Source organism: Alcanivorax sp. 1008 (genome assembly GCF_020667895.1).
In the GTDB taxonomy this organism is placed as follows: Bacteria; Pseudomonadota; Gammaproteobacteria; order Pseudomonadales; family Alcanivoracaceae; genus PGZG01.
Genome location: NZ_JAFMPS010000008.1, coordinates 56,338 through 113,735, shown reverse-complemented (window position 1 = coordinate 113,735; position 57,398 = coordinate 56,338). Strand labels below are relative to the sequence as shown.

The window sequence follows — 57,398 nt, the reverse complement described above, 5'->3', positions numbered from 1 at the left end:
TCTTTTTACTGCCCGTTTTGTTGGCGAAACTAATTTATTTCCTGCCACAGTGAAAGCCATTGATGGGGATCGCATTGCTCTGGATGTTCGGGGTTTGTCGCGCGATTTGCGAAAGCCGGCTTTCCAGGTGAGTGTGGGCGAGCAGGTTAATGTGTTGTTACGGCCGGAAGATATTCGGGTGCTGGCGGCGGATGCGGACTATGGTTTTCCCGGCACGGTAATCGAGCGTAACTATAAGGGCAGCACGCTGGACTCTCTTATCCGTCTTGAGGATGGCAATGAAGTGTTAGCCAGTGAGTTCTTCGATGAGGATGATCCTGCCTTCGATTACAACCTGGGAGAGCAGGTCAGAGTCAGCTGGGTGGACGGCTGGGAGTGGATGCTGCCGACAGCTAATGGAGATGCTGCTGGACCGCACAATGCATGAGCGCCAGCCGTTTCGCAGCGCAGTGTTGTTGCTGGTTTGGAGCTGGCTGCTCCTGCTGGTGCTATTGCCGAACCTGCTGGTTATCGCGGCCAGTTTCGCCACTAGAGATCCTCAGGACTTTCTGTCGCTGCCGCTGACTCTGGAAAGTTACCAGCGCCTGATTAATCCGCTCTATCTGAGCGTTTTTACCCACTCCCTTTATATGGCAGCGATGACCACGCTGTTATGTCTGTTAATTGGCTACCCGTTCGCCTGGGCGCTGTCGAGAGTCGACAAGCGCTGGCAGACATTGTTGATGATTCTGTTGATCGTACCTTTCTGGACCAACTCACTGGTGCGCACATATGCAATCAAGCTGCTGCTGGCCAGTAATGGTCTGATCAACAACTTATTGCAGTCCCTTGGCGTGATCGATGCTCCAATCACCATGTTGTATACGGAAGGTGCGGTGATCGCTGGCCTGGTATACCTGTTGTTGCCGTTTATGATCCTGCCGCTTTACACCGTATTTGAGGATTTGCGCGACGACCTGCTGCAGGCATCCCATGACCTTGGCGCTGGTCGAATGGCAACCTTTGTGCGAGTGGTCATCCCTTTGACCCTGCCCGGTGTTATCGCCGGAGTGCTATTGGTGCTGTTGCCGGCCATGGGAATGTTCTATGTGGCAGATGTGCTCGGCGGTGCAAAGAATCTCCTGGTTGGCAACGTTATCAAGAATCAGTTTCTCGATGCCCGTGACTGGCCATTTGGTGCGGCCGCCAGCGTGCTGCTGACGCTGGCCATGGCGCTACTGATTCTGGCCCATGGGCTTAGTCGGCGGCGTATTGGTCAGGAGGCAGTGGAATGAATCGCTGGCTGCCACGAATCTATCTGATGCTGGTTTATGCCCTGCTTTATGTGCCGATTCTGGTGCTTGTCATTTATTCCTTTAACGACTCACGCACCGGTTACCGTTGGGGCGGTCTGAGCTTGCGTTGGTACCAGGCACTATTTGATAACCATGCCATGGTTCAGGCGATGTGGAACTCGTTGTGGCTGGCACTGGCCGCGGCCACCGTTTCCACAGTGATAGGAGGGCTGACCGCACTGGCGCTGCATCGCTACCAGTTTCGTGGTAAGCAGGCGCTGCGCGGTATGCTGTTTGTGGTAATGATGTCACCGGAGATCGTTCTGGCGATTTCTCTGCTGGCCCTGTTTCTGGTGGTTGGCGTGCAGCTGGGTTTTGTCTCCTTGCTGCTGGCCCATGTGACTTTTTGTCTGCCTTTTGTGGTGATTACGGTGATGGCCAGGCTAAGTGGTCTGGATGAGCGCCTGATGGAGGCAGCAAGGGATCTGGGAGCGGGTGAGTTTACTACGGTGCGGACTATTCTGGTGCCGGTGATGATGCCGGCCCTGCTGGCCGGTTGGCTACTGGGTTTCACCCTGTCTCTGGATGACGTGGTGGTGAGTACCTTTGTAAGCGGTCCCAGCTATGAGATATTGCCCCTGAGGATCTATTCCATGGTGCGTGTCGGTCTGAAGCCGGAAGTTAATGCGTTAGGTACCTTATTGCTGGTATTTTCTCTGGTCATGCTGGTGTTGTCGCAATTTATTCTGATGAGGAACAAACAATGAAGAAGGTCGCATTGGCTGCCATGCTGGCAGTCGCAATGTCGGGTTGTAGCAAGCAGGAAGAGCAGGTGCTGAACCTGTACAACTGGTCCGAGTACATGCCGCAGGAAGTACTTGAGCAATTCACGGAAGAAACCGGCATTAAGGTGATCTACACCACCTATGACAGCAATGAGGCCATGTATGCGCGATTGAAGCTGCTCGATGAAAGCAGCCAGTATGATCTGGCCGTGCCGTCTACCTATTATGTCAACAAGATGCGCAATGAAGGCTTGCTGGCTCCGATCGATTACAGCCAGCTGGCTGGTTTCGATAACATTGATCCCACTCTGGTGAATCTGGAGATTGACCCGGGTAATCAGTACAGCGTGCCCTATTTGTGGGGAACCACCGGTCTGGCGGTTAATGCCGCTGTGATTGATCCTGCACAGGTGACTAGCTGGGCGGATCTATGGAACGAGGAATATCAGGGCCGCATCATGATGATGAACGATGTGCGCGAGGTGTTTCACGTTGGCCTGCGTGTACTGGGCTACTCTGCCAACACCACCAACCCGGAAGAAATCGAAGCAGCCTACAACAAGCTGGCGGAGTTGATGCCTGGAGTGCGTACTTTTAACTCTGACGCCCCGCGCATGCCCTATCTGGAGGGTGAAACCGATATTGGCATGATCTGGAATGGCGAGGCGGTGATGGCACTGGAGGATATGGACTCGCTGACCTATATCTACCCCAAGGAAGGTGCTGTTGTTTGGCTTGATAGCTTTGTGATTCCCAAGAACGCCAAGAACATTGAGGCAGCGCACAAATTTATCGACTTTATGTTGCGCCCGCGGGTAGCGGCCATGATCAGTACTGAGATTGGTTATGCCACGCCAAACCTGCCCGCTCGGGAACTGCTGGACCCGGAGGTAGCATCTGATCGTACGGTGTATCCGACCGCAGAAGACATGATCAACGCCGAGGTGCAGGAAGACGTGGGTGAGGCACTGCTGGTTTATGAGAAGTTCTGGGAAATGCTTAAGGCAGGAAGCTGAAGTTTGATAAGTAAAAGGGGCCCTCAGGGGCCCTTTTCTTTTTCTTCTTTTTCGCCATTCCTCGCGGCTTAGTGGTCTTCGGACTCAAGGATAAGTTGAACCTCATCCTCATCCAGTACCTGAGCTTCATAAACCAGTCCTTGAGCTTCGATGACATCGACGAAGCCGCGCAGATGACTTTTCGACCCATCAAGCAGATTGGAGTAGGCCAGAATCATTGCCCGCTCATCAGTTGCATCAATGGCTGCAACGATATCTTCCATATCGACTTCTTCGATCAGGGCTCCCACATAGAGGCCATCAACAAGGGAAATGCTGCCTTGCTCAACCAGTGTGTGGTAGAGCTCCTGCAACTCCGGGTTGGTAAATACCCCGATTTCGTTGCTGATAACAGGGTCTTCTATGTCGTACTTCTCCAGCAGGTAATTAATGGTGCTTGTGTGTGACTCTTCTGATACCGCGATATTTGCAAAAACGCTGGTCTGCTGACCCCAGTACTGATCCATTATCAGATATACATCCCGAGCAAGCTTTTCCTCCTCGCGCATAAATTGCAGGTTGGCAATCTCGGCCTGCGTCAACCCGCTGCTGCTGGATTTCTTCTGACCAGCAGGAGCAGCCATGGCAGCGGTGGCCAGAATCAGGGCGCTAGCCAGTGCGGCACTCGTGAGTATTTTTTTCATAGTGACCTCGCTTCACGGTGGGCAGGAATAACCTGCTGTCAAAAATTTAGTGAGCGGATAAAAGCTATAGTTCAATGATCACTGTGGTTATTGCCGTTTATTGATGGCCAAAATGACAAAGATCAATCCACGTCGGCCATTTGCGACTGATTCGCAATGCAAACATGCTGTCTACGGAGGGCTCAGGGGTTTCGGGTCACGGTTTCTTGACGCCCGCAGGACCAGACTGAAAGGTCTGATAATGCCTGTGAGCAGCCCCATGACCGCTTTGCGCAAGCCCCCATCAGGCCTGACAACCACCCTGCTGGTGGGGCTTGCTTTGTTTCTGGCGGCGGAACTGTCCCGGCTTTTGTCCGTTGATGTATCCGAGATGTCTGCCATCTGGCCACCTCTGGGGATTGCCATTGGCGCGGTGCTGGTGCTGGGCTTCAGAGCGGTGCTGCTTTACGCCGTGGTGCTGGCAGTATGGCTTGTCTGGCGTGGACACGACTCTCAGGTGGTTGTTCTTATTCTGCTCGAGCAGAGCCTCCAGTCCGCACTGGCAGGAGCGCTGCTGCGCAGCAGATTATCTAACCGCCCATTGCTTAGCTCCCTGCCTGATACGCTGCGATTCTATTTCTGGGGCGCCTTACTTGCCTTGCTGCCTACCTCACTTATGACTACGGCGGCGCTCTATCAGCAAGGCATGTTTGCTGACTTCCGCCTGATCGATGTGTGGCTGGTTTACTGGCTGTCGGAAGCTCTCGGAGTGATGCTGTTTGCGCCACTTGCTGAGCAGGCTATTCGATCCCTTGTTGGTGGCTTCCGCCTGTCTTTGCCGAAATTGCGCACGGTTATTTTCTTTGTCCTGCTGGGGCTGTTGATTGTGCTGAGCGCGCAGGCATTGCTGTATGGTCAGCCCGATTATGGCAAGGCTCTGACCTATCTGTATTTCCCCATGTTGGCCTGGGCAGCGATGAGCGGTCAGCGCTGGCTTGCGCTGGTGGCAGTGCCGCTGGTTGCTTCCATTGTGTTGGGCTATGTGGTGATCAGCATTCGCATGCTAGGCCTGCCCGCCGGCTTTCTGCTGGTCGAGGCGGTGCTGGTGATCTTTATGATGACGTTGATGTCGCAGCTGGTGCAGTCGGTGAGTCAGGACCGTGCCGCGTTGTCGCGTAGCTTTCGCGAGCAGGCACGACGGGACTTGCGCACAGGGCTGCTCAATGATCGTGGTCTGCTGGAACGGGTTCGTATTGGCCGCAAGAAATTTTCCGGGCACCGGCAGTTTCTTGTAGTGCTGGAGATTGGCAACTTTGCCGAGGCTCAGGACTTGCTGGATCTGGACTTCGTACGGGCTCTTGAGCGGTATGTGGGCGCCAAGGTGACTGAGCTGATGGGTCCGGTTGCGGTGGCTCGGCTCAGCGCCGGGGTGTTCGGGATTTTTTGGCACGGCCCGGACGATAGTCAGGGTGAGGCCCGGTTGGATGAGGTGTGGCAGTCCCTTCAGGGTTTTGCCTTCAGCCGTGATGGGTCTGTTTATGTGTTGAGTGTGTCCATTGGCGTTATTGAGCTGTCCCCGGGCGATGCCCTGGAGTCAGCCCTGTCTGCTGCCGGTCAGGCGGCCCGCCACGCGGCACAGCTGACTGACCGGCCATTTTTTCGCTGTCGCATGAACGACGATATGGTAGTGGGCCGACAGCAAAAGCTGGCCATGCTTGAGGAGGTAAAGGGCGCCCTCAGTGAAAATCGCTTTCTGCTTTACGGGCAAGAAATTCGCTCGGTGCAGTCGGTCCCGGAAAAGCCGTATTTCGAAATCTTGCTACGCATGCTGGACCGTGATAACAAACTCGTCTCACCGGCGGTTTTTCTTCCGGTGGCACAGGATTACGGGTTGATGGGACAACTGGATCGCTGGGTCGTGGAAAGGGCATTTGCCTGGTTGCACCAGCGACCCGATGAGGCGGGGAAGCTGGGAAAGGTGGCAATCAACCTATCAGGTGATGTGCTGGCAGATCCGGACTTTCCGACGTGGGTAATATCGCTCATGGACCGCTATCCCCTGCCAGCGGGGTTGGTCGGCTTCGAGGTGACAGAGAGCCAGCAGATCACTGATTGGCCCGCTGCGTGTGAGTTGCTGGGTCGCTTGCGCGATTTGGGGTTTGCTATTTCTCTGGATGATTTCGGTACCGGGCTAGCGACCTTTGACTACCTGACCAGCTTTCCCTTTGACGTCTTGAAAATTGACGGACGATTTATCCGTAACATTGAACATGATTCAGTTGATCAGGCAATTGTCTCATCGATTACTCAGGTAGCCCGGACCATGGGACTGAAAACAGTGGCGGAATATGTCGAGCACCCAGGCATCGCCAGCGCAGTGACTGCGCTGGGTGTGGACTACCTGCAGGGCTATGGCGTGGGCAAACCGCTGTCGCTTGAAGAGATTGGCAGGCACCTGCTCGAGGCATCGCCTGCCGTAACCAACACAGAGTAGTGCTCAGTTCTGGTTGATCACTGTAAGTGGTGTCCAGATGCCATTCTCGACTCGTGATATGTGAATGCCACTGGCAGCTTCGTGATTGTCGGCGGACATCTTCACGTGTACTCCGGTGACCGGCTCGACAAAATCCATGGTTTCCATGGCTGCCACCAAGCCGTCAACACTCAGGTCCCTTCCTGCCGCCTGCAGGGCCCGTACAAATATATCGGCACCGACGTGACCCAGCACGGCGCCGCTGCTTGGAAACTCACCGGCCGCTTGCTGGTAGCTGTCAATCCATGCTGCGGTTTCCGGGGTGTCCTGACGGGTATGGATATCCTGCCAAGCCGAAACGCCGTACAGGCCTTCGGTGGCATTGCCAGGCGCAGCGGCGACAGCGGAGTGGAATCCGGCCTGGGAAACCATGAACTTGACGTCGGTCCAGCCCATGTCACGGGCCGCCGCGGTAACCGAGATGATCGGCCGAACCGCCAGCGCCACGGCCACCAGTTGGCATTCTGCAGCACGCAGGCGAGATAGCGCGCCGCTGAAGTCACCTTCATCCGGACGATGCGAGGTGGTTTCCTTGAGCGTCAGCTTGTCGCTGTTGGCCGCAGCGTCGATCACAGCCTGATTCACCTCCTGACCAAAGTCAGAAGGGATGTACATGATGCACAGGTTCTCGATGTCATATTGCTCGGCCATCCAGTTGATGCCTGCCAGAACGCTATCGTAATAGCTCGGCCCGAACACAAAGCGACGGGAAAAGTCGCCTTCGGTTTGCATCTGCGCGGACAGGGCCAGCGGCATAATGCTGGGCACATCGTTGCGATCCATGACCGGAAACGCCGCCAGATTCTGGGGCGTGCCCAGACTCATTACCATGGCAAAGATATTATCGCGGCTGACCAGCTTGTTAGTGGCCTGAGCGGCACGAGGCACCTGATAGGCATGGTCTTCGACGATATAGCGAATGGTGCGACCGTGGACGCCGCCATTGCGGTTGACCTCGTCGAAATACAGGTTGGCGGCCCGTACCGCCGGAGTGGAGAACGCGGCAAACACCCCGGACAGATCATGGATGCCACCGATAACCACTTCCGTGTCGGTAATGCCGCGGGTTTCCGGTTGCTCGGAGCAACCGACGGTCAGTGCTGCCAGCGCAGCCAGCCAGATCTTTTTCACCGTTCTCTCCTTGTTCAGTACATGGAATCAATCAGCGCCTTGTGCTTTTTCTCGACAAATGAACGCTTCAGTTTCATGGTGGCGGTCAGCTCGTCGTCTTCGGCGGTCAGTAGCACATCAATCAGGCGGAAGTACTTGATCTGCTCCACCTGGGCAAAGGATTTGTTAACCTCTTCAACAATGCCGCCAATCATTTCCAGTACCTCGGCGGCGCGGCACAGCGAAGCAAAGTCAGAGAAGTGCACCTGATTATCCTGAGCAAACTTTTCCACGTTTTCCTGATCAATCATGATCAGGCAGGTCAGGTATTTGCGTTGGTCGCCGATTACCACGGCGTCGGAAATAAACGGCGAGAACTTGAGTTTGCTCTCGATCTCGGCCGGGGTAATGTTCTTGCCGCCGGCGGTGATGATGATGTCCTTGATGCGCCCGGTAATGGTCAGCATACCGTTTTCCAGCTTGCCCATGTCGCCGGTATGCAGCCAGCCGTCGCGAATATCCTCGGCGGTTTTCTCCGGCTTCTTCCAGTAGCCGGCAAAGACGTGGCCGCCGCGCACCAGAATTTCCCCCTGCTCAGAGATACGTACTTCGGTGCCCGGCAACACATGCCCCACCGTGCCGATGGACTGCCGGTCGGCGGTGTTGACCGAAATGACTCCGGTGCTTTCTGTCATGCCATAGCCTTCATAAAGCGGTACGCCGATGGCATGGAACCAGCTAATCAGATCCGGGGAAATTGGCGCGGCGCCGGTGGTGGCCCGACGAATCCGACCCATACCAATCATGTTGCGCAGGTTGCGCAGCACCAGCAGGTCCCATAGCCGATAGCGCAGCCGTTGCGCCAGCGTGGCAGCGGCGGCATCGTGAAAGGATCGTCCTGAAGCTATCGCCTGATCGAACGCCCAGCGGCCGAATGCGGTGGCATCGGTGCGCATATTCATAATGCTGCTGTAGATCTTTTCCCACAGTCGCGGCACGGCAGTGAAGGTATGTGGTGACACTTCGCGCAAGTTGTCGAACACCGTTTCCGGGCTTTCGGCAAAATTCACCGTGCAGCCCTTGTAGGTGGGCATTTCCACTGACACCAACCGTTCGAGAATATGGCAAAGCGGCAGGAAACAGAGCTGTTCGTCACTATCCAGAGCCTCCAGCATGGTTTCGCCGGCTTTCAGCTGGAACAGAATATTGCGATGGCTGATCATGGCGCCCTTCGGTGCGCCGGTGGTGCCGGAGGTGTAGATCAGCATGCGGATTTCGTCAGGCCGGCTTTCTGCAACGCTCGCGGCGAAGCGTTGCTCCGCATCCTCCATGGATTCGCCCAGAGTGATCAGTTCATCAAGGAACATCACCATCGGGTCGCTGAAATTACGCAGCCCCTTGCGATCATAGACAATGACTTTTTTCAGGGTTGGAACCTGATCCCTTACGGTCAGATATTTATCAAGCTGTTCGTCATTCTCGACAAACAGGAATGCCGAGCCGCTGTCGTTGATCAGATAGGCAAGCTGCTCGGCGCTGTCGGTGGTATAGATGCCATTGCTGATGCCACCGGCACCGACAATGCCCATGTCGCAATACAGCCATTCCTTGTTGTCTTCGCTCAGGATCGATACCGGTTGGCCCCGTTGCAAGCCCAACTGCATCAAGGCAACGCCGATGGCGCGGGCGCTGTGGTAATAATCCAGCCAGCTGAAACGCTGCCAGATACCCAGATCCTTTTCGCGGTGAGCGATCTGGTCGCCGCGCTCCAGACACTTCTTGCGCCAGAGCTTGACGACGGTATCGCAGTCTTCAATGTGAATTGCGGTTTCGTTCATCATCAGCGCCAGGTCTTCTTGCGTTTCCAGCGTTTGTCGGCCCGCGCATCGCTATCCTGATCAGCCGACTGGCCAAGATAGAACTCGCGGATGTCATCGGAGTTGAGCAGTTTTTCTGCCGAGCCGGCCATCACAATGCGGCCGGTTTCCAGTACATAGCCATAGTCGGCGGTCTGCAGGGCAACATGGGCGTTCTGTTCCACCAGCAGGATGGTGACACCCTGTTCCTGATTCAGGCGGCGAACGATGGCAAAGATTTCCTGTACCAGCAGCGGTGACAGTCCCAGCGAAGGCTCGTCGAGCAGCATCAGCGAAGGGCGTGACATCAGACCACGGCCAATGGCCAGCATTTGCTGCTGGCCGCCGGACAGGGTGCCGGCATTTTGCTGACGGCGTTCGCGCAGGATCGGGAAATAGTCATACACCATGTCGATATCGCGGCTTATTTCCGTCCGGTCACGGCGGGTGTAGGCACCCATCATCAGGTTCTCGGCGACGCTCAGAAACGGAAATACCTCGCGGCCTTCGGGGACATGGGCAATGCCGCGCTTGACCAGAACATCCGGCTCCAGACCATCAATGCGCTGGCCGCGGAACTGGATATTGCCCTTGTGCGGCGCCAGCGCCCCGGACACCGTTTTCATCAGGGTGGTCTTGCCGGCGCCGTTGGCACCGAGAATGGTGACGATGCTGCCTTCCGGCACTTCGATGGAGACACCGCGCAGGGCCATTACCGGGCCATAAAAGGTTTCCAGATTGCGCACATCCAGTAGCGCACTGATGGCTCTTACCGTCATGACGCCGCCTCCGTGCCCAGATACGCTTCGATCACTTTCGCATGCGCCTGTACTTCGGCTGCTGTGCCCAGTGCCAGTGGTTTGCCTTCCGCCACCGCCAGCACCCGGTCGGAGACCCGCGACACCAGACTCATGTCGTGTTCCACCATCAGTACACTCAGGCCCAGATCCTTCTGCATGTCCTCGATCCACCAGGCCATGTTCTGGGTTTCTTCCACGCTCAGGCCAGAGGCTGGTTCATCCAGCAGAATCAGGCGCGGCTGTGAGGCCAGCGCCCGGGCAATTTCCACCACCTTGCGCACGCCATAGGGCAGGCCGGCAATCAGCTTGTCGCGATAGGCGGCCAGTTCAAGAAAGTCGATCACTTCCTCGACGATACGACGATGCTCGCGCTCGCTGCGACGTACTTTCGGCAGGAACAGCAGATCCTCCCACCAGTGCGTGCCACGCCGCGAGTGCCGGCCGATCAGCAGGTTCTGCAGCACAGTGGAGTGATCAAACAGCTCGATATTCTGGAAGGTGCGGGCGATGCCGAGCCTGGCCACATCGTGGGCCGGTCGATGGGTAATGTCCTGACCATCGAAAATAATCTGACCGCTGCTGGCTTCATAAAGCCGGCTGATCAGATTGAAGATGGTCGACTTGCCGGCGCCATTGGGGCCAACAATGGTAAACACCTCGCCCGGCTCGACACTGAAACTGACACCGTCGACGGCTTTGACACCACCGAAGGCAATCGACAGATTCTCGACCTGCAACAGGCTCATCGCATGCGCTCCGTTTTCAGGTAGGTACGCGAGCGGCGGAACATGCCCTTGCGATACAGCGGGAACAGTTCGAGCCAGGTACGTACCTTTATCCAGATGCCGTAAATGCCTCGGGGTTCGTAGATCACCATTAGCAGAATGATCAGGGCAAACACGGCGGTATCCATGCCCGGATAGGAGGCCATACTGATACCGAAACTGTTGTTCAGCAGGTCACGGGTGATGGCAATTAATTGCGGCAGCATGACCACAACGATGGCGCCAAAGAAAGCGCCGTGTATTGAACCGAGCCCACCAATCACTACCTGCAGTAACAGCGTGATCGAGATCAGCACAAGAAAGCTTTCATAGTTCACTGCCTGAACCAGATGCGCATACATGGCGCCGGCCAGGCCGGTAATGGCACAGGAAAGACTAAACGCAAGGGTTTTGGCGCGCGCCACGTTGACGCCCAGTGCACGAGCGGATACTTCGCTGTCGCGCACGGCAAGAAACGAGCGGCCGGTGGGCGAGCGCAACAGGTTGAGGTAAGCCAGCGTCACCAATACCAGCAGCGCCAGACACAGGTAATAGAACATGGCCGGGTCGCCGTAGCGGTCTGCCTGCACGCCAAACAGTTCGATGGTCGGAGCAAACAGGCCGGATACACCGCCGGTAATCGGCGCCGCCATGATCGCCACATCCTCAATGATGATGCTGAGCGCCAGCGTGGCAATGGCCAGGTAAATGCCGCTCATACGCAGGATTGGCCGGGCAATAATGGCGCCGATAACGCCCGATACCAGCGCGCTGGCAATCAGTGCCGGAAAAAAATTCCAGCCCCGCAGCATTAGCGCCAGATTGGTAAAGGCGCCAATGGCCATAAATGCCGCATGACCGAGACTGACCTGACCGGTGTGGCCGGTAATCAGCATCAGGCCGAGTCCGGCCAGCGCCCAAATCAGTACCGAGGTCAGTTCGCCGAGGTAGTAGCTGCCCAGCAACCAGGGCGCAACAACCGCCGCCGCCAGCAGCAGACCGAACTGGAGCAGATGCCAGCGATCCTCGAACAGGTTGATATCGTCGTCGTAACTGCTTTTGAACCGGACTCGCATCAGTTACACCTTCTTCTGACTGATCTGGGCAAACAGGCCGCCGGGGCGCAGGATCAGCACCAGCAGCATCAGTACGTATGGGGCGATCTGGCTGGAACCGGCGGGCAGGTAACGAGCCGCAAATGGCTCGACAATGCCCACCAGCAGTCCGCCGGCGAGGGCGCCGGGCAATGAGCCAAGGCCACCAATAACCGCAGCGGCAAAGGCCTTGATGCCGAACAGCAGCCCTACCGATGGCTCCACCGCGCCCTTGGCGGCAAACAGCACCCCGGCGATAGCTGCAACCACGCCGGACAGGGCCCAGACAATCGAGTTGACCCGCTTCACCGGAATGCCCATGTAGTAGGCGGCCATCTGATTCTGGCTGCTGGCCTGCATGGCGACACCAAGGCGTGTGTGAGCAAAAAAGAAATACAGGGTAGTGGTTAGTGCCACTGTGGCGAGGATGATGACGGCATCGACCACCGGCACGATCAGGCTGCCAAGCTCCAGAGTTCTACCAGCGAATGGGGTTTGCAGTGACACCGGATCGTGTCCCCAGATGGCACCAGCGGCAAAGCGGATCAGGAAGCCGAGGGCGATGGTAAGAATCACCATGGCGAACTGCGGTTGACCGAAGATGCCGCGTAGCACAAAACGATCAAGCAGGTAGCCGAATATCCCCATAACGAGCGCGGATAGTGTCAGGCCAATCAGGAAGGGCAAATCCGCATTGCCGGTATTGATGAAAGCAATGCCGAGAAAAGCACCCAGCATGAGCATGTCGCCCTGGGCGAAATTGACCGCTTCGGAGGCCTTGTAAATGAGCACAAAACCCAGCGCCAGCAGGCCATAGATACAACCGTTGGCAATCCCGCTGACCAGCAGCTGAAGGATATCCATTAATCCCTTCTCCCGAGGGCTACATCGAACCTCTTGAAGAGTAGCGGATGAGATGCGCAGGAGCTAGTGCGTAAAGTTTGACGAATTGTTTATGGGTGAATAATGGGTGAATTCTGCTGCAGAAAATCAGACGAGACGTTGCGCTTCGTCCCGAACCCGAGCCACCATTGCTTGAACACCGTTGCCTCGCGTTGGGCTCAGATGCTTGAGCAGGTCAAGCTTGCTGAAATAGGCTTCCATATCGTAGTCGAGGATTTCCTGGGGGGATTTCCGGTTCAGTGCGGCCAGTACAATGGCAGCCAGGCCGCGAACGATCAGAGCATCACTGTCTACGGCTAGATAAATCCTGTTTTCTGCTTGATCAAACTGCTGTGTAAGCCATACCTGACTCTGACATCCACGAACGAAACGCTCTTCAGTTTTCAACTCATCTGGCAGTGCCGGAAGTGACTTGCCCAGATCAATGATATAACGGTAGCGCTCCTCCCAGTCATCCAGAAAGCCAATGCTGTCGAGTACTTCCTCGGCAGTAATCGAAGTGCCAAAGGGAGATTCGCTGTAAAAAGATTCCATTAGAACAATCCGAGTTCGAGTTGTGCTTCTTCGGTCATCATATCCCGGCTCCATGGCGGCTCAAAAACCAGCTCAACCTCGACCTTGTCCACATTGGGAATCAGGCCAAGTCGATACTCAACATCGCTGATTAGCACCGGGCCCATGCCACAGGTAGGGGCGGTCAGAGTCATGCGTACTTGCACCACATTCTGATTGTCGCGGCGTATCACGTCGCAGCCATACACCAGGCCCAGATCCACAATATTGACGGGTATTTCCGGATCAAAGATGGTGCGCATGACCTTGTCGATATCGTCGCGGCGCACACTGCCGTCAGCTTCAGGCGGATCGAAGTTGAGCTCCAGCGGCTGCATGCCAATGGCATCGCCGTCGGTGCCATCGATGCGGGCCATGTTGCCGTTTACCGTCACCGTCCAGGTTCCGCCGAGGGCCTGCTTGATATTAACGAAGGTATTTTTCTTTATGGTGATGGGGGCGCCGGCGGGCACCAGCCGGGCTGACACATCACGAAAAGTCACAACAGTCCGTTGCTCGCTCATGCGTTAACCGTGAAACTCTCGCCACAGCCACATTCGCCGGTGGCGTTCGGGTTGCGAAATTTGAAGAAGCTGTTGACGCCCTCGGTGACGTAGTCGATTTCCGTGCCGTTGACGATGCTGACGCTGCCGTTGTCGATAAACAGGGTGACGTCATCGGCAATAGCAATGGATTTATCCTGCGGATTATTGTCGCGGACATAGTCGAGCACATACATATAGCCGGAGCAGCCAGAGGGCTTTACTGCCAGCCGCAGGCCACGCGCGCTCTCGCGACGGATTTCCTTGCGGGCCTGCTGTTCAGCGGTCGGCGTCATGCGGACGCTGACGCCGCCGGGCACGTAGGTCTGTACGCTCATGATGGACGCCTCCTAGAGAAAACTCTTTACCTTTTCCAGCGCATTGAACAGGCGCTCGATATCGGTGCTGTCATTATAGATTGAGAATGATGCGCGCACCGTGCCCGGAATGCCAAGGCAGTCCATCAACGGCATGGTGCAGTGATGACCGGTGCGTACGGCGACGCCCTGCTGGTCGAGCAGCTGGCCCACATCATGGGGGTGTGCACCATCAAGCAGGAACGATAAGACGGCCACTTTTCCGGGGGCGGTTCCTATCAGGCGCATACCTTCGAACGCTTCGGCGCGGGCAGTGGCGTCGTGCAGCAGCTCCGCTTCATGGGCGGCCAGTGCGCTACGATCCTGTCCTCGCAGCCAATCGATGGCCGCGCCCAGGCCGATAGCTCCGGCTATGTTCGGGGTGCCGGCTTCGAACTTGTATGGCAAGCGGTTCCAGGTGCTGCGCTCAAAGCTGACGGTTTCAATCATCTCCCCGCCGCCTAACCACGGTGGCATGGCTTCAAGCAGCTCCTTGCGGCCATATAGCACACCGATGCCTGTGGGGCCGAATAGCTTGTGGCCAGAGAATGCGTAGAAATCACAATCCAAAGCGCGCACATCGATGTTGAAGTGTGACACGGCCTGAGCACCATCCAGCAAGGTGGCCGCACCGACCGCTTTTGCGTCACGAATCATATCGGCTACCGGATTCACCGTGCCAAGAGCATTGGAAACGTGCGTCACGGCGACAATGCGGGTGCGCTCGTTAAGCAGTGCCCGGTATGCGGCAAGATCCAGACTGCCATCTGGCTGCATCGGGATGACTTTCAAGGTAGCGCCGCTTCGTTCGCAAGCCATCTGCCAGGGAACGATATTGGAGTGATGCTCCAGTGTGGAAATGATCACTTCATCGCCGGCCTTCAGGCTGGCGCCGTGGCAGCTGGCCACCAAATTAATGCTTTCCGTGGTACCGCGAGTCCAGATGATTTCCTCGCGACTGGCGTTAACAAAGTCGGCCACGCTCTGGCGAGCATTCTCGAACCGGGTAGTGGCTTCATCGCTCAGGTAGTGGGCGCCACGATGGACATTGCTGTTGCACTCGCGGTAGTAGGCATCCACAGCATGCATTACCGCTTCCGGCTTCTGCGTGGTTGCGCCGTTATCAAGATATGCCAGTGCCTTGCCCCGCACTGTCTGCGACAGGATCGGAAACTGAGCACGCAGGGCGGCAATATCAAAGCTCATTAAAGCGCCTCACCGAGCCATTGGGTGGCCCATTCGCGCACCGCCTCGTCCTGCATGGCGTGCAGGGTTTCATTGACAAAGCCAGTGCCGAGCATGCGCTTGGCGCTGGCTGCATCAATGCCACGGGAGCGCAGATAGAACAATTGTCCCGCATCCATCTGGCCGATGGTGGTGCCATGGGCACACTTCACATCGTCGTTATAGATTTCCAATTCCGGTTTGCTGTCGATCTCTGCTTCGTTAGACAGCAGCATATTGTTATTCGACAAGCCTGCATCACTACCCTTGGCATACTGGTGAATATGAATGCGTCCGTTAAATACGGCGCGGCCATTTTCTCCCGCTATGCCCTTGTAAACCTGATCGGAATGGCAGTGCGGGGCGACGTGTTCGACGTTGATATGGTTGTCGATATGGCTTTTGTCGCGGGCAATAAATACTCCACGCATGGCTAGATCGGCGCCACTCTCCAGCATCCGTACATGAACGTCGTTGCGGCGCAATACATTGCCGCGCATCAGCTGGCTGGAGTCCACCCGACTGTCCCGTTGCTGGTCAATTTGCAGGTTGCCGATATGCAGACTATCAGCGCTTTCACTTTGCAGACGGTAGTGGGTAAGGCGGCTATTGGCCCCCGCCTGAATGTGAGTCAGAGCATTGGTCAGAATCGGACCGCTGCCGATGTAGTGCTCAATAACGGTTAGCTCACTGCCTTCGGCCAGTTCAATCTGTAGCCGGTTGGTAGCGTGACATGGCGTCTGTGCCTGATTGAAAAATACCAGATGAACGATGCCGGCTACCTTGACGTTAGGCTCGGTTTTAAGGAGCAGACCGTGGCTGAGGCTTGCCGTATTAAGCCACCCAAAAAAGGTATCAGGTGATGCATCATTGATGCTGTCTGCTGACAGGGGAGTAATGGATAGTCCGTTGGGTGCCGGTAATTGTCCAGTCAATACGCCATTGCCGACCACAATCAAGCAGTCGCCAAGTGAAGGAATAGAGGATGCAATGTCTGCATCTGCACTCAGGGCGGGAGCGACACGCTCAAGCTGCCCTGCGGTCAGGGCGTTCAGCCCGGTGTACTTCCATGCCTCCTGTTTTTTCTCCGGGAAAGGCAGGAGTCTGAGCTTGTCCAGCGCTTCGCCACGGTGCGCTGCCAGTCCGTCCTGGTGCTGCGCATTGCTGGCTAGCGTTACAGAGTTCTGTTTTAGCTGTTCGGCCGGAGTCATGCGGATTCTTCCTCTCCGGTCAGCCAGCCGTAACCTTTCTGTTCCAGTTCCAGAGCCAGTTCCTTGCCCCCGGATTTAATGATGCGTCCGTCCGCCAGAACATGGACGAAGTCCGGAACGATATAATCAAGCAGGCGCTGGTAGTGGGTGACCAGAACGATGGAGCGTTCCGGGCTACGCAATGCATTTACCCCTTTGGCGACCACTTGCAGTGCGTCAATATCCAGACCGGAGTCGGTTTCATCCAGCAGCGCCAGCTTCGGCTCCAGCAGCATCATCTGCATAATTTCGTTGCGCTTTTTTTCGCCGCCGGAGAAGCCTTCGTTAACCCCGCGCTTGAGGAACTGCTGATCCAGATTAACGTGTTGGCATGCTTCGCGGGCACGACGCAGCAAGGTAACCGCATCCAGTGGTTCCTTGCCCTGCGCGGCGCGCACAGCCTCCAGTGAGGCTTTAAGAAATTCCATATTTGACACCCCGGGGATTTCCACCGGGTATTGAAACGCCAGAAAAATACCGGCCCGGGCGCGCTCCTCGGTTTCCATGTCGGCGAGGGGCTGGCCTTCGAACAGCACTTCGCCGCTGGTGATCTCATAGCCATCACGGCCGGCCAGCACATTAGACAGGGTGCTTTTGCCGGAGCCGTTTGGCCCCATGATGGCGTGTACTTCGCCCGGCTTAACCGTCAGCGTAAGGCCTTTGAGGATTTCCTTGCCTTCGACGGCAGCGTGCAGATCGCGAACTTCGAGCATGTGCGTGTCCTGAATACGTAATAAATCAATCAGTGTTGCGGAGTTAACCGACCGAGCCTTCGAGGCTGACCTCGAGAAGTTTGCCGGCTTCCACGGCAAACTCCATCGGCAGCTCCCGGAACACTTCCTTGCAAAAACCATTAACAATCATGGATACCGCTTTTTCGGTATCGATACCGCGTTGTCGGCACAGGAACAGCTGGTCGTCGCTGACCTTGGAGGTAGTGGCTTCGTGTTCCAGCGTTGCCGACGGGTTGCGGCTTTCAATATAGGGGAAGGTGTGGGCGCCGCACTGGTCACCGATCAACAGTGAGTCGCACTGGGTGAAGTTACGAGCACCTTCCGCCCGTGGACTGATTCGCACCAGACCGCGATAGGTATTTTCACTGCGGCCGGCGGAAATGCCTTTGGAAATGATGGTGCTTTTGGTGTTCTTGCCCATATGGATCATTTTGGTGCCGGTGTCGGCCTGCTGGCGGCCGCGGGTCAGGGCCACTGAGTAAAACTCGCCTACGGAGTTATCACCACGCAGAACCACACTCGGGTATTTCCAGGTAATGGCCGAACCGGTCTCTACCTGAGTCCAGGAAATATGGGCGTTTTCGTGGGCCACACCACGCTTGGTAACGAAGTTATAAATGCCGCCGCGGCCCTCTTCATCGCCCGGATACCAGTTCTGGACGGTTGAGTACTTGATCTTCGCATCCTTGCGAGCCACCAGCTCGACGACCGCTGCGTGCAGCTGATTTTCATCGCGCATGGGGGCGGTGCAGCCTTCCAGGTAGCTGACCTGACTGCCTTCATCAGCAACGATCAGAGTGCGCTCGAACTGGCCTGTCTTGGCTTCATTAATGCGGAAATAGGTGGACAGCTCCATTGGGCATTTCACCCCCTTGGGGATGTAAACAAAGGAGCCGTCAGAGAACACTGCAGAGTTCAGTGCGGCGTAGAAGTTGTCGCCCTGGGGGACCACCGAGCCCAGGTATTCCTTGATTAGCTCCGGGTACTCATGCACGGCTTCGGAGATAGAGCAAAAAATTACGCCGGCTTCTTTGAGTTTGCCACGGAAAGTAGTGCCAATGGATACCGAGTCAAATACTGCATCCACGGCGACCCCGGCCAGAGCGGCCTGTTCATGCAGGGGGATGCCAAGCTTTTCGTAGGTGCGCAGCAGCTCCGGGTCGACTTCATCAAGGCTCTGCGGGCGATCCGCCATGCTCTTGGGGGCTGAGAAATAGGACACTTCATTGAAGTCGATCGGCGGGTGGTGGATATGGGCCCACTCCGGTGGCGTCATCTTCAACCACTTTTGGTACGCATCCAGGCGCCACTGAAGCAGCCATTCCGGCTCGCCCTTGCGTGATGAGATATGGCGGATCACGCTCTCATCCAGCCCCGGGGGCAGGGTTTCCGACTCTACGGAGGTGGTAAAGCCGGCGGCATATTCACGGCGTACCAGTTTGTCGATTTCGGCTTCTGTGCTCATCTTGGATCTCCCCGCCCGTGCGGCTGTTCGCACCGGTGCTGCGGAATTGTCTCAATACTTGACTAAAACAGTCAACTATTGATCTGTTGAACTCGGCCTGCTGCTAGTGGCCTCCAGCGGCTATCTCCGGTGATAGTAGGTAAGTGAACGCTCACAAAATACCGCTGTCACAGCCGCTGCAGTGGTATAAAAAGAGGCACTGCATGCGTATAATGCCGCCCTCCCGTGCATGGCGCCGGTGAAGGAGCCGCCACGGGGCGCAACTTTATCCCAAACTCGAGTCGAAAGAGAGGATCAGATGGCTGTAGAACGTACCCTGTCCATTATCAAGCCCGATGCTGTGGCAAAAAATGTCATCGGCGAGATTGTTGGCCGTTTCGAAAAGGCTGACCTTCGGGTTGTGGCCATGAAGATGGTCCACCTGTCTGAAGACAAGGCTGGCGGTTTCTACGCTGAGCACAAGGAGCGTCCGTTCTTTAAGGATCTGGTGTCCTTTATGACCTCTGGCCCGGTTGTAGTGCAGGTGCTGGAAGGCGAAGGCGCAGTGGCCAAGAACCGTGACCTGATGGGTGCTACCAACCCGAAGGACGCGGCTGCCGGTACCATCCGTGCAGACTTCGCCAGCACCATTGATGAAAACGCGGTACACGGTTCCGACTCGACTGCTTCAGCCGAGCGTGAAATCGCTTACTTCTTTACCGCTGATGAGCTCTGCGCCCGCACCCGCTAAGCGCAGGCTCCCGGAGCTGTTATGACTGACAAGATCAATCTGCTAGGCCTGTCCTGCATCGAGATGGAAGAGTTTTTTCTTTCCCTGGGAGAGAAGAAATACCGTGCCCATCAGATGCTCAAGTGGATGCACATCCATCAGGCGGACAGTTTTGAGCAGATGACCGATGTCGGTAAGAAGCTTCGTGAAAAGCTCTCGGAAATTGCCGAGATCCGTGCCCCGGAAATCCTCCATGAGGGGGTTTCCCGGGACGGCACCCGTAAATGGGTGTTCAAAGTCGATGGCGGTGGTGCCATCGAAACCGTATTTATTCCGGATGGCCGCCGCGGCACTTTATGTGTGTCTTCGCAGGTGGGTTGTTCGGTGGATTGCAGTTTCTGCTCCACGGGCAAGCAGGGCTTCCAGAGAGACCTGACCAGCGCCGAGATTATCGGCCAGGTGTGGCTGGCAAGCCGTTCCTTTGGTCCGCGCAAGAATCTTGGCGAACATCCGATTACCAATGTTGTCATGATGGGTATGGGCGAGCCCCTGCTTAACTTCGACAATGTGGTGCGATCCATGCGGGTGATGAAAGACGACCTGGCTTATGGCATCTCGAAAAAGCGTATTACGCTGTCCACCTCAGGCGTGGTGCCGATGATTGATCGGCTGTCTGATGAGCTTGATGTGTCTTTGGCCATTTCCCTGCATGCACCTAATGATGAGTTGCGTGACAAGCTGGTGCCCCTGAATCGCAAGTATCCTTTGGCGGAGCTGCTGGCAGCCTGTCGTCGTTACAGTGACAAGCGCCCGGATAAGCGCAAGAGCATTACCATGGAATATGTGATGCTAAAAGGCGTAAACGACCAGCCTGAGCATGCACGCCAGTTGGTCAAGCTGCTTGGTAATCTGCCGGTAAAGCTGAACCTGATCCCGTTTAATCCATTTCCCCATGCAGGCTATGAGCGCTCTACCAGGAGCGATATTCTCGCTTTTCACAAGTTTCTCAATGACCGCGGTGTGCTGACTACTGTGCGCACCACTCGGGGTGACGATATTGACGCGGCTTGTGGCCAGTTGGTTGGTGATGTGATGGACCGTACCCGGCGCAGTGAGCGCTGGCAAAAAGAAGTGTTTCTGCGCGCCGGCGATTCTGCCGACGGTGCTGTGGCATCTTGAGGAACACTATGAAAGTTATATATCAGGCTACTACTCGATTGATTACCGCTATGCTGGTGATGCTACTGGCTAGCTGCATGGTGCTTGAGAAACAGGCGCCCCCGAATGCGGACATGGCAGTATCGAGACGTATTTCCGCAGGGTTTGAATATCTGCAGATGGGCCAGCCGTCGGAAGCTCGTCGACATATCTCCAAAGCCCTTGAGCATGACTCCCGTAGTCCTGAAGCGCACAACGCCATGGCTCTTCTGTATCGTTATGAAGGCGATCAGGAGCGTGCGGAAGAGCACTTTCGCAAATCGATTCGGTATAACCGGGATTTTTCTCTGGCCCGCAACAACTATGGCGTCATGTTGCTCTCACTGCGCCGTTACAAAGAGGCGTTGGAGCAATTCAGTATTGCCGCAAATGATCCTTCCTATGATAACCGGGCCATTGCCTTTGAGAACAAGGGGCGAGCACTTGCTGTGATGGATCGTCCGGATGAGGCGCTGGATGCATTCAATACTTCGTTGCGGCTTAAATCTGACGGCGTGGAGCCATTGCTGGAAATTGCCTGGATCTACTTCCGGCGAGGCGATGTGAAAATGGCCAATCGAGCCTACGGCGCCTATGAGCAGCGTGCAGGAGCCCAACCGGCTAGAGGTCTTTGGTTAGGCATTCAGTTGGCTGCCATAGACAACAAGGAAGACAAACTGGCCAGTTTTGAGCTGGCGCTGGACAAACTCTTTCCCGGTTCGCCGGAGCATCGCGAGTGGCGCAACTGGGTGGCTCAGGGGCGCAAGTCATGAGTGAGACAGAAGGCGGAAGGCTATTGTTGCCCGGTGAGCGGCTGCGCTCGGGGCGTCAGGCTCTGGGGCTCAGTGAGGCTGATATCGCCGCGCGCATGCACCTTTCGGTAAGCTATGTACGCGCCCTCGAAGCAGACGATTACAAGCGCTTGCCGAGTGCTGCTTTTGTGCGCGGATACATCAAGAATTACGCCAAGCTGGTGAATCTGCCGGCGGATGAGTTGGTCAGCCTGTTTCAGCAGATTGATCAAGAAAGTGCCATCGAAGAGCCCGCAACATTACCGCCCGGCAGCCCTGCCCATGACAGGCGCTTATGGTGGGTCGGAGGCGCTATTGGTTTTGTTGTTGCTATTTGGCTGTTCTGGCCGGCATCCATTGACTCGCCGACCAGCAGCGCGTCGCCAGCTTTTGTTGAACTCGATGCTCAGCCTTTTGATGACGTTCAGGCTGATCAGATAGATGAACAAGGCGAGCCATTGCCGGACGATGCGGAAGTCGAGCCGCAGCCTGAACCTGCATCGGCACAAGAGTTACCACAAGCGTCTGCCGAAGACCGTCTGGTTGTCAGTTTTAGTGAGCTATGCTGGCTACGGGTTCGTGATGTAAACGGCGATGAGTTGTATGTTGGCCAGCGCGATGCGGGTCAGACTCTGGAGCTTGGCGGTCAGGGGCCTTTTCGTCTGACTTTGGGTAATGCCGCAGCGGTCAGCGCCATTTCCTTTAACGATGCCAGTGTTCGGGTGCCGCAGGCGGCGCCGGGTCAGGTGATTACCGTTCGGGCTCCTTGAGCCTTTGAGGTGTCGTGATGCATTCCGAAATTGATATCAAACGGCGGCCGACGCGCAAGATCATGGTTGGCAAAGTAGCGGTGGGTGGCGATGCCCCCATTGCAGTGCAGAGCATGACTAACACGGAAACCTGTGACGTCGATGCTACCGTTGGCCAGATTCGCCGGCTGGAAGATGTTGGTGCGGACATTGTCCGGGTTTCTGTGCCGACCATGGAGGCCGCCGAGGCTTTCGGTGAAATCCGCAAGCGGGTGAATGTGCCGCTGGTGGCGGATATCCACTATGACTACAAGATTGCTCTGCGGGTCGCTGAGCTGGGAGTGGATTGCCTGCGCATCAATCCGGGCAATATCGGTAGAGAAGATCGTATCAGGGCGGTGGTTCAGTCAGCCAAGGATCATGGCATTCCGATTCGTATCGGCGTCAATGCGGGCTCGCTGGAAAAGGAGCTGCAACGCAAATATGGCGAGCCCACCAGTGATGCTCTGGTTGAATCTGCTCTGCGTCATGCAGAAATTCTTGATCGTTACGATTTTCAGGATTTCAAGGTCAGCGTTAAAGCATCCAATGTGTTTATGACCGTGCAGGCTTACCGCAAACTTTCTGCGCAAATTGAGCAGCCTTTGCATCTGGGTGTTACTGAGGCCGGCGTGTTGCGTTCCGGCACAGTGAAATCGTCTGTAGCGCTGGGTATGCTGCTGATGGAAGGTATCGGCGATACTATTCGTATCTCGCTGGCGGCGGACCCTGTAGAAGAAATTCGGGTCGGGTTCGATATCCTGAAAAGCCTTAATCTGCGCAAAAAGGGCGTCAATATCATTGCTTGCCCCAGCTGCTCACGGCAGAACTTCGATGTTATTAGCACGGTTAATGAGCTGGAGGCACGACTTGAGGACGTTAACGAGTCAGTCGATCTTGCGGTGATCGGCTGTCTGGTGAATGGCCCTGGCGAAGCACGCGAAGTAGATGTCGGCTTGACCGGCGGTACCCCTAATAATCTGGCCTACGAAGATGGTGAAAAAAGCCACCATATCCGCGCCGAGGATTTGGTAGTGGAGCTGGAACGTATGGTGCGGGCCAAGGTTAAGAAAATGCGCGACGATCAGGACAAGGGCATCATTGTTCGCAGCCAGTCCTGAACGGTTTTTTTCGGAGCAACCTGTTTTGAGTCAAAAGATCACCTCGATCCGTGGCATGAACGACATTTTGCCAACGCAGACGCCGCTCTGGCAGTGGTTGGAGTCCCGTGTGCGTAATCTGTTGCAGAGCTATGGCTATGGCGAAATTCGCATGCCAATAGTTGAGCATACGGAACTGTTCAAGCGCTCTATTGGTGAAGTGACCGATATTGTCGAAAAGGAGATGTACACCTTTGCTGACCGCAATGGGGATTCACTGACCCTGCGCCCGGAAGGCACAGCCAGTTGTGTCCGTGCGGCCGAAGAGCATGGTCTGTTGTATAACCAGGTGCAGCGTCTTTGGTATACCGGGCCGATGTTTCGTCACGAGCGTCCCCAGGCTGGGCGTTACCGTCAGTTTCACCAGATCGGTGTCGAAGCCTTTGGCATGCAGGGCCCGGATATTGATGCTGAGTTAATTCTGATGACGGCCCGTCTGTGGCGTGAGCTGGGTATTAGCGATCTGGTGACTCTGGAGCTGAATAGCCTCGGTGACAGTGAAGATCGAGCCCGTTACCGTGACGCCCTGGTTGCATACCTGTCCCAGCATATTGATGCCCTCGATGAAGACAGTCGTCGCAGGCTGGAAAAAAACCCGCTGCGTATTCTCGATAGTAAGGATGCCGGCACCCGAGCGGTGCTGCAGAATGCACCCCGTTTTGATGATTATCTCGGCGAGCAAGCCAGGGAGCATTTTGCCGGCTTGCGTCAGGTGCTCGATGCAGCCGGCATTAGTTATCGTCTGAATTCGGCACTGGTGCGTGGTCTGGATTATTACGGCAAGACCGTATTCGAGTGGGTCACCGATGCCCTTGGTGCTCAGGGTACGGTGTGTGCTGGCGGGCGTTATGATGGCTTGGTGTCGCAGCTTGGTGGCAAGCCAACACCGGCGGTGGGTTTTGCCATGGGGGTGGAGCGGTTGATTCTGCTGCTGGAGCAGCGAGCTCCCGAGTTGCCGGCACCCGCAGATGTGTATCTGGTATCGACAGTGGCTCCCGCCGCGGCCTTGGTGCTGGCAGAAGAGTTGCGCGCGGCACTGCCGCAACTCAGAGTGCAGAGTCACTGCGGTTCCGGCAGCCTCAAGAGCCAGATGAAAAAGGCCGATAAAAGTGGTGCCCGCTGGGCCCTGATCGTCGGTGAAGATGAGCTTGCTGCCGGAGAAATTACCCTGAAGCCGTTGCGCGGCGACAGTGAGCAGCAACGTATTGCCCGGGCGGCGCTGGCGGACACGCTGGCGGCGCAGATCAAATAAGCAGTCCAGTTAATCAAGGAGAGCGGTAAATGGTCGACTATAGCGAAGAAGAACAGGTCGAAAGACTGCGTAAGTGGTGGGATGAGAACGGCACTTCCATTGTTGTTGCTGTATTGCTTTCGGTTGCCGCACTGGTGGGTTGGCGTTTTTGGCAAGACAAAAGTCAGGAGAAAACCCAAGCTGCGTCCGAGATTTATCAGCAGATGATCGGCGCCATGGAGCAGTCGCGGGCAATGGCTGGTGCTGAAGGCGCCAGTGATGCCGTGCGCAGTTCTGCAGAGCAACTAGTGGCGGACTATGCTTCAACTTCCTATGCGGATTATGCGCGTTTGGCCTTGGCCTCTCTTGCTGTCAGTGAAGAATCCTATGCCGATGCCGCCGCCCAGTTGCGCGAGGTGATGGACTCACCGGCTACCCCCGCCATGGGTTGGACTGCTCGTGCGCGCCTTGCCCGGGTGCTGTTGCATAGTGGCGATCTTGATGGGGCCAAGCAGGCGCTGAACGCGTCCTGGCCAGAGTCCTGGCTGGGACAGGTGTTCGAGCTGCGTGGTGATCTGGCCCGCGCTCAGGGTGATGTAGACGCGGCTCGCGAGGCATATCAGTCTGCTCTGCAAGCGCTCGAGACTGATGGCGCTGGTCATCGTGAACTGGTTCAGATGAAGCTTGATGATCTGGTGCCGGCGTCCTGATGAGAAATAGCCTTTTCGTCCGGTTGCTTCAACGGGGCCTCATTGTGGCTCCGTTGGTATTGCTGGGTGCGTGCAGCAGTAAGCCGAAAGAGGTTGAGCCCACTGCGCTGACAAGTTTTGAGCGCGAGTACCGGGTTGACCGGGAATGGCATCGCTACTCGGGATTGGGCTCGCTGCGTAAGCCGTTGCGTCTCGAGCCTGCGCTGTCTGAACAGTATCTTTACCTTGGAGATATGAGCGGACGTGTTCGTGCCCTGCAGCGAAGCAGCGGTCGCACGGTCTGGCTGCAAAATACGGAGCTGCGTATTTCCACCGGTGTGCGGGGCGGCTATGGCCGGCTTTTATTGGGCACCCGTGATGGTGAAGCCGTTGCTCTGTCGGCGGACGATGGTAGTGAGCTTTGGCGTACCCAGTTGTCTGGCGAACTGCTTTCCCGGCCGGCAACCGACGGCGAAGTGGCAATCTTTCAGAGTCAGGACGGCAGGGTGGTTGCCCTGAATGCCGCAGATGGTGCGGTGCTGTGGAGTTTTGAGGTCACCGTACCGGTACTGACTTTGCGTGGTTTGGCGGAGCCGCTACTGGTCGGCAATCGGGTGTTTGCCGGCACTGCCAGTGGCCGGGTAGTCGCCCTGGAGCTGGTCAGCGGTTCGCCGGTTTGGGAGCGTCGTGTGGCAGAGCCCAGCGGCCGTTCCGAGTTGGATCGTCTGGTCGACATTGACGGCAATCTTGTTTTGGAAAATGGCGGTCTTTTTGTTAGCACGTTTCAGGGCAAGCTAGCGGTTCTCGATGAGGACAGCGGTCGGGTCTACTGGGATTTCAATATCTCCAGTGCCAACATAATGTCGAGTCTGGGCGGTGTTCTGTTCGTCGCCGATAATCAGGGTGTAGTGCGTGCGATCGATCAGCGCACTGGCAATGAGTTGTGGAAGCAGGAAGGGTTGATCGCACGCAAGCTGACTGGCACTGCCATTCATAATGATCTGGTGGTGGTGGGAGATCGTGATGGCTACTTGCATTGGCTCGACCCTCAGACGGGCAAATTTGTTGCCCGTCAACGTCATGACCCGGATGGCTTCGCTGCCACACCGATGGTTTATGGTGATGTTCTGTATGCCGTCAGTGCTGACGGTGAAGTTGCAGCCTACCGTTTGAAGGCAACCAGGTAATGAAACCCGTACTGGCTCTGGTCGGCCGGCCGAATGTCGGCAAATCGACCCTGTTCAATCGTCTGACCCGTACCCGCGATGCGCTGGTGGCGGACTATCCCGGCCTGACTCGTGATCGCAAATACGGTGACGGCAAGGTCGGTGAGCGGGCCTATATGGTGGTGGACACCGGCGGGATCGGGGAGGGCGACGACGGCATCGATGGGCCCATGGGTGATCAGGCTCGTCAAGCGGTGGCAGAGGCTGATGCAGTGTTGTTCATGGTTGATGGCAGGGCTGGTCTGACAGCTTCAGATGAGCTTGTGGCGCGTGAGTTGCGCAGCCTCAACAAGCCGGTTTATCTGGTGGTCAACAAGGTCGACGGTGTTGATGAAAATATTGCCGCAGCAGATTTCTACTCCCTTGGCCTCACCTCCCAGCATCGCATTGCTGCCAGTCAGGGCCGTGGCGTCAACGCCATGATGGCTGAAGTTTTAGCGGCTTTCCCCGATGCTCCAGAGCATAGTCCCGGTACTGAGGAGCAGGGTATTCGGGTGGCGATTATTGGCCGCCCCAATGTGGGTAAATCAACCTTGGTCAACCGCATGCTCGGCGAAGATCGCGTGGTGGTCTTTGATATGGCGGGTACCACGCGGGACTCCATCTATATCCCGTTCGAGCGGCGTGGCCAACGCTATACATTGATTGATACAGCGGGGGTGCGCCGCCGCGGTAAGGTCCACGAGACTATCGAAAAGTTTTCTGTGATCAAGGCCATGCAGGCCATTGATGATGCGCAGGTGGTGATACTGGTGGTCGATGCCCGGGAAGGGATTACAGATCAGGATCTCAGCCTGCTTGGCCATGTACTGCAGGCCGGCCGTTCCTTGCTGGTAGCGGTTAATAAATGGGATGGACTGGATGCCAGTCATCGTGAACAGGTTAAGTCTGAGCTCGCTCGTCGGTTAGAGTTTGCCCCATGGGCTCGGGTGCACTATATCTCTGCGCTGCATGGCACAGGAGTTGGCGATCTGTATGCCCTGATCGAACGGGCCTGGCAGTCTGCTTTTACCCGCATCCCCACCAACAAGCTGACCAGCATGCTGGAACATCTGGTGGCCGCCAATCAGCCGCCACAGGTGGGGCGTCACCGAGCCAAGCTGCGTTACGCCCATCTTGGCGGTACCAATCCTCCGCGTATCATCATCCACGGCAACTCCCTTGATAGCCTGCCGGACAGTTATCGGCGCTATCTGGAAAACCGCTTCCGCGATCTGCTCAAGCTTGAGGGCACGCCGCTAAAGGTGGAGTTCAAGTCCGGTGACAATCCCTTCGAAGGGAAAGGTAACCAACTGACCGAGCGGCAGGTCCAGCGCAAGCGCCGGCTAATCAAGCACGTCAAAGGTCGCTGATTTTACCTTTCAACCCTTGTTGGCGATCACAGCACTGCTATCCTGACTTTGTACTAATGTGCTATCCGGGGGGGATGCATGAGGCTGTCTGTTGTCACCGTTACGCTGTTGCTGGCATGGCTGCCGGTCGACCGTTCATTTGCCTTTGATGCTTTTGACGACACATTTGCGGACGACGGCATGCCGATGGTGCTGACGCCAGCGCGGCTTAGCCAGCCGCAGTCTCAGGTGCCTGCTAGTGTCACCATCATCGATCGTGAGTTGATTGAGGCTACTGGCGCCCGGGAAATTTACCAGCTGCTGCAGTTGGTGCCAGGCATGAGCGCCGTCAAGGTTGATGGCAATGTGCCGACGGTCAGTTATCACGGCACTCAGGCCCGCGATGTGCGCCGTATGCAGGTGCTGATTGACGGCCGTACTCAATACCTGCCCGGTCTGGCCCGGGTGCTGTGGAATGACTTTCCTCTGGAAATCGAAGATATCGAGCGCATCGAGGTGACCCGCGGTCCCGCCTCGGCGGCCTATGGTGCTAACGCCTTTCAGGGAGTTATCAACATCATCAGCCGTCATCCTCAGGATGTAGTTGGCACAACCGCGGCTGCTCGCGGTGGTAACAACGGCGTGCGAGATTGGCGCGTTACGTCTGCCAACGGTCAGGACGGTGTCAGGTCGCGCGTTACTGTAGCGTCGAGAGACGACGATGGTTATAGCGAGCCTTTCAAAGGGGAGCCGCGCCGCGACCAGAAATCAGTGCAGACCATTAACCTGCGCACCCATCTGGAGGTGAACCCCCGTGACACGCTGGAGTTTTTTGCTGGCGGCTCGCGCAGAACGCTGGGTTTGCCTACTGAGCGGTCAGACTTCGACGACTTTACTGACTTTATCGTCGAGCCGGAAAATCGTTCGGAAGAGGCATTTGCGCAGATGCGTTGGAAGCGGCAGGTGTCCGATACGCATCAGCTTAAGGTGCAGTTCTATAGCCAGTACAAGAAAACAGAGGATCAATTAGCCGGCTGCTTCGTTTTGCCCGGTCTGGAGGCCATCCCGGAGGCTGGCGGGTTGCTGTTCAGTAAAGAAATGCGAGATTTGTTTGAGGCCAATAATCGGGATATTGATGGCACAGAGGCCGCTCTGGAAAGTGCCTTGGTTAATGGTCCGGCCACGGCAGAGGAGGGGGCGCTCCTTGTCCGCCTGAACGCCCTCGTGTCAGCCAATGCCGGTGCACCTTGCGGCCAGCTGAACCCGTTGATCGTTGAGCGTCGGCACGATCTGGAAGTGGAGAATATTATCCAGCTCAGCCCGGATACACGACTGCTTGTAGGTGCAAATTTGCGCCTCGATCAGGGGGAGTCCGATACCTATATTGGCGAGCCGGTGGAAAATTTCAGTCAGCGTCTGTTCGGTAATCTGGAGATGCATCTTGCCGAGCCGCTATATCTGAATCTTGGAGGCTACTGGGAGCATGACGATCTCAACGGTTCCTATTTCAACCCCCGTGGTGCGCTGATCTATCAGTTTCTGCCCTCGCAAAGCGTGCGCTTTGTCTACGCTGAGGCATTGCGAACCATGGATATTTACGAGAAGTCCGCAGATATCCATATCCAGCCAAAAAACCTTGCCGGTGTTTATGGCGCAGATCCGTTGGCCGCTCTGGGCTGGGAAACGGCCGAGTTTTTCGCCACCCAGACCTCTGATGGTGCGCTTGATCCAGAGCGTATCCGCTCTGTGGAGGTTGGCTACTATGGTCGGGTCAGTACGCTTGAGTGGGATATCCGGGTATTCGATGAGCAGCTCGACCAGCTGGTTAGTGGGCCGATGAACCCGGAGCGTTTCCGCCCCGACAATGAAGGCTCGGTTGATATTCAAGGCGCTGAGGCACAACTCAGTTGGCGGCCGCATCCGAGGCACTTGCTTCGGCTTGCCGGTTCCCGCATCAGTACCAAGGCAGATCATCCGACAGAGCCCGGCTCCGCGCGAATAGAAGAGGCACTGGCAGCGGAGACACTGTCCAGTTTGCTATGGCGCTTTGATGTGAATGACCGCTGGATGTTGTCAGCCTTTTGGCACCGGGCGGACCACTGGAGTGACAGAAGGTTCGAGAATGTCTACGAGCGTGCGGACTTGCAGGTTTCACGGCGTGTTCGAGGGCCTCGCAGCACAATTGAGATTAGTGCAGTGGTGCAGCATTTACTTAGTGATGATCCGGTGGTGAGGATTAATAACTTGTACAAGGAGGACAGCCTCTACTGGTTGTCAGCGGCAGTCTCGTTCTAGGAAGGGAATGATGGCTCAGGGATGCAGAACAGGGCTTGGCGTATTGCTCGCCTGTCTGACGTGGTTCACCCACGCCGGAGAATTGTCTGTTGCCTCTGAGTCCGACTCTGTATCAATGCCGATTTTGCTAGTGGGGCCGGATAATAACTACACCTCTGAGTTTCAGGCCGAGCTGACCAGTCGGATGCTGCCGTCCCTGACATTGACTGCTGATGCTGATGTTGCCGGGTTAGCCGTGGCGCTGGGTGAAGATGCATTCGTTCAGGCACAGAGCCTCGGCATTCCTGTTATTGGTGTGCATGTCTCCCGCTCTGCTCTGCAATCGGCCAGAGATGCCGGCTGTTTATGTTCCGCAGTCTACCGAGAGGCGACCACTGCTGCCCAGATTCTTGTGCTGCGTGAAATGCTTCCTGCGGCCCGCCGGGTTGGTGTTCTGCTTGGTCCGGGCTTTGCCGGCGACGAGCAGCAACTTGAAATTCCGGGCATTCTGTTTGAGCGACGTAGTGTCAGCAATGTACAGCAGTTGCCTGCGGTGCTGGCAGAATTATTGCCGCGTGTCGACGTATTATTGGCGCTTCCCGATCCTGCTTTGTACAACGCTGATACCGCCAGGCTGATACTGCTATCCAGCTACCGGCAGGGCAAGCCGGTGATTGGCCCGGACGAGCAGTTTGTTCGCGCTGGCAGTCTGGCGGCGGCCTATCCTTCTGTGGAGGGAATGATTGAGGCGACCTTGAAGCTGCTACAGCATGATGGGTTGCCGGCAACTATGCCGGAGGCTGCGTATGCCCGCGCAGCGGTGGCATGGAACGTCCATGTGGCACGTAGTTACGGTGTAATCGCTCCGGACATCCCGGCGATTGAAAGGCGTCTGGAGGCACAGCAATGAATTTCTCCGGCAGCATTGTCAATCAGCTACGTTGGCTAGGTGTCTTGCCGGCGTTGTTGATGCTTATCCTGCTGCTGCTCGCTTTGACCTGGCAGCGTTTTGATGATGCGCAAGCGGAGCTCAACGCACGTGGCATCTTTATGAGTCGCTATCTTGCAGCAGCCTCTGAATACGGAGTGATATCCGGTAGTCAGGGTGAGCTGGATCAGCAGGCGCGCCTCGCAATGCAGCATGGCGATGTTCTTGGTGTGATATTCCGGGATCATCTTGGGCAGATATTGCTTGAGCGTTATGTGTCTGATAGCCGGCAGCCTGATGAGTCATCCATACGTCGCTTCCGGGCAGCAATCTATCGGCAGACCCTGTTGCCCGGAAGCTTGTTCGATGACGCCGCTGCTACTGTGGAAAGTTCGCCTGAGCGTATCGGTCACGTCGAACTACTATTATCGTCTTCTTCGCTAGCCCAACGACAGCGAGAGATTTTGCTGGCGACCCTGATGCCTGCGGTTATTGCCATGTTGGTTGGTTTGATTATTTCGTCAAAAATGGCAGGGCGACTGTCGCACCCGATTACCAGTTTATCCAGACTGGTGCAGCAGATTCGCGGCGGAGACTATCAGGCCCGCGGCGTACTTCCTTTGAATGCTGAACTTGGCGCATTGCAGGGGGATATCAATCAGCTGGCGGCAGAGTTGGAGCGAGCCAGACGTGAACAGGATCGAGCCATGGATGCGCTGCGTGAAGCACGCTTGCGCGCGGAAGGTGCTAGCCAGGCAAAGAGCGAGTTTCTGGCCATGATGAGCCATGAGCTGCGCACTCCGATGAATGGCGTTATGGGGATGCTGCAACTTCTTGATGGAACTTCTCTGAGTGAAACACAGCGCGAGTATGCCCGCGCCGCACTGGACTCCACGGCGCATCTGCTTGACGTCATCAATGACATCCTCGATTTTTCCCGGGTAGAAAGTGGCCGGCTGGAGCTTGAGTACCTTTATTTCCCTATTGCGGAATTGTTGCAAAGCTGTGTGGCAAACTTTAGCTATCTGGCCAATCAGAAGGGATTAAGGTTGCGCTTACATGGATTGTCTGCGGCTCTGGATCTTCAAGTCTGCACTGATCCAACGCGGCTGCGTCAGATTCTGGCCAACCTGATTAGTAACGCGGTCAAATTTACCGAACGGGGTGAAGTGTTGGTTGATGTGTTGCTGGTTGAGCAGCGGCAGGATCGACTGGCTCTTACCTTGACCGTCAAGGACACTGGTATCGGCATTCCTGAGGACAAGTTGCCGCTATTGTTTGATGCGTTTTCTCAGGTGGATAGCTCTACTACCCGTCGCTTCGGCGGCACCGGGCTGGGGCTGGCCATTGTCCAGCGTTTGACTCGTCTGCTTGGTGGTGTGCTGGAGGTGAAAAGCACACAAGGTCAGGGTACAACCTTCACCGTCCGATTTGTTTTGCCGATGCGCGTTGGCGGCACTCCGATGTCATTGCTGGCTGATGATAGTGAAGAGTTGCCCCATCTTTCTGGTGCTGTGCTGCTGGTTGAGGATAACGAAGTCAATCGTATGGTTGCGGAGCACATGCTCAGCGCTGCTGGTGTAGAGGTCACTTGTGCGGGCAATGGCGACGAAGCCTTGCAGAAACTAGCGGATGGTCGGTTTGATTGTGTGCTGATGGATGTGCAGATGCCGGTTATGGATGGTCTGGAGGCGGTGCGCCGCTATCGTGAGCAGGAGCGACTCGACGGCAGCGGTCATCTGCCAATAATCGCGCTGACAGCGAATGCCCTGGTTGGAGAGCGCGAGCGCTGCATAGAGGCTGGCATGGATGACTATCTGGCGAAACCGTTCCAGCGTCGCAAACTGCTTACTTTGCTGGCTCGTTATCTGGGAGCGGCTTGAGCTCAGTCACCGTGCTCAGCACCTCACCGTCGCGTAGTCGCGTTTGTATGGTATGGCCGGCTTGCAGGCCAGCAACAGAGTGCAGTGCCTGACCTTCATGGAAGGTAATGCTATAGCCGCGCCCCAGTACTGCCAGAGGGCTGACCGAGTTGAGGCGATTACTTAACTGGCGCAGATCCCGTTGCCGGTCACGGACCTGACGTGGCAAAGGTAGTGCCAGTCTTTTCGCCAGGCCCGTCAGGCGGGTTTCACTCAGGCTCAGTAGCACGCGAGGGTCGCGGCCATGCAGACGCCGCTTGAGCTGGTCCAGACGCTGTGCGGGCAGGGCAAGGCGCTGTTGCAGGTGACGGCGCAAGCGTGCTTCCAGTTCGTCAATCTGTTGAGCCACTTGTTGCAGTCGCTGCTCCGGGCGACCTAGCCGCTTCTCCAGCCAGCCCAGTCGTTGCTGCTCTCGCTGCAGATGGTGCTGCATATGAACTGCCAACCGCCTTCCCAGTGTGGCCACCCGCTGGCCCAGTGTTTCGAGGTCCGGACTGACCAGCTCTGCCGCTGCTGAAGGGGTTGGAGCACGCAGATCAGCAACATAATCGGTCAGGCCGACGTCCACCTCATGGCCTACAGCGGATACCACCGGGATTGATGAAGCGGCCACCTCACGGGCCAGCTGTTCATCGTTGAAGGCCCACAGGTCCTCCAGTGAGCCGCCGCCACGGGCCATAATCAGCACATCGCAATCTTGACGCCGGTTAGCTAGTGCCAGTGCGGCTATCAGCTGTCCGGGGGCGTCTTTGCCCTGCACTGCAGCGGGGTAGATCAGCACGGGTAGCTGGGGGGCGCGCCGCTTCAGTACCTGCAGAATATCGCGCAGTGCGGCGCCAGTCGCCGAGGTGATCACCCCGATTTGCCGAGGAAAGGCAGGCAGGGTGCGCTTGCGACTGTCGTCAAATAGTCCCTCGGCACGAAGCTTTTCGCGTAGCTGCTCGAACTCGCGGCGGAGCCGTCCTTCGCCAGCCTCCTCCATGTGCTCGATAACCAGCTGGTAGTTACCCCGTGGCACATACAGGGTGACCCGGGCCCGAACCAGTACCTGCATGCCGTCCCGGGGGGTGAAACGGAGCAGTTGGGCGCGGTTGCGGAACATGGCTCCACTAACCTGAGCGCGGTCGTCTTTCAGGCTGAAATACAGGTGCCCGGAGGCCGGCCGGGACAGGTTGGAGAGCTCCGCCTCGATCCATAACAGCGGAAAACCGCCTTCCAGCAGTCCCTGAGCTTCCAGATTGAGGCGGCTGACGGTCCAGATACGACGTTCGTCTGGGGCCGGATTAAGGTCCTTGTTCATGGGTTGGAGGGTAGCACCGGAGTGGGCCCGTCGCCTATAATGCCGGGCCTGATTTTCCACCCCCTTACGGTGCCCCATGCTCAGAATTGTGCAAGAAGCACTGACTTTTGATGACGTTCTACTGATTCCTGCCCATTCGGAAGTCCTGCCCAAGGACGTCTCACTGAAGTCACGCCTGACCCGTTCCATTGCCCTGAACGTTCCGCTGGTATCTGCGGCCATGGATACCGTGACAGAAAGTCGTCTCGCCATCGGTATGGCCCAGGAAGGGGGCATAGGTATTCTGCATAAGAATATGGAGGCCGAGGATCAGGCACGCCATGTGCGGATGGTTAAGAAATTTGAAAGCGGTGTGGTGAAAGATCCCATTACCGTAACGCCGGACACAACGGTTGCTGAGCTGCTACGCATTACTCGAGCCCATGATATTTCCGGCGTGCCGGTGGTGAATGGCAATGAAGTGGTTGGCATTGTCACCAGTCGGGATACCCGTTTTGTTACCGAATACAGCCAGCCGGTGTCAGCCATAATGACGGGCAAGGACCGCCTGGTGACTGTCCGTGAAGGTGTGCCCTCAGAAGAAGTCCGCGGACTGTTGCACCGCCACCGGATTGAAAAAGTCATTGTGGTGAACGATCACGGTGAGTTGCGTGGTTTGATCACCGTTAAGGATATTGAAAAGGCTGCCAAGTATCCGAATGCGTGTAAGGACTCTCAGGGCCGGTTGCGGGTTGGTGCGGCGGTCGGTACCGGTGAAGGTACTGAGCAGCGTGTTGAGTTGCTGGTTGAGGCTGGCGTCGATGTGATCGTTGTTGATACCGCCCATGGCCACAGTCAGGGCGTAATTGATCGTGTTGCCTGGGTGAAGAAGCATTTTCCGCAAGTGCAGGTTATCGGCGGCAATATTGCTACCGCTGCAGCTGCGCGGGCACTGGCCGAAGCAGGTGCAGATGCTGTTAAGGTTGGTATTGGCCCGGGCTCGATCTGTACCACGCGGATTGTTGCCGGTATTGGTGTTCCGCAGATTACTGCAATTTCTGACGTTGCTGATGCACTGTTGAAATACGACATACCTTTGATTGCTGATGGCGGTATTCGTTTCTCCGGAGATATTGCCAAGGCGATCGCCGCTGGGGCCAGTGCCATCATGATTGGTTCCTTGTTGGCCGGTACCGAAGAGGCGCCGGGCGATGTGGAGCTGTATCAGGGGGGTTATTACAAGGCCTACCGTGGCATGGGCTCACTCGGTGCCATGTCTGGTAAGACTGGCTCCAGCGACCGCTATTTTCAGGATAGTGCTGCCGGGGTGGAGAAACTGGTGCCCGAAGGCATCGAAGGCCGTGTCCCCTATAAAGGGCCGATGAGTGCCATCATTCATCAGCTGATGGGTGGGTTGCGGGCTTCCATGGGCTATACCGGCTGTGCCGATATTGACCAGATGCGCACCAAGCCGGAGTTCGTCAAGATTACCGGTGCAGGCATCAAGGAATCTCACGTTCACGATGTGGCCATTACCAAGGAAGCGCCGAACTACCCGATCGGGTAATCCGGAAAATTTATTCAGTATGTAATCGGCCGGTGCTCCCGGCCGATTCAGTTTTTAACCGAGGCCAGCTGGCCCGCAATGGAACTTCGTCATGAGAGATATTCATGCTCAGCGCATTCTGATTCTGGATTTCGGCTCCCAGTACACGCAGTTGATTGCCCGTCGCGTGCGTGAAATTGGTGTCTACTGCGAGATTCGCGCTTGGGATATGGATGAGGCGGAAATTCGCGCCTTCGCCCCCGCCGGTATTATTTTGTCCGGCGGCCCGGAGACGGTGACGGTGGAGCAGACTCCACGGGCACCGCAGCGGGTATTTGAACAGGGCGTGCCAGTGCTGGGTATTTGCTATGGCATGCAGACCATGGCGCAACAGCTGGGTGGCAAGGTCATCGCTGGAGAGAAGCACGAATTCGGCTACGCACGGGTGAAGAAGGAGCAATCCAATGGATTGCTTGATGGCATCGTCGATCATCAGGAAGGCGAAGTTGGTCATCTTGATGTGTGGATGAGTCACGGCGATCGGGTAGGTACTTTGCCATCGGGTTTTGTCGTCAGCGCCAGCACCGATTCCTGCCCGATTGCGGGTATGGCCAATGATGAAAAGCGTTTTTATGGTGTGCAGTTCCACCCGGAGGTAACACATACCTTACAGGGTGGTCGCATGCTGGAGCGTTTTGTACGGGAGATTTGTGCCTGCGAAAAACTTTGGACCCCGGATAATATTATCGAGGATGCCATTGAGCAGATCCGCGAGCTGGTCCGTGATGAGGAAGTGATTCTAGGTCTCTCCGGTGGTGTCGACTCCTCGGTAACGGCGGCATTGCTGCACCGCGCCATTGGCAAGCAGTTGACCTGTGTGTTTGTGGATAACGGCCTGTTGCGTCACCGTGAAGGTGATCAGGTCATGGAAATGTTTGCCAAAAATATGGGCGTGAAGGTAATTCGCGTCGATGCAGAGGAAGTATTTTTGTCGAGCCTTGCCGGCGAAGCAGATCCTGAGAAAAAGCGGAAGATTATTGGCAATGCCTTCATTGATATTTTCGAGGCCGAAGCTGCCAAGCTGAAAGATGCTCGGTGGCTGGCTCAGGGGACGATTTATCCGGATGTTATCGAGTCCGCTGCCAGCAAAACAGGCAAGGCTCACGTGATTAAATCGCACCATAATGTTGGCGGCCTGAAGGAGAATATGATTCTCAAGCTGGTGGAGCCGCTGCGTGAGTTGTTCAAGGATGAAGTGCGTAAGATCGGTCTGGAGCTGGGTCTGCCCTACGATATGGTGTATCGCCATCCGTTCCCGGGGCCGGGTCTGGGTGTGCGTATTCTTGGTGAAGTTAAAAAGGAATATGCAGACACTTTGCGCCTGGCAGATGCCATCTTTATTGAGGAGCTTTACGCTGCAGAGTTGTATCACAAGACCAGTCAGGCGTTCGCGGTTTTTCTACCGGTTAAATCCGTTGGCGTGGTTGGTGATGCGCGTCGTTACGAATATGTGGTGGCGCTGCGCGCCGTGGAAACCATCGATTTTATGACGGCCCGCTGGGCACATCTTCCCTATGAGTTTCTTGAGCATGTTTCCGGTCGTATCATCAACGAAATTCCCGGAATTTCCCGGGTGACCTACGATATCTCCTCGAAGCCGCCGGCAACCATCGAGTGGGAGTAGCTTTGGATTTGTTATCAGATGACTGGTTAACTGGCTATCTGATAACAGTTTCCACCGTTTCGCTTTGCCTGATACATGGCTTCATCCGCCCGGCGCATGAGCATGTCTGGCAGGCTGGTGCCATCCGGTAGCGCGATGCCGATGCTGGCACCGAGTGTCACCGATACGCCGCCGAAATCGAGGGGCTGGTTGCTCACTTCAATCAGCTTCTTGGCCACAGCCTCAGCTGCTTCAGTGGGGGAGTCGCCGCTGACTACAATGCAAAACTCATCTCCGCCTACCCGGGCGATCAGATCAGTTTGACGCATAGCATGTTGAAAGCGATCGGTGATTTCTTTAAGAATCACATCTCCGGCATGATGGCCATGGCTGTCATTTATCTCCTTGAAATGATCCAGATCCAGATACAGCAGCGCCAGCTTTTGTGCGCCATAGGCAAGGCGACGCGGCAGCAGACGCTCCAGCCCTCGACGATTAACTAGCCCGGTAAGTGGGTCTTTTTCACTTTCACGGCGTAACTCGGTTTCTCTTTGTTGGCGCTCGCTGACATCCTGAAATGCAATGCTTACGCCTGCGATAAACCCTTTTTCATCTTTCAGTGGAGTGGCAATCAGCTCAGCCGGAAAGTTCATATGTTGGCGATTGCCAGTGACAATGCCGGCCCAGCGATCGCCACCGAGGCAGCTCTTAAGCATTTCCTCGATGGCTCGAGTAGCAGCCGGCCCTGAAACATGGCTGGTAAGCGCGTTACCAATAATCGGTGCGGTCTGTCCTAACAAGGTGTGGGCCGCTGGATTGGCAAAAATAATATTGCCGCGGCGGTCGAGGCTAAGAATGCCTTCGCCGATGGACTTCAGTAGTAGTTCATTATGATGCTTGAGGCGTTCCACCTCTTGAAGTGAGCGGGTGAGGGCCGCATTGGACTCTGACAGCTCGCGGCCGCGCCGATCCAGCTCGAGAAAGACCCGCACTTTACCCTGCAGCATTTCCGAGTTGATAGGCTTGGTCAGAAAGTCCACCGCGCCACTGGCATAGCCCTTCATGACATGCTCAAGATCGCGGTTGATGGCGGTGACAAAAATAATCGGTACCGCGCGTGTGCGGCTGCCTTGCTGCATCAGGTTGGCTACCTCGTAGCCATCCATGCCCGGCATTTGCACATCCAGCAGGACAACGGCAACGTCATTGTCGCCAAGTAGTTGTAATGCCTGTTCACCAGACTCCGCCTGTAGTAGCTGGATATCGAAATCATCCAGCAGGGCTTCCAGGGCAATACGGTTGGCGCTCTGGTCATCGACGATCAGGACGGCGGGCTTGCTCGACATGAATCTGTTCTCTCCGCAGCAACCCGGACATGGTGTCGGGTTGGATTTTTGTTATGTGGGCGCTATGCGACCTTGTTACTTTGTCCCGATTTTCCGCAAAATGCCAGCCTACGGCACCCATATAATCGAACCCACCGGTCAGCGGAGAACAACTGTCCATGAATAATCCAGATATTGGCAAACTGATCTTGCGTATTGCACTTGGCGTGATGCTATTGCTGCATGGAGTAGACAAGCTGATGCACGGTGTTAGCGGTATTTCTGGCATGTTGGCTAGCCATGGCCTGCCAGGATGGTTTGCCTTCGGTGTATTCGTTGGTGAGATTGTCGCGCCGCTGATGGTGCTGCTGGGGGTTCAGACCCGTATTGGCGCCGGGCTGATCGTGATTAATATGCTATTTGCTATCGGTCTGGCCCATTCCGGGCAGATTTTCTCTCTCGGAAAGCATGGTGGCTGGGCCATTGAGCTGCAGGCTTTCTATCTATTTACTGCGGCGGCTCTGGTGTTTCTGGGGGGTGGTAAGTATGTGATCAAGAACTGAGCCGTCAGCAGCGGTGCTGAAGCCGCTCCTATACGGAGCGGTTACGGGAGTCCACCTGCTCATTCAGAGTCCAGTAATCATACAGTACGCCCAGCAGGAAAAGGCCGCCGGTAAATAGCCAGATCAGGCCGGTGAGCCACTTGCCCAGATAGAAGCGATGAATGCCGAATACGCCGAGGAATGTCAGCAGAATCCAGCTGATGTTGTAATCGGCGGGCCCGGACAGAAAGCGCCGGTCTGCCTTTTCGTCCATTCCTGGTATCAGGAAAAGATCGATAATCCAGCCGATAAAAAACAGGCCCAGAGTGAAAAACCAGATTGTGCCCGTTATTGGCTTGCCGTAGTAAAAACGGTGCGCGCCCATAAAACCAAAGATCCACAGACAGTAGCCGATAATTTTGCTGTGCGTATCTTGCTGTGCCATAACGATGTCCTTACAGCGTAACGGTAATCTTGCTAATTACTCGCAGGGCTTTGTCGATAGCCTTGCCAGTGCTTTCATCCCGGGCAAGTGCCACGCCCAGACGACGCTCACCATGAACCTCCGGTTTACCGAACAGACGCAGGTCGGTATCCGCTTCTTCCAACGCTTCGGCCAGATTGCCATAGCGCATATCAGTTGAGTCGCCAGCCACTAGCAAAACCGCCGAGGCAGACGGGCCAACCTGATGGATTGCCGGCACCGGCAGGCCAAGAATGGCGCGAGCATGCAGGGCGAACTCAGACAGGTTCTGGGAAATTAGAGTGACCAGCCCGGTATCATGGGGGCGGGGGGAGACCTCACTAAAGAACACCCTGTCGCCTTTGACAAATAGTTCTACGCCAAAAATACCGTAGCCACCAAGCGACTCGGTAACAGCGGCGGCAATACTCTGAGCTTCTTCAAGTGCCACGCTAGTCATTGGTTGTGGCTGCCATGACTCCCTGTAGTCGCCCTTTTCCTGACGATGACCAATTGGCGCGCAAAAGCTGGTGCCGTTACGGTGCCTGACGGTGAGTAGCGTAATTTCGTAATCAAAATCCACGAAGCCTTCGACAATGACCTTGCCCTTGCCGGATCGTCCACCGGACTGGGCATATTCCCACGCAGGGTCGACATCAGCCTGTTGCTTTACCGTGCTCTGCCCTTTGCCGGAGGACGACATGATTGGTTTGACTACGCAGGGCAGGCCAACCAATTCAATGGCTGCCAGATACTCCTCCTTTGTTTCTGCAAAACGATACGGCGAAGTGGACAGGCCAAGTTCTTCTGCGGCCAATCGGCGAATACCTTCGCGGTTCATGGTCAGCTGGGCTGCGCGGGCGGAGGGAATAACACTCCAGCCCTCGGCTTCCAATTTGACTAGCTCATCGGTGGCAATGGCCTCAATTTCCGGGACGATCAGGTGTGGCTTTTCCAGTTCAACCAGTGTTCGTACGGCCGCGCCATCAAGCATGCTGATCACATGGCTGCGATGGGCAACTTGCATTGCCGGCGCGTTGGCGTAGCGGTCTACGGCAATAATTTCACAGCCAAAGCGCATCAGCTCTATGGCCACTTCCTTGCCGAGTTCTCCGCTGCCAAGAAACATGATGCGGGTGGCATGGGGAGCGAGTGGAGTGCCAATCGTTGTCATGGTTTTCCTATCAGTCAAAATCAGTTGTCGCCTTGCTTTGCTGCAGCATCGGCCATCTTTTTCAGTACCACCTTAATATCGGCAGCCATAAGGCCTGCTCGCTGATAACGTTTCTCAGGGTCTTTTTCCAATGCACGCTTCAGCACAATCGACACCCATGGAGCTGTTCGCTTCAGGCCGGGGCGTGTCTGCAGGATATCCGGGTGTGGCTCTGTGGCGATCTGGTACATGATCTGAGTGGCATTTTCTGCCTGAAATGGCAGTTCGCCAGTGAGCATCTGATACAGCACCACGCCCAGAGAGAAAATATCCGAGCGCCCATCAACTCGCTTGCCGGTCACCTGTTCGGGTGACATAAAGCTTGGCGTGCCAACCACCATGCCAGTTTTTGTGCGGCTTGAATTGTTTACCCGGGCGATGCCGAAGTCGGTAATTTTTACCTGCCCTTTTTCCGGATCAAACATCAGGTTTGCCGGTTTGATATCGCGATGCACGATGCTGTTTACGTGAGCATAGTCAAGCGCATCAGCACAACGGCCGATTATGTTCAGCACTTTTATGACCGGCATCAAGCTGTCTGGCTTGGTATAACGAAGAAGATCATGGCCGTGCAGAAACTCCATGGCGATATAGGCCAGATCGTGTTCTTCGCCGGCATCATAGACGGTGACAATGTTCGGGTGGTTGAGCTTGCCAGCTGCCTCCGCTTCGCGGAAAAAGCGTTCTTTCACCTCGGTTAGTTCTTCTTCACCAAACTCTTCTGACAACGCCAGTGTTTTGATCGCTACCACCCGGTTGATTTTTGGATCACGGCCCTGATAAACCACGCCCATGGCGCCGCGGCCAAGTTCTTTTTCTACCTGGTAGCGGCCCAGCATGGGCTTCTCGAAGCTGCTGTCGTCGCCACCGGCCAGCAGGGTATCCGTGGGTGAGCCGCCGCCGCCGGAGCGCATGCCGAAGATAATAGTGTCCTGCGCATCATTAGCGCGTTTGGTGCGCTGGGCGATATCACGGAAAGTTGAGTCATGGCTGGCCATGTATTGGTATACAGCACTGGCTTTATTGAACTGTCGCTTGCGCTCAAAATCCATGGCCAGGTTGTAAAGCAAATCCATCACATCATCGGACAGCGGCACACGGCGGAATTTTTCGAAAGCCATATCCAGCTGGCCCTGCTGCTGGAAAGCAAGGCCGAGCATGCGATTTGATTCGGCGGATTCTTTTTCTGACTTTTCCTTGCCTTGTTCGGTGACCAGGAAATGCTTTGTGGTCAGAGTGAGGTGCCCGACAAACAGTAGCGCTGCCGGTAGGGTCAGAGGAATCCATAGTCCCTGAATGCCAAGCATGACGATTTCTGTACCCAGTAGCGCTACCAGCAGTACGGCGGAAATGCCCGCGCCAAGGCCTGCGCCCAGTCGCGGCAGGGCAAACATCAGATAGATAACAATCAGTAGCAGCATGATCCAACGGCCTGCATTGGCCCAGGATGGCATGACGAAGAAGTCTTCATTGAGAATGCTGGCTACGCTATGAGCCAGAATCTGCACTGGTTCCTGAGCCCGTGGTAAAGGTGTTTTCAGGGATGCACCCAGACCGTAGGCGGTGGCGCCAATAATCACAATTCGGTCTTTGTACTTATCTGCGGACAGGCGGCCACTGTAAACGTCATAAAATGAATCGGTCGAAATGGCAGATTGCTTGTCCGGGTTGCTGTAGAAAAAAGTATTCATGCGCAGGTCATCGCCTGTGCGAATGTTGAGATTGCCCAGACGAACTCCATCGGCGCTGGTGCGGATGTCTTCGGCGCCAAGGTTCAGACTGCGCGCAGCGATCTGCAGGGAAAGGGATGGGTACAGTTCACCGTAATGGTTGACCAACAGGGGCTCGGTGCGAACGCCTCCGTCACTGTCCAGATTGATAATCAAGTGTCCCACTGCCGAAGCGGATTTGGCGAACTCAGGCAGGGGTGGGGTCAGTGACAGGGTGCTCATGGGCATGCCCGGAATTTCTGCGCCTTCTGCTGTGACCTGTTGTTTACTGATGTACGGTGGTACGGGATTGTCAGGCCGGCCGATCGGCACGCCCTGAATCATCTGCATGCCCATTACCACATTGCCGGCCCTCTGGATGCTGCTGGCAAGACGGCTGTCGGTGTCCAGATCAAGACTGGCCTTTTCAAGCTTTTCGCCGAGTACGGTCAGATCATTAAAGTGCAGGTCTTCGGGTTCGCCTTGAGAGAGGGTGCTGTTTTGCCAGAACAGGCGCAGATCGCGGATTTTTGCCAGCCCCGGGTCGGTTTGCGGTTCGGACAGGAAAATGCCCAAACCGATTACTTTAGCCCCGGCATCTTGCAGCTTGTCGATCATCGAACCGAGAATGTCTCGCGGCCAGGGCCAGCGGCCCAGGTTTTCGATGCTTTGATCATCGATGGCCAGTACTGAGATGCGGCTGCCCGGATCACGGTCGGCGCTGCGAACACCAACGTCGTAGGTGGCCAGCTCCAGACTGCCAAGCGGCCCACTGCGGCTTAGCGTGATCATCAATAGAGTGATGACAACGACTGCAAACCAGTCAGTGGTCCAGAATTTCCTTTTCATGTAGTGCCCCGATTAGTGCCCGATCCGAGATTCGGCACCGTCCGGACAAGACGGCGCAAACAAGGCGCATTTATAGCACACCGAGGCGCTCGATGGGTGTCTCGGCTACCATAGTCCACTAGTTGAAGTGAGGAGAGTGACGGGTGTCCGTTGATCCACAGCATGAAGTCTGGATGGCGCAGGCGTTGGAGTTGGCCAAGACTGCCGCAGAGCACGGTGAAGTTCCCGTGGGCGCCCTATTGGTGCGTGATGGAGAGGTTATCGGAGAGGGCTGGAATCAGCCCATTGGCCGCCATGACCCCACCGCCCATGCGGAGGTGGTGGCGTTGCGTGATGCGGCGGCAAGGGTGGGGAATTATCGGTTGGGTGGCAGCGTGCTGTATGTGACCATCGAGCCCTGCACCATGTGTTTCGGCGCCCTCATGCATGCCCGGGTTGGGACCTTGGTTTACGGTGCCCGTGAACCAAGGGCCGGAGTCTGCGGAAGTCAGCTTAGCCTGCCTGCGCAGTATTTCTACAATCACAGGCTTGAGGTAATAGGCGGCGTCATGGCGCAGCAGTCTAGCGCCATGCTGAAGAGTTTCTTCGCGCGCAAGCGCAGATAATTACTGACCGTTGCCCAGCATGGCGACCATATTAGGGCCGTGGCGGTTGGATTCGCTGGCCCATACCAGCAGATCATAGTACTGGCGTATGTGACGCACATAAATCACGGACTGCATGCCGCCGCGGGCATAACCATGGCGGGTATCGCTGTAGTAGTTGGCGTCGCGCAGTAGCGGCAGGCGCTGTTGCACATCACTCCACAGGTCGGGGTTGCCGCCCTGCTTCTGGGTCAGAACTCTGGCGTCTTCCATATGCCCGAAGCCCACATTGTAGGCGGCAACAGCCATCCACATGCGATCCGGGTCCGCAATGCGTGCCGGAATGCGGTCATAGATCTTGCGTAGATAGGCGGCTCCGGCGCGGATGCTTTGCAGGGGGTCGGTGCGGTCAGAGACTCCCATCTCCGCTGCAGTATGCAGGGTTAGCATCATCAGGCCGCGCACCCCGGTGGGTGACACCGCGTTGGCATCCCAAAGTGACTCCTGATAACCCATGGCAGCCAGCAGGCGCCAGTCAAACCCGGACTCCTCCCCGGCGGTCCGAAATGCCTCGGCATAGTTCGGCAGTCGCACATCAAGGTGTTTCAGGAATGAGCGGGAAGAATACAGGTTCATCTGGGCAGCGTTGTGGAAAAAGCGCTGCTCCAGCTTGGCCACGGTGCCATCTGCCTTGCGCTGGGTCAGGAAGCGCTGAGCGGCCAAATAGAGGCTATTGTCGCCGCTTTTGCGCAGTGCCCAGCCTAGCTGCCGCTCCGTCAGCGTGATGCCACCGACTAGCTCCGGGAACAGGGCCTTGTTAAGACGCCAGGAGTTTTCATCAACGATGGCCAGATCAAAGTAGCCCTCATCGACCAGATTGAGCAGCTTTTCGGTGCTCACGTCATGGATCGCTTGAAAACGCAGATCCTGACCATGACGAATCAGCTCGCGTATTGACTCTTCCTGCCCGCTGCCAGCCAGTACCGCAATGTGTTTGCCATTGAGGTCGGCGAGAGAGGCGGGACGGGCCTCGCCACTGCGCGAGATCATCTGGTCGCCATTATTCATATAGCTGCCAGTAAAACGCAGTCGCTCTTGTCTCTCCGGAGTGATTGCCAGAGCCGCTGCGGCGATATCCGCTTCACCGTTACGCACCATATCGATCAGTGAGGGCAGGCTGTCTGCTTTGACCATGCGCAAGGATACGCCCAGCTCATCAGCGAAGGAGCGGGCCAGCTGGTATTCAAAGCCGGTATCGCCGTGTTGATCCTGATACCAGGTTGCCGGGGAGGGGCGAGAAACGACAACCAGCTCGCCGCTGGCAATTACTCGGTCCAGATCAGAGGGCACACTACGCATAGCGAGTAGCACGGCTACCACGCCAATCAGTGCCGCCGGCAATAGCAGGTGCCGGCTTTGTCTTAGTAGTGCGCTCATCATCCGGTTCGTTCCTCTGCTGGTAGTGCCAGTCAGGCCGGTACAGCCGCTTTCAACCGTGATTCTTCCTGAACCACCGGTACTTGAGGGTCGTTGTGAGACCCCCGTCACTAAACAGGTGCGAACTCTATCAGTGTGCTGGCGACCCCTTCTCCGCCTATTGTTGGACAATACTCAGGTTTATCAGTCATTTAACAATTTTGAGCCTTTTGCCGGAGATACTGCCTCGGGCAAGGGTAGGAGGGTGTTGATTGGCCTCCTACCCGGGCGCTAAATCCCGTATCATTGCGCCTCCTCGCAATTCCCCAGCCAGAAGGCCTCGCATGCTGATACTGCCCGGTAGTTCCGCTCTGTCTCCATTCCGCAAGGAAAAGCTGTTGCAGGCGCATCCCGCCGTGATCGACCTTGGTTGTTGCTTTGTTCACTTTGTTGATCTGGCTGAGCCACTCAGCGATGACCAGCAGCAGGTGCTCGGTAAGTTGCTCCAATATGGCCCTGCGGGCGTCAATGAAGAGATGCAGGGCGAGCAATTTGTCGTGGTGCCACGTCCGGGCACCATTTCACCCTGGTCGTCAAAGGCCACGGATATCTGTCACAACGCCGGCCTGCAGGCGGTGCATCGGGTAGAGCGCGGAATCGAGTTCCGGGCTCACTTTGCTGCCGATGCCACGGAGGAGCAAAGAGCTGCATTTTGCGCAGCCATCCATGACCGCATGACCCAGACAGTGCTGGGAACACTTGAAGAGGCACAGGCGCTGTTTGCCCAACATCAGCCAAAGTCACTCAGCCGTATCGATGTGCTGGGTGGCGGTAAAGCCGCATTGGAGCAGGCTAACAGTGATCTGGGTCTGGCTCTGGCGGAAGACGAGATCGATTACCTTGTCGAACAGTTTCAGCGTCTTCAGCGCAACCCCACGGATGCTGAGTTGATGATGTTTGCCCAGGCAAACTCGGAGCATTGTCGGCACAAGATTTTCAATGCGGATTGGTTAATTGATGGTGAGCAGCAGGACATCAGTCTGTTCGGCATGATCCGCAACACCTACAAGGTCAGCCCTGAAGGCGTGCTGTCGGCCTATAGCGATAACTCCTCGGTCATTGAAGGCTCACAGGCGCAGCGTTTTTTTGCTGATCCGGATTCACATCAGTACGGGTTCGTCGACGAGCCTGTGCATATCCTGATGAAGGTGGAAACCCATAACCATCCGACTGCTATCGCGCCACACCCCGGAGCGGCCACTGGCTCCGGTGGAGAGATTCGTGATGAAGGGGCTACCGGTCGTGGTTCCAAGCCAAAGGCTGGCCTGACTGGCTTTTCCGTTTCCAACCTGAATATTCCCGGCTTTGCCCAGCCTTGGGAAACCGCCTATGGCAAGCCGGAGCGTATTGCATCCGCTCTGGATATCATGATTGAAGGTCCCCTTGGCGGCGCTGCATTCAATAACGAATTTGGTCGGCCCAACCTCAACGGTTATTTCCGTACCTTGGAAATTGAAGCGCCGGGAGTTAGCGGTGATGAAATACGCGGGTACCACAAGCCCATTATGATTGCCGGTGGTGTTGGCAATATTCGTGGTCAGCATGTGGAAAAACATCGCATTCCTCCGGGAGCAAAAATTATCGTTTTGGGTGGGCCTGCATTGCTCATCGGCCTTGGCGGCGGTGCGGCTTCGTCAATGGCTTCCGGGCAAAGCGCGGAAGCGTTGGACTTTGCTTCGGTGCAGCGAGATAACCCGGAAATTGAACGCCGTTGCCAGGAAGTGATTGATTGCTGCTGGGCCTATGGTGAGCGCAACCCGATTATTTCCATCCATGATGTCGGTGCCGGTGGCTTATCCAATGCGTTGCCGGAACTGGTACATGATGCGGATCGGGGCGCTGTTCTGGAGCTGCGTCGCATACCCTGCGATGAGCCCGGCATGAGCCCGGTAGAGATCTGGTGCAATGAGGCCCAGGAACGCTATGTGATGGCGGTCAGTGCGGAGGACTTGCCACGCTTCGCAGAAATTTGTCAGCGGGAGCGCGCGCCTTTTGCGGTGCTTGGCGAGGCGACAGAAGAAGAGCATCTGAAGGTTTCTGATGAGCTGCTCGCCGATGCGCCGGTGGACCTGCCGATGAATGTGCTGTTTGGCAAACCACCAAAAATGCTACGCGAATTTGATCGCACTGATTTTCAGCGAAGCAGTTTTTCGGTCAGTGGCATTGAGCTGCGCGACGCTGTACAGCGAGTGCTGCAGCTGCCCACGGTAGCCAGCAAGAGCTTCCTGATTACCATTGGTGACCGTTCTGTAACGGGCCTGGTGAATCGCGAACAGATGGTCGGCCCGTGGCAGGTGCCGGTGGCAGATTGTGCGGTTACCGCCAGTGGTTATACCGCCTATACCGGCGAAGCCATGGCCATGGGTGAGCGCACACCATTGGCGCTGATTGATGCAGCAGCCTCTGGCCGTATGGCCGTGGCCGAGTCGATCACCAATATTGCCGCTGCCGATATCGGTGACCTGAGCAAGATCAAGCTGTCCGCCAACTGGATGGCTGCAGCCGGTCACCCGGGTGAAGATCAGAACCTTTTTGATACGGTTCAGGCTGTCGGCATGGAACTTTGCCCGGCTTTGGGTATTGCCATTCCGGTGGGCAAGGACTCTCTGTCCATGCGTACCCTTTGGCAGGATCACGGCATCAAGAAATCTGTCACTGCGCCTTTGTCGCTGATCGTTTCAGCGTTTGCACCGGTGACGGATATTCGCAATACGCTGACCCCGCAATTGCGTACTGAGCCAGACACCGTGCTACTGCTACTTGATCTGGGTCGTGGCCAAAACCGTCTGGGTGGCTCGGCCCTGGCACAGGTATACGGCAAGGTCGGCGAGGTGGCTCCGGATTTGGATGATCCTGCCTTGCTCAGCAATTTCTTCAGCGTCACTCAAAGGCTGTTGTCTGAACAGCTTCTGCTGGCCTACCACGATCGTTCTGACGGCGGCCTGCTGGTGTCATTTGTTGAGATGATCTTTGCCGGGCGTGTGGGTGCTGATCTGGTACTTGATAATATTGCCGGAGATAACGAAGAAGCGATTGCTGCTTTGTTCTCCGAGGAGCTGGGGGCGGTGATTCAGGTGCGTGCTGATCAGGCCGATTATGTCATTGCCGCCTATGCGGAAACCGGTCTTGGCGAGTGTGTTCACCGTATTGGCGAGCTCAATGCAGAAGATGTTCTGCGAGTGCGTTTGGGCGGCGCTATTCTTATGGAAACCCCGCGCCGTGATCTGCATCGCTACTGGGCAGAAACCAGTTACCGCATCCAGGCTTTGCGCGATAACCCAAACTGCGCCCAGCAGGAGTTTGATGCTATTCCGGATGCTAATGATCCGGGCCTCAATGTGCGCCTGACCTTTGATATGAGTGAAGATGTGGCGGCGCCTTTTGCCGGTGGTGCTCGACCAAAGGTGGCAGTTCTCCGCGAGCAGGGCGTTAACGGCCATGTTGAAATGGCTGCTGTGTTTCAGCGTGCTGGCTTCGACGCCTATGACGTACATATGAGTGACTTGCTGGCGGGCCGTGTGAAGCTTGCTGATTTCCGCGGGCTGGTTGCCTGTGGCGGCTTCTCCTATGGGGACGTGTTGGGCGCCGGAGAAGGCTGGGCTAAAACCATTTTGTATAACCTGGATCTGCGTGAGGCATTCAGCGCCTTCTTTGCCCGCTCCGACACCTTTGCCTTGGGTGTGTGTAATGGCTGCCAGATGCTCTCCGCACTTAAAGAGCTGATTCCTGGTACCGAGCATTGGCCCCGTTTTGTGCGTAACCAGTCAGAGCAGTTTGAGGCGCGCACTGCGTTGGTGGAAATCACCCCATCACCGTCAATTTTCCTCGATGGCATGGCTGGTACACGGCTGCCCATTGCAGTGGCCCATGGTGAAGGTCGGGTAGAAATCAGTGATGCTAATTTCCGCACCTGTGTGGACCAGCAGTTGCTTGCGTTGCGCTATATCGATTCTTTCGGTAATGCGGCGGTGAACTATCCGGCTAACCCCAATGGCTCGATTGCCGGTGCCACCGGTTTCACCACAGCGGATGGCCGGGTAACGATCATGATGCCGCACCCGGAGCGGGTATTCCGGGTGGTACAGCAAAGCTGGTGCCCGGATGAGTGGAAGCAGTTCGAGAATGCGCCCTGGTTCCGAATGTTTGCCAATGCACGCAAGTGGGTGGGGTAAGCAGATGCCGGAAAAAAAGTGGGGGCCATTTGAGCTGCTCTCGGCCCATGACAGTGATGTGCCGCAAACCTTTGTTATCCGTCGGCGCATCGCAGCCGCCATGCAGCAGTTATCTGAGCGCTTGATACGGGTTGAAGCGGATGATGCAGACCTTGAGCAATGGGCGACCACGCTGGAAGGTCTGCTAGAGACCATGGGCACCCCGCCGCGCCGTAACACCCGTGAGGCGAACCGTCGCCTGTTCACCGGTCAGGCCAGTACTTTTGACGTGTTTGACATGATGGACTATGACCCGGTCGGCGGTCTGTCCAATCCCATTGCCCCTCAGCTGCGCTGGCGGACACAGACGGCGGAAGGGGTGGAAGGCCAGATCAGTCTTGGCGAGCATTATCAGGGTCCCCCTGGCCGAGTACATGGCGGCGTGATTGCATGGATCCTTGATGCGCTTTTGTCCCGCGCCATGCATGCCGCGTTGAAGATCGGTGTTACCGGCACCCTGAATATTCGCTACATGGCTTCGACGCCTATTGATACTCAGCTGCGATGCACTGCACGTATCGTGCGCATGGAAGGCCGCAAGATGTTTATCGAGGGGGCAATTTTTAACGGCGAACAGCAGACAGTGCAGGCGGAAGGCATTTTTCTGCAACCGGACTTCAGTAAACGCAAATGAGCGAGCGCTACCACTTTTCCCAGATCCGCGTTGGCGAGATGCCACAGCCGACCGAAGAAACGGTACTGCGTCGTGATATTGCCGGCTCAATGAAATCCATCACCGAAGAACTTGTGCGGATGGATGCCTCAAGGGATGAACTGGCTGGCTATGCCGCCGAGCTGGCAGCCTTGGCAGACCGTATTCGGCAACATGACAAGCGCGATTTCCCGGCCATGCTGGGGCGCCTTTTTCAGGGCGAGGCCAGCCGACAGGATTTGCTCGATGTGCTTGATTTCGAAATTCTTACCGGCCACTCGACAACGTTGTCGTTGCCGTTAGAGTTGTGGCTCGATGGACAGATGGTTCGTGGCAAGGCTAACTACGGAGTGCCGTGGCAGGGGCCGCCCGGGCGGGTGCATGGTGGCGTACTGGCCCTGACCATGGATATTCTGCTGGCGAAGACGCAGGACTTCTTTCCTAATCTGGGTATGACGGGCACGCTCACCTTGCGTTACTTGGCCGCTACACCCTTGAATACTGATGTCACTCTTGAGGCGAGCGTGCAGCGCATCGAAGGGCGCAAACTATTTTGCCAGGGTCGTGTGCTGGTCGGGGAACGGGTTTCCGTTGAGGCCAGCGGAGTCTGGATCAGTGCCGGTGGCGACTACCAGTGGAAGGAGGAGTTCAAGCCACAATGAGCCTGCTCAAGCTGTGCTTTTATGTGCCTGCGGATAGCCTCGAGGAGGTAAAGGCTGCAGTATTTGCTGCCGGTGCAGGGCGGATTGGCAACTACGACTGCTGCGCATGGCAGGTCCCGGGTGAGGGCCAGTTCCGGCCCCTGGCAGGCAGCAACCCGCATATTGGTGAGCACGGAGTTATCGAAAAAGTTGTTGAGTACCGTGTCGAAATGATCTGCCAACAATCCTGTCTGCAAGCGGCTTTGCAGGCGTTGCGTCAGTCCCATCCTTATGAGGAGCCGGCTATTGATGTCTGGCGCCTCGAAGCCGTCTGACTGGGACGGCTGTTATGCCTAGACCTGTGTTGGCTCGGTGCTCCGGCCGGTCCAGGCAAGAATTTCATCTTTGTGCCGTCGCACCAGATTGCGTCCTTCAGTAATTGCCTCGCCGGCGCGGTGGAAATCAATCAGAGCGAAATCTTCTAGTTGTGGCAGCAGTGATATCTCTGCCGGATCACCGGCCATGCGGCTGCGGGTAATACGATCCTGCATGATATTGATGCTGGCGGACATGACGTCGAGCATACCCGGTTCAGCATTCTCATCTTCAGAGGCGAAGTAGCTGGCAAACTTTTGCCACAGGGTGTTTTCCTCTGCGTTCGACCGCCTCATTTCCTTGTCTACTTCTGCCCGGCTGTTGCGCGGCATATGGGCGCCGACCAGCTGGGCGTTCAGGTTGACGGCAATGACCACGTCGGCGCCGAGAGCGCGGCAGGCAGAAACCGGCACGGGGTTAACCAGGCCGCCATCCAACATCCACCGATCATTAATCTGTACCGGTGAAAAAACGCCGGGCAGGGCACAGGATGCTCTTGCCGCGCGCAGCACCGGCCCGTGGCGAAGCCAGATTTCCCGGCCGCTTTTCATCTCCGTGGCGATGCTGACGAATTTCTTTTCCAGTGATTCGATGTCAGGGTTGCGATGCTTTTCGCGAAAAAAGCCGAATAGCTTTTCCCCCTTGACCACGCCACCGGAGAAGCTGATATCCAGCAGTCCAAACACATCGCGCATAGTCAGGGTCTGAACCCACTCGGCAAAGTCATCCAGTTGTCCGGTGACATATACCGCACCGACCAGTGCGCCGATGGATGTGCCAGCCACTACCTGAGGGTGAACACCCAGCTGCTCCAGTTCCTGAATAACGCCGATATGTGCCCAGCCGCGCGCCGATCCGCTGCCTAGTGCCAGGCCAATTACCGGCCCCTTGCTGGTCATGCTTGCTCTCCGATCAGGCAGGTGGCCAGCTCGCCGTTGATGCGTAGATTGCAACGGCGTAGCACCTCGCGTTGTTGGGCGCAGTCCATGCGGCCCCAATAGCTGATTTCACGTCCAGTGCGGAAGCAGCCGACGCAGACATCATCCCCATCCAGAGCGCAGATGCTCACACAGGGGGAAGGGACTACTTCAGGCAATTCATTGCTGTGGGAATCGGTCATCTACAACGAGCTCTCGGGCATAGCGTTTACTGTTTTCCACATAATGAATGGCGCTCATCTGCAGCATCATGCGCTGGCCATCGCTGACCGGTTTGACCACCTTTGCGGGTGAGCCGAATACCAGAGAGTTATCCGGAATCTCCATGCCCTCCGGTACCAGCGAGTTGGCGCCAATAATACAGTTTTTGCCGATTTTGGCCCGGTTGAGAATCACAGCGTTGATGCCGATTAGCGAGTAATCGCCGATCTCGCAGCCATGCAACATGACCTTGTGGCCAACAGTGACGCCCTTGCCAATGTTTAACGGGATGCCGCTGTCGGTGTGCAGCACGGAGCCGTCCTGAATATTGCTGTCATCACCGATGCGAATGACATCGTTATCGGCGCGCAGCACGCAGTTGAACCAGATGCTGACGTTGTTACCAAGGACAACGGATCCAATCACACTGGCATTATCGGCAATCCATACGTCGTCGCCCGCTTCCAGCTGGCGATCACCGAGCTTATATATCATGGGTTTCTCTCAGGCAGATTCTTCGAAAGGGATATCAGCGTCGAATACATTGTTGAGCAGGTCAAGGATCATGAAGGCGGTCAGACCCCAGATGCGCTTGTCACCGAAGTGATAGGTCGGGATGCGGAAGCGCTTGCCGTAGAATTCCATGGGGCTGGACAGGTCCGGGCGGGTGTCGAGGAAAAACTCCAGCGGCACCCGGAAAATCTGGTCAATTTCACGCTCTTCGGCCAGCAGGGCAATATCATGGGGAATAATGCCGACAAAGGGCGTGACCTTCATGCCGAAGCGGGATGCCAAGGGTGATAGTTGGCCCAGAACCTCAACCTGACCTGGTGGCAGGCCCACTTCCTCGTGGCTTTCCCGCAGAGCAGTGCTGAGCAGGTCAGCGTCTGAAGGATCACGTTTGCCACCCGGAAAGGCGACTTCACCGGCGTGGGTCGGCATGCCCGCTGAGCGTACCGTCAAAATCAGCTCAGGAGCCGACTGATCGGTGAACGGCATGAGCACGGCCGCCTCCGGCAGCTGCACGGGAAAATCCCGCAGCCGGTAGTCCTGAAGCTTGTGTCGGATCAGATCCAGGGTATCCACGGTCCACCTGTAAGTTTCAAACGCCAGTTTGAACTTCCAGTTGACCTCGGGCAAGGCCAAAAGGTTCAGCGCCGGTTTTCCGCTGAGCCTCCCGGACGGTTACACTGGTTTATTCAGAGGGAGGACAGATGAAGTATTGCAGCCAGTGCGGTAGCCAGCAGATCCGTTACGACATTCCCGAGGGGGACAACCGGCCCCGCTACTGGTGTCCGGATTGCAGCACCATCCACTACCAAAACCCGAAGATCATTGTTGGTGCGGTGCCGGTCTGGCAGGGCAGGATTCTGCTATGCAAGCGGGCCATCGAGCCACGCAAAGGCTATTGGACCTTGCCCGCCGGGTTTATGGAGAACGGCGAAACCATGCAAGAAGGTGCCGCCCGTGAGACCTGGGAGGAGGCATGTGCCAGTGTCGCGGTGAAGGATTTGTACGCTATGTACAATTTGCCGCACATCTATCAGGTGTATGTGTTCTTTCTCGCAGATATGCTCAATGGGGAATACGGGGTGGGAGAAGAGTCCAGCGATGCCGGGCTATATCTGCCAGAGGAGATTCCCTGGGATCAACTGGCGTTTCCCACGGTCAGCCGGACCCTCAAGTATTTTATTGAAGACATGAAGACAGGCCAGTACCCCATCCGGGTGCAAGATATTGCTCCGCTAGGACGTAAGCCAGCGGAAGACTGAGCAGGAGATTCACTGATGTTGGTTGCAAGGCGAGTGATGATGTTTCTGGCCGTTGGTCTGCTGGCGGCTTGTTCCGAGCCGCCGCAATCCGCTTCCCCCGGCCAGCCGGAGAAGGCTGGGCCTGAGCCTGAGCAGAATCAATCTGGCTACGATCCAGTGGCGGTAAAGCAGCTTGGTGCAGCCAGTTTGCTACCTTTCAAACAGCAGCTCATGCAGGCACTGCAACGTGGCATGCAGCAGGGTGCAGAAAATGCCATCGATGTTTGTCGTCTGCAAGCGCCAGCCATTGCGGCGTCAGTTAGTGGTGATGGGATCGAGATAGGGCGCAGTAGTCATCGATTAAGAAATCCGGCCAACGCGCCAACTGACTGGCAGCAGCAAGCCATAGACCATTATCTGGGTGGCGAAGATCGTGACTCAATGGTGATTGATCTGGGTAGCGACAGGGTTGGCTACGTGGAGCCGATTGTTGCCGCTCCCATGTGCCTTGCATGTCACGGTAGCAAGTTGTCTGCACCAGTGACTCAGGCGCTATCCGCCCATTATCCGGATGATCAGGCCACTGGCTTTGCCGCCGGCGACCTGCGCGGGATTTTCTGGGTCAGTCTGCCGCTTGCTCAAGCGTCAGCAGGCAACGGCGAATAACCCGGGCAGATACGTAGGCGGCAGTCAGCCCAATCTCCCTTGGCCCCCTATTGGGGGTGTGAACATAAGCCGTCTGTTCGCGGTTATAAGCATGTTCGTACTGTTCTTCCCAATGTTCGTTGAGCACGTTTACGCTTTCCAGATTGAGTTCTCGCACGCGGCGATGGGCGAAACCGCAGATGCGCTCCCGTGAGCCCGGGCGCCAGGATTCATAGCCTATCTGCAGATAGCCGTCTTCACTGCGCGTGCTGAAATAGCCGTAGGGCTCTTGGCCGTTGTGCGGCTGATAACCTGCGCATCCAGACAGAGATAGAACGAGGCCGGCCGTGAGCATTCGCAGAGCAGGTCTACTCATCGTTATTGGTTCTTTAGCATGCTGATATGTCGGGCCCGTACTGCTTTAACCATGTTGTCTTTCACCTGCATGATTTCCAGCAGGTAGTCGCCAATACGCAGTGATGTATTGCTGTCCGGAATATTTTCCAGATGTTCGAGGATAAGGCCATTGAGAGTTTTCGGGCCGTCTGTTGGAAGCTCCCAGTTAAGGGCCTTGTTTATATCGCGCAAATGAGCGGTGCCGTCGATGACCAGACTGCCGTCTTCTTGAGGGTGGATTTCATCACTGGATGCAGCAAGGTCGGTGGTGAATTCGCCGACGATTTCTTCAAGAATGTCTTCCAGGGTAATCAGGCCTAGCACATCGCCATACTCGTCAACCACCACGCCAATGCGTCGCTTAACGTTCTGGAAGTTGATTAGCTGCTGATGCAGCGGTGTGCCCTCCGGAACATAGTATGGCTCCACGGCGTGCTGGATGATTTCCGCTTTGTTGATCTCTTCGCGTAGTAGCAGCCGGGTCATTTTGCGCAAGTGCAGAATGCCTACCATATTGCCCGGATCGCCGCGGTAAACCGGCAGGCGGGTGTGCTGTGAGCTGCGCAATGTCTCAATGATGTCGCCGACATCTTCCTCGATATCAATGCCAACCATCTCATTGCGCGGGATCATAATGTCTTCAACAGTGGCTTTTTCCAGATCAAGAATGCTCAGTAGCATGCGCTGGTGAGTTTCTGGAATCAGGCCGCCTGCTTCGTTGACCACTGTGCGTAATTCCTCTGCAGACAGGTGGTCGCTGCGTTGCTTTTCTGTGTTAACGCCGAGTAATTTCAACAGCGCATTACCGATGCCGTTAACCAGCCATATCAGAGGGGTGAACGGGATATACAGCGGTCTGAGTATCAGGCTGGCGGGGAAGGCGATTTTTTCCGGACGCAAAGCGGCAAAGGTCTTTGGTGTGACCTCAGCAAAGATCAGCATCAAAATAGTTATGGCAACCGGTGCCAGAGCCGTGCCGAGCTCGCCAAACAGGTACAGGCCAAGCAGGGTGGCTAAGGTTGCAGCGGCGTTATTGACGAAATTGTTACCTATCAAGATCACGCCAAGCAGCTGATCTGGCCGCTTCAGCATTTTCTCAACCCGAATGGCGGCGCGGTTCCCCTGACGGGCAAGGTGACGCAGGCGGTAGCGGTTTAGGGCCACCATGCCGGTCTCGCTGCTGGAGAAGAAGGCGGATAGAAGTATCAGTACAAAGATGGCGCCAGCGAGTAACGCCGGATAGGAGCTGTCCAAGAAGAGTGCCTGTTGCTTAGATGGAGCCATTGTCCCGACCGGCTTTTCCTCCTGTCAAGGAAAATGGCGGGCCCGATTAACGCTTGAGGATGACTTCCAACACCAGCTGCGAGCCGAAAAAACCCAACAGCAGCAAGGCAAAGGCTGCCACCGTGAGGCGCACGGCGGTAACGCCGCGCCAGCCAAGCAGCTGGTGGCCGGCGAGTAGGGCGCTGAATAGCAGCGCACTAATGAGAGTAAACAGGGCCTTGTGGGCGACATGCTGGGCAAACAGGTCGTTGATAAACATGAAGCCAGCGGCGATGGCCAGCCATAGAAGGATCACGCCGGCCCAGAGCAGCTCAAACAGCATGGTCTCCATCACCTGAATCGGTGGGAATAGCCGCATCACCCCGCGTATATGGCCATTTTTAAGCTGGTAGTGCTGAATCAGAACAAGAATGCCTTGTGAGGTGGCAATGGCCAGTACCGCAAAAGCGAGAATCGCGAATAACACGTGGCTGCCAATACCGTGGGCCA

54 protein-coding genes (2 of these 54 only partly in view) are annotated in these 57,398 nt (G+C 56.2%); 27 read left to right on the top strand and 27 right to left on the bottom strand.

The features are described 5' to 3' along the window. The 4 genes in view from potA to J1C54_RS10830 are tightly spaced (each overlapping or abutting the next) and all read left to right on the top strand, a layout consistent with a single transcriptional unit that may run on beyond the window. Positions 1-427 carry the 3' portion of a spermidine/putrescine ABC transporter ATP-binding protein PotA gene (gene potA, locus J1C54_RS10845; RefSeq protein WP_255612613.1) on the top strand. It extends 722 nt beyond the left edge of the window, so only the last 427 of its 1,149 coding nucleotides appear in the window; the start codon falls outside the window, past its left edge; it ends in the stop codon at positions 425-427. Then, positions 420-1,274, top strand: a complete 855-nt coding sequence (gene potB / locus J1C54_RS10840) for a spermidine/putrescine ABC transporter permease PotB (RefSeq protein ID WP_229147403.1) — start codon at positions 420-422, stop codon at positions 1,272-1,274. Before potA ends, potB begins: the two co-directional genes overlap by 8 nt. Beyond that, complete coding sequence (gene potC, locus J1C54_RS10835; protein ID WP_229147400.1) at positions 1,271-2,041, top strand: spermidine/putrescine ABC transporter permease PotC; 771 nt, start codon at positions 1,271-1,273, stop codon at positions 2,039-2,041. The genes potB and potC overlap by 4 nt, the downstream gene beginning before the upstream one ends. Next, the gene (locus J1C54_RS10830) at positions 2,038-3,075 is read left to right on the top strand and encodes an extracellular solute-binding protein (protein WP_229147397.1); all 1,038 of its coding nucleotides are present in this window, start codon (positions 2,038-2,040) and stop codon (positions 3,073-3,075) included. The genes potC and J1C54_RS10830 overlap by 4 nt, the downstream gene beginning before the upstream one ends. Before the next feature lie 68 nt (positions 3,076-3,143). Here the strand turns inward: J1C54_RS10830 and J1C54_RS10825 are convergent, their stop codons facing one another. Next, complete coding sequence (locus tag J1C54_RS10825; RefSeq protein WP_229147394.1) at positions 3,144-3,758, bottom strand: DUF2202 domain-containing protein; 615 nt, start codon at positions 3,756-3,758, stop codon at positions 3,144-3,146. 259 nt (positions 3,759-4,017) lie between these two features. On the opposite strand from J1C54_RS10825, the gene J1C54_RS10820 reads away from it, so the two are divergent. After that, positions 4,018-6,231 (top strand): EAL domain-containing protein, encoded by a 2,214-nt coding sequence (locus J1C54_RS10820; protein ID WP_229147391.1) that lies wholly within the window; start codon positions 4,018-4,020, stop codon positions 6,229-6,231. Positions 6,232-6,234: 3 nt separating this feature from the next. On the opposite strand, the gene J1C54_RS10815 is transcribed toward J1C54_RS10820, so the two are convergent. The 13 genes from J1C54_RS10815 to sufB form a co-directional block, all read right to left on the bottom strand. Next, positions 6,235-7,401, bottom strand: coding sequence for an ABC transporter substrate-binding protein (locus tag J1C54_RS10815; protein WP_229147390.1), 1,167 nt, complete (start codon positions 7,399-7,401; stop codon positions 6,235-6,237). Positions 7,402-7,415: 14 nt separating this feature from the next. Beyond that, on the bottom strand, positions 7,416-9,221 hold the full coding sequence (locus J1C54_RS10810) for a long-chain fatty acid--CoA ligase (RefSeq protein WP_255612612.1): 1,806 nt from the start codon (positions 9,219-9,221) through the stop codon (positions 7,416-7,418). Further along, on the bottom strand, positions 9,221-10,015 hold the full coding sequence (locus tag J1C54_RS10805) for an ABC transporter ATP-binding protein (RefSeq protein ID WP_229147389.1): 795 nt from the start codon (positions 10,013-10,015) through the stop codon (positions 9,221-9,223). The genes J1C54_RS10810 and J1C54_RS10805 overlap by 1 nt, the downstream gene beginning before the upstream one ends. Next, the gene (locus J1C54_RS10800; RefSeq protein ID WP_229147387.1) at positions 10,012-10,782 is read right to left on the bottom strand and encodes an ABC transporter ATP-binding protein; all 771 of its coding nucleotides are present in this window, start codon (positions 10,780-10,782) and stop codon (positions 10,012-10,014) included. Before J1C54_RS10800 ends, J1C54_RS10805 begins: the two co-directional genes overlap by 4 nt. Next, a complete protein-coding gene (locus tag J1C54_RS10795; protein WP_229147384.1) occupies positions 10,779-11,876 on the bottom strand; it encodes a branched-chain amino acid ABC transporter permease in 1,098 nt (365 codons plus the stop codon). The genes J1C54_RS10800 and J1C54_RS10795 overlap by 4 nt, the downstream gene beginning before the upstream one ends. A 3-nt stretch (positions 11,877-11,879) precedes the next feature. Beyond that, complete coding sequence (locus J1C54_RS10790) at positions 11,880-12,758, bottom strand: branched-chain amino acid ABC transporter permease (RefSeq protein ID WP_229147379.1); 879 nt, start codon at positions 12,756-12,758, stop codon at positions 11,880-11,882. A gap of 126 nt (positions 12,759-12,884) precedes the next feature. Then, positions 12,885-13,331 carry a SufE family protein gene (locus J1C54_RS10785; protein ID WP_229147376.1) on the bottom strand — a complete coding sequence of 149 codons (447 nt, stop codon included), beginning with the start codon at positions 13,329-13,331 and terminating at the stop codon, positions 12,885-12,887. Next, positions 13,331-13,873, bottom strand: coding sequence for a putative Fe-S cluster assembly protein SufT (gene sufT, locus J1C54_RS10780; protein ID WP_229147373.1), 543 nt, complete (start codon positions 13,871-13,873; stop codon positions 13,331-13,333). The genes J1C54_RS10785 and sufT overlap by 1 nt, the downstream gene beginning before the upstream one ends. After that, complete coding sequence (locus J1C54_RS10775; protein ID WP_229147371.1) at positions 13,870-14,229, bottom strand: iron-sulfur cluster assembly accessory protein; 360 nt, start codon at positions 14,227-14,229, stop codon at positions 13,870-13,872. The genes sufT and J1C54_RS10775 overlap by 4 nt, the downstream gene beginning before the upstream one ends. 12 nt (positions 14,230-14,241) lie before the next feature. Further along, positions 14,242-15,453 (bottom strand): aminotransferase class V-fold PLP-dependent enzyme, encoded by a 1,212-nt coding sequence (locus J1C54_RS10770; protein ID WP_229147367.1) that lies wholly within the window; start codon positions 15,451-15,453, stop codon positions 14,242-14,244. Beyond that, a complete protein-coding gene (gene sufD, locus J1C54_RS10765; RefSeq protein WP_229147363.1) occupies positions 15,453-16,682 on the bottom strand; it encodes a Fe-S cluster assembly protein SufD in 1,230 nt (409 codons plus the stop codon). The genes J1C54_RS10770 and sufD overlap by 1 nt, the downstream gene beginning before the upstream one ends. After that, positions 16,679-17,434: a Fe-S cluster assembly ATPase SufC gene (sufC, locus tag J1C54_RS10760; protein WP_229147361.1), complete on the bottom strand. Its 756-nt coding sequence runs from the start codon at positions 17,432-17,434 to the stop codon at positions 16,679-16,681. The genes sufD and sufC overlap by 4 nt, the downstream gene beginning before the upstream one ends. A 43-nt stretch (positions 17,435-17,477) precedes the next feature. Then, the gene (sufB, locus tag J1C54_RS10755) at positions 17,478-18,920 is read right to left on the bottom strand and encodes a Fe-S cluster assembly protein SufB (RefSeq protein WP_229147357.1); all 1,443 of its coding nucleotides are present in this window, start codon (positions 18,918-18,920) and stop codon (positions 17,478-17,480) included. 298 nt (positions 18,921-19,218) lie between these two features. On the opposite strand from sufB, the gene ndk reads away from it, so the two are divergent. From ndk to J1C54_RS10695, 12 genes are all read left to right on the top strand, one after another. Continuing rightward, the gene (gene ndk, locus J1C54_RS10750) at positions 19,219-19,650 is read left to right on the top strand and encodes a nucleoside-diphosphate kinase (protein WP_229147355.1); all 432 of its coding nucleotides are present in this window, start codon (positions 19,219-19,221) and stop codon (positions 19,648-19,650) included. 21 nt (positions 19,651-19,671) lie between these two features. Continuing rightward, positions 19,672-20,808 carry a 23S rRNA (adenine(2503)-C(2))-methyltransferase RlmN gene (gene rlmN, locus J1C54_RS10745; RefSeq protein ID WP_229147353.1) on the top strand — a complete coding sequence of 379 codons (1,137 nt, stop codon included), beginning with the start codon at positions 19,672-19,674 and terminating at the stop codon, positions 20,806-20,808. Between the two features lie 8 nt (positions 20,809-20,816). Then, a complete protein-coding gene (gene pilW, locus J1C54_RS10740; RefSeq protein ID WP_229147350.1) occupies positions 20,817-21,599 on the top strand; it encodes a type IV pilus biogenesis/stability protein PilW in 783 nt (260 codons plus the stop codon). Further along, positions 21,596-22,387 carry a RodZ domain-containing protein gene (locus J1C54_RS10735; RefSeq protein ID WP_229147347.1) on the top strand — a complete coding sequence of 264 codons (792 nt, stop codon included), beginning with the start codon at positions 21,596-21,598 and terminating at the stop codon, positions 22,385-22,387. Before pilW ends, J1C54_RS10735 begins: the two co-directional genes overlap by 4 nt. 17 nt (positions 22,388-22,404) lie before the next feature. Beyond that, positions 22,405-23,526, top strand: coding sequence for a flavodoxin-dependent (E)-4-hydroxy-3-methylbut-2-enyl-diphosphate synthase (gene ispG / locus J1C54_RS10730; protein ID WP_229147342.1), 1,122 nt, complete (start codon positions 22,405-22,407; stop codon positions 23,524-23,526). A 25-nt stretch (positions 23,527-23,551) separates the two neighbouring features. Further along, entirely contained in the window at positions 23,552-24,817 is a 1,266-nt protein-coding gene (gene hisS, locus J1C54_RS10725; protein WP_229147338.1) for a histidine--tRNA ligase, read from the top strand. Positions 24,818-24,846: 29 nt separating this feature from the next. Beyond that, the gene (locus J1C54_RS10720) at positions 24,847-25,506 is read left to right on the top strand and encodes a tetratricopeptide repeat protein (RefSeq protein ID WP_229147336.1); all 660 of its coding nucleotides are present in this window, start codon (positions 24,847-24,849) and stop codon (positions 25,504-25,506) included. Further along, entirely contained in the window at positions 25,506-26,672 is a 1,167-nt protein-coding gene (bamB, locus tag J1C54_RS10715) for an outer membrane protein assembly factor BamB (RefSeq protein WP_229147332.1), read from the top strand. Before J1C54_RS10720 ends, bamB begins: the two co-directional genes overlap by 1 nt. Continuing rightward, positions 26,672-28,063 (top strand): ribosome biogenesis GTPase Der, encoded by a 1,392-nt coding sequence (gene der / locus J1C54_RS10710; protein ID WP_229147330.1) that lies wholly within the window; start codon positions 26,672-26,674, stop codon positions 28,061-28,063. The genes bamB and der overlap by 1 nt, the downstream gene beginning before the upstream one ends. Before the next feature lie 78 nt (positions 28,064-28,141). Continuing rightward, positions 28,142-30,337, top strand: coding sequence for a TonB-dependent siderophore receptor (locus J1C54_RS10705; RefSeq protein WP_229147328.1), 2,196 nt, complete (start codon positions 28,142-28,144; stop codon positions 30,335-30,337). Positions 30,338-30,344: 7 nt separating this feature from the next. Then, positions 30,345-31,226, top strand: a complete 882-nt coding sequence (locus tag J1C54_RS10700; protein WP_229147325.1) for a hypothetical protein — start codon at positions 30,345-30,347, stop codon at positions 31,224-31,226. Then, a complete protein-coding gene (locus J1C54_RS10695) occupies positions 31,223-33,127 on the top strand; it encodes an ATP-binding protein (protein ID WP_229147321.1) in 1,905 nt (634 codons plus the stop codon). The genes J1C54_RS10700 and J1C54_RS10695 overlap by 4 nt, the downstream gene beginning before the upstream one ends. Here the strand turns inward: J1C54_RS10695 and xseA are convergent. Next, entirely contained in the window at positions 33,093-34,466 is a 1,374-nt protein-coding gene (gene xseA, locus J1C54_RS10690; RefSeq protein ID WP_229147317.1) for an exodeoxyribonuclease VII large subunit, read from the bottom strand. The two genes, J1C54_RS10695 and xseA, sit on opposite strands and share 35 nt — an antisense overlap. 76 nt (positions 34,467-34,542) lie before the next feature. Here xseA and guaB point away from each other — a divergent pair, with 76 nt between their 5' ends. Continuing rightward, entirely contained in the window at positions 34,543-36,012 is a 1,470-nt protein-coding gene (gene guaB / locus J1C54_RS10685; protein ID WP_229147316.1) for an IMP dehydrogenase, read from the top strand. A 91-nt stretch (positions 36,013-36,103) separates the two neighbouring features. After that, on the top strand, positions 36,104-37,675 hold the full coding sequence (guaA, locus tag J1C54_RS10680; protein WP_229147309.1) for a glutamine-hydrolyzing GMP synthase: 1,572 nt from the start codon (positions 36,104-36,106) through the stop codon (positions 37,673-37,675). Between the two features lie 26 nt (positions 37,676-37,701). Here the strand turns inward: guaA and J1C54_RS10675 are convergent, their stop codons facing one another. Beyond that, positions 37,702-39,000, bottom strand: coding sequence for a diguanylate cyclase domain-containing protein (locus tag J1C54_RS10675; RefSeq protein WP_229147305.1), 1,299 nt, complete (start codon positions 38,998-39,000; stop codon positions 37,702-37,704). A 158-nt stretch (positions 39,001-39,158) separates the two neighbouring features. Between J1C54_RS10675 and J1C54_RS10670 the strand changes: the two genes are divergently transcribed. Continuing rightward, complete coding sequence (locus J1C54_RS10670) at positions 39,159-39,542, top strand: DoxX family protein (protein ID WP_229147297.1); 384 nt, start codon at positions 39,159-39,161, stop codon at positions 39,540-39,542. 28 nt (positions 39,543-39,570) lie between these two features. Here J1C54_RS10670 and J1C54_RS10665 read toward each other — a convergent pair whose 3' ends face one another. From J1C54_RS10665 to J1C54_RS10655, 3 genes are read right to left on the bottom strand one after another with little or no spacing between them, the layout of a single operon-like run. Then, entirely contained in the window at positions 39,571-39,966 is a 396-nt protein-coding gene (locus J1C54_RS10665) for a TM2 domain-containing protein (RefSeq protein WP_229147292.1), read from the bottom strand. A gap of 10 nt (positions 39,967-39,976) precedes the next feature. Further along, on the bottom strand, positions 39,977-41,158 hold the full coding sequence (gene purT / locus J1C54_RS10660; protein WP_229147289.1) for a formate-dependent phosphoribosylglycinamide formyltransferase: 1,182 nt from the start codon (positions 41,156-41,158) through the stop codon (positions 39,977-39,979). 20 nt (positions 41,159-41,178) lie between these two features. After that, positions 41,179-43,755, bottom strand: a complete 2,577-nt coding sequence (locus J1C54_RS10655) for a CHASE2 domain-containing serine/threonine-protein kinase (protein WP_229147286.1) — start codon at positions 43,753-43,755, stop codon at positions 41,179-41,181. A 143-nt stretch (positions 43,756-43,898) separates the two neighbouring features. Between J1C54_RS10655 and tadA the strand changes: the two genes are divergently transcribed. Beyond that, positions 43,899-44,360 (top strand): tRNA adenosine(34) deaminase TadA, encoded by a 462-nt coding sequence (tadA, locus tag J1C54_RS10650; protein ID WP_370635646.1) that lies wholly within the window; start codon positions 43,899-43,901, stop codon positions 44,358-44,360. On the opposite strand, the gene mltF is transcribed toward tadA, so the two are convergent. Next, a complete protein-coding gene (gene mltF, locus J1C54_RS10645) occupies positions 44,361-45,779 on the bottom strand; it encodes a membrane-bound lytic murein transglycosylase MltF (RefSeq protein WP_229147284.1) in 1,419 nt (472 codons plus the stop codon). Positions 45,780-46,099: 320 nt separating this feature from the next. Between mltF and purL the strand changes: the two genes are divergently transcribed. From purL to J1C54_RS10625, 4 genes are read left to right on the top strand one after another with little or no spacing between them, the layout of a single operon-like run. Then, positions 46,100-49,987, top strand: a complete 3,888-nt coding sequence (gene purL, locus J1C54_RS10640) for a phosphoribosylformylglycinamidine synthase (RefSeq protein ID WP_229147281.1) — start codon at positions 46,100-46,102, stop codon at positions 49,985-49,987. Between the two features lie 4 nt (positions 49,988-49,991). After that, the gene (locus J1C54_RS10635) at positions 49,992-50,660 is read left to right on the top strand and encodes a PaaI family thioesterase (RefSeq protein WP_229147279.1); all 669 of its coding nucleotides are present in this window, start codon (positions 49,992-49,994) and stop codon (positions 50,658-50,660) included. Beyond that, a complete protein-coding gene (locus J1C54_RS10630) occupies positions 50,657-51,340 on the top strand; it encodes a PaaI family thioesterase (RefSeq protein WP_229147277.1) in 684 nt (227 codons plus the stop codon). Before J1C54_RS10635 ends, J1C54_RS10630 begins: the two co-directional genes overlap by 4 nt. Beyond that, the gene (locus J1C54_RS10625; protein ID WP_304504405.1) at positions 51,337-51,654 is read left to right on the top strand and encodes a YqfO family protein; all 318 of its coding nucleotides are present in this window, start codon (positions 51,337-51,339) and stop codon (positions 51,652-51,654) included. Before J1C54_RS10630 ends, J1C54_RS10625 begins: the two co-directional genes overlap by 4 nt. A gap of 18 nt (positions 51,655-51,672) precedes the next feature. Here the strand turns inward: J1C54_RS10625 and rssA are convergent, their stop codons facing one another. From rssA to J1C54_RS10605, 4 genes are read right to left on the bottom strand one after another with little or no spacing between them, the layout of a single operon-like run. After that, positions 51,673-52,593 (bottom strand): patatin-like phospholipase RssA, encoded by a 921-nt coding sequence (gene rssA, locus J1C54_RS10620; RefSeq protein WP_229147275.1) that lies wholly within the window; start codon positions 52,591-52,593, stop codon positions 51,673-51,675. After that, on the bottom strand, positions 52,590-52,814 hold the full coding sequence (locus J1C54_RS10615; protein ID WP_229147273.1) for a DUF1289 domain-containing protein: 225 nt from the start codon (positions 52,812-52,814) through the stop codon (positions 52,590-52,592). Before J1C54_RS10615 ends, rssA begins: the two co-directional genes overlap by 4 nt. Beyond that, positions 52,792-53,328 carry a gamma carbonic anhydrase family protein gene (locus tag J1C54_RS10610; protein ID WP_229147270.1) on the bottom strand — a complete coding sequence of 179 codons (537 nt, stop codon included), beginning with the start codon at positions 53,326-53,328 and terminating at the stop codon, positions 52,792-52,794. The genes J1C54_RS10615 and J1C54_RS10610 overlap by 23 nt, the downstream gene beginning before the upstream one ends. A 9-nt stretch (positions 53,329-53,337) precedes the next feature. Beyond that, positions 53,338-53,919: a CoA pyrophosphatase gene (locus J1C54_RS10605; protein ID WP_229147266.1), complete on the bottom strand. Its 582-nt coding sequence runs from the start codon at positions 53,917-53,919 to the stop codon at positions 53,338-53,340. 128 nt (positions 53,920-54,047) lie between these two features. Between J1C54_RS10605 and J1C54_RS10600 the strand changes: the two genes are divergently transcribed. Beyond that, a complete protein-coding gene (locus tag J1C54_RS10600; RefSeq protein ID WP_229147262.1) occupies positions 54,048-54,605 on the top strand; it encodes an NUDIX hydrolase in 558 nt (185 codons plus the stop codon). 15 nt (positions 54,606-54,620) lie between these two features. Further along, on the top strand, positions 54,621-55,250 hold the full coding sequence (locus tag J1C54_RS10595; protein ID WP_229147261.1) for a DUF3365 domain-containing protein: 630 nt from the start codon (positions 54,621-54,623) through the stop codon (positions 55,248-55,250). Here the strand turns inward: J1C54_RS10595 and J1C54_RS10590 are convergent. The 3 genes from J1C54_RS10590 to J1C54_RS10580 all read right to left on the bottom strand — a co-directional run. Beyond that, entirely contained in the window at positions 55,207-55,605 is a 399-nt protein-coding gene (locus tag J1C54_RS10590; protein ID WP_229147258.1) for a hypothetical protein, read from the bottom strand. The two genes, J1C54_RS10595 and J1C54_RS10590, sit on opposite strands and share 44 nt — an antisense overlap. Positions 55,606-55,607: 2 nt before the next feature. Beyond that, complete coding sequence (locus J1C54_RS10585) at positions 55,608-56,879, bottom strand: HlyC/CorC family transporter (protein ID WP_229147257.1); 1,272 nt, start codon at positions 56,877-56,879, stop codon at positions 55,608-55,610. 76 nt (positions 56,880-56,955) lie between these two features. Continuing rightward, positions 56,956-57,398, bottom strand: partial view of an inner membrane protein YpjD gene (locus J1C54_RS10580; RefSeq protein WP_229147253.1) — the 3' portion only. 358 nt of this gene lie beyond the right edge of the window; only the last 443 of its 801 coding nucleotides appear in the window; its start codon lies beyond the right edge, outside the window; the stop codon is at positions 56,956-56,958.

Coding starts and splice junctions, on each gene's coding strand:
- potB (WP_229147403.1), top strand. CDS start 420: ATGCATGAGCGCCAGCCGTTTCGCAGCGCAGTGTTGTTGCTGGTTTGG.
- potC (WP_229147400.1), top strand. CDS start 1,271: ATGAATCGCTGGCTGCCACGAATCTATCTGATGCTGGTTTATGCCCTG.
- J1C54_RS10830 (WP_229147397.1), top strand. CDS start 2,038: ATGAAGAAGGTCGCATTGGCTGCCATGCTGGCAGTCGCAATGTCGGGT.
- J1C54_RS10825 (WP_229147394.1), bottom strand. CDS start 3,758: ATGAAAAAAATACTCACGAGTGCCGCACTGGCTAGCGCCCTGATTCTG.
- J1C54_RS10820 (WP_229147391.1), top strand. CDS start 4,018: ATGACCGCTTTGCGCAAGCCCCCATCAGGCCTGACAACCACCCTGCTG.
- J1C54_RS10810 (WP_255612612.1), bottom strand. CDS start 9,221: ATGATGAACGAAACCGCAATTCACATTGAAGACTGCGATACCGTCGTC.
- J1C54_RS10805 (WP_229147389.1), bottom strand. CDS start 10,015: ATGACGGTAAGAGCCATCAGTGCGCTACTGGATGTGCGCAATCTGGAA.
- J1C54_RS10800 (WP_229147387.1), bottom strand. CDS start 10,782: ATGAGCCTGTTGCAGGTCGAGAATCTGTCGATTGCCTTCGGTGGTGTC.
- J1C54_RS10795 (WP_229147384.1), bottom strand. CDS start 11,876: ATGCGAGTCCGGTTCAAAAGCAGTTACGACGACGATATCAACCTGTTC.
- J1C54_RS10790 (WP_229147379.1), bottom strand. CDS start 12,758: ATGGATATCCTTCAGCTGCTGGTCAGCGGGATTGCCAACGGTTGTATC.
- J1C54_RS10785 (WP_229147376.1), bottom strand. CDS start 13,331: ATGGAATCTTTTTACAGCGAATCTCCCTTTGGCACTTCGATTACTGCC.
- sufT (WP_229147373.1), bottom strand. CDS start 13,873: ATGAGCGAGCAACGGACTGTTGTGACTTTTCGTGATGTGTCAGCCCGG.
- J1C54_RS10775 (WP_229147371.1), bottom strand. CDS start 14,229: ATGAGCGTACAGACCTACGTGCCCGGCGGCGTCAGCGTCCGCATGACG.
- J1C54_RS10770 (WP_229147367.1), bottom strand. CDS start 15,453: ATGAGCTTTGATATTGCCGCCCTGCGTGCTCAGTTTCCGATCCTGTCG.
- sufD (WP_229147363.1), bottom strand. CDS start 16,682: ATGACTCCGGCCGAACAGCTAAAACAGAACTCTGTAACGCTAGCCAGC.
- sufC (WP_229147361.1), bottom strand. CDS start 17,434: ATGCTCGAAGTTCGCGATCTGCACGCTGCCGTCGAAGGCAAGGAAATC.
- sufB (WP_229147357.1), bottom strand. CDS start 18,920: ATGAGCACAGAAGCCGAAATCGACAAACTGGTACGCCGTGAATATGCC.
- ndk (WP_229147355.1), top strand. CDS start 19,219: ATGGCTGTAGAACGTACCCTGTCCATTATCAAGCCCGATGCTGTGGCA.
- rlmN (WP_229147353.1), top strand. CDS start 19,672: ATGACTGACAAGATCAATCTGCTAGGCCTGTCCTGCATCGAGATGGAA.
- pilW (WP_229147350.1), top strand. CDS start 20,817: ATGAAAGTTATATATCAGGCTACTACTCGATTGATTACCGCTATGCTG.
- J1C54_RS10735 (WP_229147347.1), top strand. CDS start 21,596: ATGAGTGAGACAGAAGGCGGAAGGCTATTGTTGCCCGGTGAGCGGCTG.
- ispG (WP_229147342.1), top strand. CDS start 22,405: ATGCATTCCGAAATTGATATCAAACGGCGGCCGACGCGCAAGATCATG.
- J1C54_RS10720 (WP_229147336.1), top strand. CDS start 24,847: ATGGTCGACTATAGCGAAGAAGAACAGGTCGAAAGACTGCGTAAGTGG.
- bamB (WP_229147332.1), top strand. CDS start 25,506: ATGAGAAATAGCCTTTTCGTCCGGTTGCTTCAACGGGGCCTCATTGTG.
- der (WP_229147330.1), top strand. CDS start 26,672: ATGAAACCCGTACTGGCTCTGGTCGGCCGGCCGAATGTCGGCAAATCG.
- J1C54_RS10705 (WP_229147328.1), top strand. CDS start 28,142: ATGAGGCTGTCTGTTGTCACCGTTACGCTGTTGCTGGCATGGCTGCCG.
- J1C54_RS10700 (WP_229147325.1), top strand. CDS start 30,345: ATGATGGCTCAGGGATGCAGAACAGGGCTTGGCGTATTGCTCGCCTGT.
- J1C54_RS10695 (WP_229147321.1), top strand. CDS start 31,223: ATGAATTTCTCCGGCAGCATTGTCAATCAGCTACGTTGGCTAGGTGTC.
- xseA (WP_229147317.1), bottom strand. CDS start 34,466: ATGAACAAGGACCTTAATCCGGCCCCAGACGAACGTCGTATCTGGACC.
- guaB (WP_229147316.1), top strand. CDS start 34,543: ATGCTCAGAATTGTGCAAGAAGCACTGACTTTTGATGACGTTCTACTG.
- guaA (WP_229147309.1), top strand. CDS start 36,104: ATGAGAGATATTCATGCTCAGCGCATTCTGATTCTGGATTTCGGCTCC.
- J1C54_RS10675 (WP_229147305.1), bottom strand. CDS start 39,000: ATGTCGAGCAAGCCCGCCGTCCTGATCGTCGATGACCAGAGCGCCAAC.
- J1C54_RS10670 (WP_229147297.1), top strand. CDS start 39,159: ATGAATAATCCAGATATTGGCAAACTGATCTTGCGTATTGCACTTGGC.
- J1C54_RS10665 (WP_229147292.1), bottom strand. CDS start 39,966: ATGGCACAGCAAGATACGCACAGCAAAATTATCGGCTACTGTCTGTGG.
- purT (WP_229147289.1), bottom strand. CDS start 41,158: ATGACAACGATTGGCACTCCACTCGCTCCCCATGCCACCCGCATCATG.
- J1C54_RS10655 (WP_229147286.1), bottom strand. CDS start 43,755: ATGAAAAGGAAATTCTGGACCACTGACTGGTTTGCAGTCGTTGTCATC.
- mltF (WP_229147284.1), bottom strand. CDS start 45,779: ATGATGAGCGCACTACTAAGACAAAGCCGGCACCTGCTATTGCCGGCG.
- purL (WP_229147281.1), top strand. CDS start 46,100: ATGCTGATACTGCCCGGTAGTTCCGCTCTGTCTCCATTCCGCAAGGAA.
- J1C54_RS10635 (WP_229147279.1), top strand. CDS start 49,992: ATGCCGGAAAAAAAGTGGGGGCCATTTGAGCTGCTCTCGGCCCATGAC.
- J1C54_RS10630 (WP_229147277.1), top strand. CDS start 50,657: ATGAGCGAGCGCTACCACTTTTCCCAGATCCGCGTTGGCGAGATGCCA.
- J1C54_RS10625 (WP_304504405.1), top strand. CDS start 51,337: ATGAGCCTGCTCAAGCTGTGCTTTTATGTGCCTGCGGATAGCCTCGAG.
- rssA (WP_229147275.1), bottom strand. CDS start 52,593: ATGACCAGCAAGGGGCCGGTAATTGGCCTGGCACTAGGCAGCGGATCG.
- J1C54_RS10615 (WP_229147273.1), bottom strand. CDS start 52,814: ATGACCGATTCCCACAGCAATGAATTGCCTGAAGTAGTCCCTTCCCCC.
- J1C54_RS10610 (WP_229147270.1), bottom strand. CDS start 53,328: ATGATATATAAGCTCGGTGATCGCCAGCTGGAAGCGGGCGACGACGTA.
- J1C54_RS10600 (WP_229147262.1), top strand. CDS start 54,048: ATGAAGTATTGCAGCCAGTGCGGTAGCCAGCAGATCCGTTACGACATT.
- J1C54_RS10595 (WP_229147261.1), top strand. CDS start 54,621: ATGTTGGTTGCAAGGCGAGTGATGATGTTTCTGGCCGTTGGTCTGCTG.
- J1C54_RS10590 (WP_229147258.1), bottom strand. CDS start 55,605: ATGAGTAGACCTGCTCTGCGAATGCTCACGGCCGGCCTCGTTCTATCT.